This is a genomic window from Clostridium prolinivorans (genome assembly GCF_004011155.1).
Lineage (GTDB): Bacteria > Bacillota > Clostridia > Clostridiales > Clostridiaceae > Clostridium_AT > Clostridium_AT prolinivorans.
The window spans coordinates 346,030-403,700 of sequence record NZ_RJWG01000001.1 but is presented as its reverse complement, the minus strand read 5'-3'; the positions used below and the strand labels follow the sequence as shown (position 1 = coordinate 403,700).

Here is a 57,671-nt window from a genome sequence, read left to right as displayed (position 1 = left end):
TGGGGATTCACAAAACAGTATATACGTATAATGACTTAAAAATAGAATCTCCTTATAATACTTACAAAGTAAAAGCATTACCTGTTGGCCCAATATCAAATCCTGGGAAAAGTGCAATTGAAGCAGCATTAAACCCAGCAAAAACTAATTATTTATATTTTGTATCTAAATTTGATGGAACTAAAACTCATTTTTTTACAAGAGATTATAATGAATTTTTAAAATATAAAAAAGAATCTGATGAAAATTTATTAAAAATGAATAAATAAATGGAGGAAATTTAATGAGTGGAATTACTTACGATTATATGGAACAGTATATAAGAAAACTTATACCTGATAATGAAGGTGTACTTAAAGAATTAGAAATATATGCAAAAGAAAATTCTGTTCCTATAATACAAAAAGAAGTTGGGAAATTCCTTCAATTAATGATAAATATAAAAAAGCCTAAAAAAATATTAGAATTAGGTACAGCTATAGGATATTCAGCTATACTTATGAGTATAAGTTGTAATTTTGATAGTAAAATTACAACTATTGAAAGAAATCCCCAAATGGTTGATATAGCTTATAATAATATATGTAAATATGGATTTAAAGATAAAATTAATATTGTTCAAGGTGATTGTTTAGATATTTTAGAAAAATTAAAAGATAAATATGATTTGATTTTTATAGATGCAGGTAAGGGGCATTATAATCATTTTTTACCTTATTGTTTAAAATTATTAAACAAAGATGGAATTATTATTGCTGACAATGTACTTTTTAGAGGTATGGTAGCATCCAAAGAATTAGTAAAAAAAAGAAAGATAACTATTGTAAAACGAATGCAATCTTATTTAGAAGCAATATCAAATAATAAAGAATTAATAACTTCAGTTATACCTATGGGGGATGGTATAGCAGTAACTACTAAGAGGAGGAATACCGATGAATAAACCTGAGCTTTTAGCTCCAGCAGGTAATTTAGAAAAACTTAAAACTGCTATAAATTTTGGCGCTGATGCTGTTTATTTAGGAGGTAGCAAGCTTAATTTAAGAGCATTTGCGGATAATTTCGATAATAATGAACTTTTAGAGGCTATACAATATGCTCATGATAGAAATAAAAAGATATATGTTACATTAAATGTTTTCCCCCATAATGAGGATTTAGAAGGATTAGAAGAATATTTAAAAGAATTATATAATTTAGATGTAGATGCGCTTATAGTATCAGATCCAGGTATTATAATGACTGCAAAGGAAACAGTACCTAATTTAGAATTACATTTAAGTACTCAAGCAAATAATGTAAATTGGAAATCAGCACTTTTTTGGCATAAAATAGGAATTAAAAGAATAGTTCTTGCAAGAGAATTATCTCTTAATCAGATTAAAGAAATACGCAAAAAACTACCAGAAGATTGTGAATTAGAAGCTTTTATACATGGATCTATGTGCATGTCATATTCTGGCAGATGTCTTTTATCCAATTATATGACTGGAAGGGATGCAAACAGAGGTGAATGTGCACAACCTTGTAGATATAAGTATTATTTGATGGAAGAAAAAAGGCCAGGAGAATATTTTCCTGTTTTTGAAGATGATAAAGGTACATATATAATGAATTCTAAAGATTTATGTATGATTGAGCATATACCAGAGCTTGTAAATGCAGGAATTAGCTCATTTAAGATAGAAGGAAGAATGAAAAGCGCATTTTATGTTGCTACTACTGTAAAAGCATATAGAGAGGCAATAGATTCTTACTTTAATGATCCTAAAAATTATAAATATAATGAAAACTGGATGAAAATTCTTGAAATGTCAAGTCATAGAGAATATCATACAGGATTTTATTTTGGAGAAAAAAATAAACAAGTTTATAAAACATCTTCATATATAAGAAATTATGATATAGTTGGAATTGTAAAAGAGTATAATTCTTCAACAAAAACAGCTTTAATAGAACAAAGAAATAAAGTATTTGAAGGAGATAAAGTTGAAGTTTTTAGGCCAATTGGAAATAATTTTGAAATAATTTTAAAAAATATTAGGGATATAGAAGGAAATAAAATTGAATCAACTCCACAAGCTCAAATGCTTTATACTATTTCTACAGATATTGAACTAAAAAAGGATGATATGCTTATAAAGTATAAAGAAATTAAAAATTAGAAATAAATATTTTAAATAAATTTTTACAAATAATAAAATAATTTTTAGTCTTAACATAAGAAGGGAGAAAATTGATGAAACGCCCAATTTTAATAGGAATTACTGGTGGAACTGGTTCAGGTAAAAGTACAATTGCTCGAGAAATATACAATAAATTTGATGGAAATTGTATTGCAATGATTGAACAGGATTCTTATTATAAAGATCAAAGTCATCTTTCTTTTGAAGAAAGAATAAAAACAAACTATGATCATCCAGATGCTTTTGATACACCACTTCTTATAGAACATTTAAAAAGCTTATTAAAAGGACAAGAAATTTATAAGCCAATTTATGACTTTTCTCTTCATAATAGAAAAAAAGAAACTATAAAAGTTGAACCTAAAGATATTATAATTTTAGAAGGAATATTAATACTTCAAGAAATAGAACTTAGGGACTTATTAGATATAAAAATATATGTAGATACCGATCCAGATGTTAGAATAATTAGAAGACTTATAAGAGATATAAATGAAAGAGGAAGAACTGTAAATTCAGTAATTGATCAATATTTAAATGTTGTAAGGCCTATGCATATGCAATTTATTGAGCCAACTAAAAGATATGCAGACATTATTATACCAGAAGGTGGACATAATAAAGTTGCTATAGATTTATTGGTTGCAAATATAAAGCAATTTTTACAAAAACAATAAATATGGAATAAAAAACCTCACTTTAGGCTAAAATTAAGTCATAGTGAGGTGTTTTTATGAGAGATAAAATCCAAAAAAAGAGAATAATTATATTTATAGTTAGTATATTCCTTATTTTTGTAATTATTTGGTGGAGAATAAAAATATTAATGGTTGATGAAGCATATAAATTAAGTGTATGGGCAGATTCACAATATACAGATAAAATACCTAAAAGTGATTTAAATTATCGATTATTTGATAAAAATGGAAAAGAACTTTTAAAATATAAAAATAAATATTATGCTGTTATAGATACATCCGCTTTTATAAAAAATAATATGGGGACAAAATCTGATGACTTATATGCCCTAATATATATACTTAGAAACTATGATAATAGTTATGATTTATCTAAAGTTGGATTAAATGGTACATCTAAAAAATTAACTTATGAAATAGATGAAATTACATATAATAAATTAAAAAATATAAAAGATGTTAAAGGATTTTATACATATTCAACTTCAGTTGTTGATAGAAGTGAAGCATGGAAAATTGAAAATATGATTATAAATCCTAGAAATCAAGTTGATAATAAACTTAAATCTAAAGATTCTTTGGAAATGATTGTATATAATAAAACAAAGCTTAATCAATATCCTACTATAAATTTTGTTAAAGATATTAATGGAAATGTTTCTTTAGGAGAATTTATAACTCCAGAAAATAATACAAACTTAAGACTAACTTTAGATAAAAATATTCAAGATAATATAAAAGAAATATTAAAAGATGATAAATATAAAAAACATGAGCAAATAGGAGTTATACTTTCAGAGAGCAATAGTGGGAAAATACTTGCAATGACACAAAAAGATGATACTAAACCTAATGTAAATTTAGGATCTACAACGCAAAATGGATTTGAACCTGGTTCTATATTTAAAATAATAGTAGAAGAAGCAGGGCTTGAAAGAAATAGTATAAATTTAGGAGAAAAATATTCATGTAAACAAAATATATATAATATTGATGAAAAAAAAGATCATGGTATTTTGGATCCTGAAGAGGCTTTAATAGTTTCATGTAATAATATATTTGCTCAAATTGGAGATAAAGTAGGTGTAAATAATATTATAGCTGAAGCTCAATCTCAAGGTATTTTTTCAAAAGTTCTCGGATTTGATAGTGAAGTTACAGGAGATTACGTTATGCCTAAATTACCTGGGGAGGGAGCCGGACAATTAGCAATTGGTCAGAGCATGAGAATAACTCCAATTCAAGCAGTAGGTATTGTTAATACTGTGGTTAATAATGGAATTTATGTAAAACCATATATAGTTGAAGCTTATGTTGGGGATAACAATGAAGTAAAAGAATTACTTAAGACAGAAGAATATAGCACATTAAAGAAAAGTACAGCAAATTCTTTAAAAAATCAAATGATAAAAGTTGTTAGAAGAGGAACAGGAGTAGAAGCAGATATTAAAAATATAGAAATAGGAGGTAAAACTGGGACTTCTACTAGAATAGATGGAAATAAAAAAACCTCAGATGGTTGGTTTATAGGATTTTTTAAAGTTAAAAATAAATATTATTCTATGGTAGTATTTGTAAAAGATATAGACAATAAAAACGAACAGGCGGCTAATACTGCAGTTCCTATATTTAAGGACATAGTTTTATCTATATACGATTATTTAAAAAAATAATTTTTAATATAGTCACTTTTTTTATTGTTCTGCCATATTATATTAATAAGCACTATTAGGAGGATCAACTGTGTTCTTCGTAAATTGTTTATTAAATTTAGTTGGCAGCATGACTTTTTTAGTAGCGTATGTTACTAATGGTAATTCTTTTCCTCAGCCACTTGATGATAGAGAAGAAAAGGAATATTTAGAAAGACTTAAAAATGGAGATTTACTTGCCAAAAGCATTTTAGTAGAAAGAAATTTAAGACTTGTAGCTCATATTGTAAAAAAATACTCTTACCAAGGGAAAGAAGTAGATGATTTAATATCTATAGGTACTGTAGGATTAATAAAAGCTATAGATTCTTATGATAGTTCAAAAGGAACAAGATTAGCAACTTATGCAGCTAGATGTATAGAAAATGAAATACTTATGCTAATTAGGAATAATAAAAAAACAAAAGGAGAAGTGTATCTTCAAGAACCTATAGGAATAGATAAAGAAGGAAACGAAATATCTCTTATGGATGTTTTAAGCAGTGATGAAGACTCCATAATAGAAGTTGTAGAAAATAAAATCCAAGTAAAAAAATTATATAACAAAATAGAAAGCTGTCTTGCACATAGAGAAAAAATTGTTGTAGAAATGAGGTATGGACTTCTTGATGGCAAACCCAAAACACAAAGAGAAATTGCAAAAATGTTGGGTATATCACGTTCTTATGTGTCTAGGATTGAAAAAAGAGCTTTAAAAAAATTATTTAAAGAACTTAATCAGTGATAAATAGAAAAAGGATTTAGTTTAAATATGGATATAAAAATAATAATAAAATATACAATAAGAGTTAGAAAACTTAGGAATATATAAATTTCTTTGTTTCTAACTCTATTATTTTAAATTCAGTATATTTAAAATAACAAAAGTGTGTTAAAATATTATCTATAAAATAAAATTATAAAATTTTAAATTTGGAGGATAAAATTATGACGTTAAATGAACTTTTAAATTTAACTGTAGAAAAAAAAGCTTCAGATCTTCATTTAACAGTTGATGCTCCACCTATTTTGCGAATTGACGGAGAATTAGTTTATATAAATTCTAATAAATTATCTTCATTAGAAACTAATCAATATGTAAAAGAAATACTAAACAATGAAGATGATTATAAAAAATATATAGATAAAGGAGAAATTGATATATCTTATTCTATAGATAGTATTGGAAGATTTAGAGTTAATATATTTAAACAAAAAGGAACAGATTCCTTAGCTATAAGATATATATCATCAAAAATTCCAACTTTAGAAGAACTAAAATTTCCACCTATAATAAAAGAGCTTACATTAAAGCAAAGAGGATTAATTTTAGTTACTGGTCCAACAGGTAGTGGTAAAAGTACAACACTAGCTGCTATGATAAATGAAATAAATTTAAGTAAAGCTGTACATATTATTACACTAGAAGATCCTATAGAATATTTACATAGTCATCATAAATCTATAATAAATCAAAGAGAAATAGGGAAGGATAGCATTAGTTATCAAAATGCTCTTAAACATATATTACGTGAAGATCCAGATGTAATTTTAGTAGGAGAAATGAGAGATTTAGAGACAATTTCAATTGCTATAACTGCAGCAGAAACTGGACATCTAGTTTTTTCTACTCTTCATACTATAGGAGCAGCTAAAACAATAGATAGAATAATAGATGTTTTTCCACCTCATGCTCAAACACAAATAAGGATTCAACTTGCCTCTGTAATTCAAGGTATAATATCTCAACAATTAATTCCAAATGCTTTTGGTGGAGGAAGAACTGCAGCATTAGAGATTATGATAGGAACACCAGCAATACAAAATTTGATTAGAGAAGGTAAAACTCATCAAATTGAATCATCTATTCAGACAGGTATAAAATATGGAATGAAAACTATGGATATGGCTTTGGCTGAATTATGTAAAAAAGGAATAATTAATAATGCCACTGCAGAAGATTATGCTATAGATAAAAATATATTTAAAAAAATGATTATGTTTTAATATAATAATTAAGATTATACCTAAAAAGTACTTTTATTAAAAAATATTGATGAAAGTTTACATATAATACAAATCTTTAAATTATATAAACTTATAGAGTAAAAGCTAATTTATAGTTTGTTGTGACTTAGCTTAATTATAATTATAAATTTTAAGAAGTATTTTATTAAATAAATCGGATTTAGTGATAAAATTGCATTTATTAATTTTAGGGAAAATATATAAATTAAAAAATATCTTATATAAAAAATTAAAATACTATAGTAATTAGTAATAATATGTGCTAAAATATCTGTGAACTAGGGGGGATTAATATTGAATATTATAAAATCAATAATGCAGGTTAGTGCAAATATCTTAAGCAATATTGTTTTTATTATTTCTATGTATTATTTGTGTATTTCTTTCTTTGGATTTTATAGAAAAAAGAAAAAAAATATATTTGAACCTGAGAAATCTTTTGCTCTTATAGTTGCTGCCCATAACGAAGAAAAAGTAATTCAAGATATTATATATAGTTTAAATATATTAGATTATCCTAAAGAATTATATGATATCTTTGTAGTTGCAGATAACTGTACAGATAAAACAGCAGCTAAAGCTAAAGCTGCAGGAGCTATTGTATATGAGAGATTTAATAAAACAAAAAAAGGAAAAGGCTATGCATTAGAATGGATGTTTGATAAAATATTTAAGATGGATAAAAAGTATGATGCTGTTGTAGTTTTCGATGCTGATAATCTTGTTTCCAAAAATTTCTTAAAAGAGATGAATAATAAATTATGCGAAGGTTTCAAAGTTGTTCAAGGATACTTAGATAGTAAAAATCCTAATGATACTTGGGTTACTGGTGTATATTCTATCGCGTTTTGGACTTCAAATAGAATGTTTCAGTTATCAAGAGAAAATTTAGGTTTATCTAATCAATTAGGAGGAACAGGTTGTTGCATAGATACCGATATTTTAAGAGAATTAGGTTGGGGAGCAACATGTCTTACTGAAGATTTAGAGTTTACATGTAAATTAGTATTACATGGATATAAGGTAGGATGGGCACATGATGCTGTGGTATATGATGAAAAGCCTCTTACTTTAGCACAATCGTGGTGGCAAAGAAAAAGATGGATGCAAGGATATGCTGATGTAGCAAGCAGATACTTTCTAAAATTGCTCAAAAAATTTATTAAAGAGTTTAATTTTACTGCTCTAGATTGTGCTCTTTATAGTGTTCAACCAATAACTATAGTAGTATTGGGTATAGCAACAATAATAGACGGACTAACTAAAATTAAAAATTTACCAGAGCTTATTAATTGGTTTTTAAATATTAATAATTTAAATACAGTTACAGTTGTTCTTTTGATTGTTGCAATATTGCAATTCATTTACACTCCAATAGTATTATTTCTTGATAAAAAATTAAGCTTAAAAGTACTATTTTATTATTTAATATTCCCTATATATACAATAACTTGGATTCCAATATCAATTCAGGGTATAATTGATAAAAACAAAAAAGATTGGAATCACACAGTACATACAAGAAGTGTTAGTATTAATGAACTTGAGAAAGCAAATTAAAAGGTGGAAATTTCCGCCTTTTAATTTTTTGTAGCATTATATGAAAAATTATTTTATAATTTATATTAAAGTTATTCATAAAATATTATAAATTTCTATAAAATTAAGAGGAAAAATAGATTTTTTGTTGAATATATACAAATAGGGTTCTCTTATAAGGGGGGAAAATGACTTAATGGATGAATACATAGTAGGTATGGATATTGGTTCTTCAAAAATTTGCGTTGCAATTGGTAAAAAAGATAGACAAGAAAAACTTCAAATATTAGGAGTGTCTTCAGCTAATTGCAATGGATTAAAACAAGGTATAGTAGTTGATATAGATGCTACTGCAGAAGCAATAAAGCAGTGTATTGAGCAACTTGAAAGAATGATAGATACTCATATAAGAAATGTTTATGTATCTTTATCAGGGGGAATATGTGAACTTGTATCTAGCAAAGGAGTTGTTGCAATTTCATCTGAAGATAGAGAGATTAGCAATAAAGATGTAGAAAGGGTTTTAAAAGCAGCTAAAATAACCTCAGTACCAATGAATAAAGAAATTATAGGTGTAATACCTAAAAAATATATTATAGATGGTTATGATAGTATAAAAGATCCTGTAGGTATGTCTGGAATTAGACTAGAAGTAGATGCATATGTGATTTTGGCACAATCAACAATAGTTAATAATTTAATAAAAAGTGTTCACAAAGCTGGATTGGATGTTAGTGGTATTGTATTAGAACCTTTAGCTATATCGGAAATAGTTTTAAAGAAAGATGAAATTAATATGGGAACTGCTATTATAGATATAGGAGCTGAAAAAATAGATATATCTATTTATAAAGGAGGTAACTTAATTCGTATAGATTCCATTCCTTTTGGTGGACGTACTATAACAAATGATATTTCAATTTGTCTAAAAATACCTTTTTCAGAAGCTGAAAAACTAAAAATAAAATATGGTTCTGTTGAAAAATTAGACAAAATTGATAGTAAAATAAAGATTAATTCAAATTATAATGAGTCTATAACGATAGATTATTCTACATTAGTAGACATAATTGAAGCAAGAACTGATGAACTTTTAAAACTTGTGAGGAAAAAAATTTATGAAAGTGGATATTTAAATGATATAAATGGAATTGTGTTAGTTGGAGGCGGAATAGCTCTATTAAATGGTGTTGTAAATTTAGCAAAAAAAATATTTGATAAACCTGTAAGAATAGGAGTTCCTGAATATGTAGGGGCATCCAATCCTATTTATACAACCGCTGTAGGAATAATTAAAGATGTATTAAATACGCCAAATGTAAAAAATGAACAAAAAATTTCAAATATAACCTCACGTACAAATACAAATCAAAAAAGTTCTAATAAAGAGGAACAACAATATACAGAAAATAATAGTGTATTTTCAAAGATAAAAGGATTTTTATCAGATTTTTTCTAAGGAGGTATTATTGTGCTAGATTTTGATGTTGAAATTGAACAATTTGCTCAGATAAAAGTAATAGGTTGTGGTGGTGGAGGAAATAATGCTGTTAATAGAATGATTAAAGACGGATTAAAAAATTTAGAGTTTATAGCTGTAAATACTGATAAACAAGATTTAATGCGTTCACAAGCATCACAAAAGATACAAATAGGTGACAAACTTACAAAAGGATTAGGTGCAGGAGCCAATCCAGAAATAGGCATGAAAGCTGCAGAAGAAAGTAAGGAAGAAATAGCTCAAGCAATAAAAGGAGCTGATATGTTATTTATAACAGCTGGAATGGGTGGCGGAACAGGTACAGGTGCTGCGCCTGTAATAGCTGAAATAGCAAAGTCAATGGGAATTTTAACTGTAGGAGTAGTTACAAAACCTTTCCCGTTTGAAGGTAGGAAAAGAATGCTTCATGCAGAAATGGGTATAAAAAACTTAAAAGAAAGAGTAGATACTCTTGTAACAATACCTAATGAAAGACTTTTAAGCATTGTAGATAAAAAAACTCCTTTAGCTGAATCTTTTAAATTAGCAGATAATGTATTAAGACAAGGTGTTCAAGGGATTTCAGATTTGATTACGATACCTGGACTTGTTAATTTAGACTTTGCTGATGTTAAAACTATAATGATAGATAAAGGATTAGCGCATATGGGAACAGGTGAAGGTAAAGGTGACAATAGAGCACAAGAAGCTGCAAAACAAGCTATATCAAGTCCTTTGTTAGAAACTTCAATAGTTGGTGCTACAGGAGTTTTATTAAATATTACTGGTGGACCAGATTTTTCATTAATTGAGATGAATGAAGCTGCGGAAATAGTTCAACAAGCAGCGGATCCAGATGCAAATATAATAGTTGGAGCTGTTATAGATGAAAATTTAAAAGATGAAATAAGAATTACAGTTATAGCAACAGGATTTGAAGATAATAAAAGAGAAATAAAGTCAGCAAATAATATTATTACAGGTAGAAGTGAAGCAGCATTAACTTTAGAAAAAGATAAATATGATGATGGAGACTTAGAAATACCAGCTTTTTTAAGAAGAAATTCTAAAATATAAAAAGTGCATTATGCACTTTTTTTATTTTGCAAAAAAAATAGTAATATGATGTAATTTGCCGTTTTTTAAAGGTAAAAAATGGATTTTAATATTATAAAACGACAAAATTTTAAAATAAATAGATATATAATAAATTAAAGGGGGGGGATATATGATAGTACATATAGATGTTTTATTATTAGAAAATATTATAATAAATTATTTTCTTTTATATATAACTTCTCAAACACTTAGAGTTAAAATATGGTTTAAAGAAATGATTGTACCATCACTTATTGGAGGATTATATGTATTAACTATAATATTTCCTAAATTAAGAATTTTGACTATACTCCCATTTAAAATTCTAATGGTATTTATAATGATTTTACTTTTATTTAGGAATAAAAGTTTTGTTTTTAATTTAAAAGCTGGATCAATTTATGTTTTATACTCTATGCTTCTTGCAGGATTATGTTTTTTTATTGAAATTAATGGAAACTCAGTATTGCAAATTAATAATATTACTATAAATTTTAGTTATAAAAAATTAATTTTATGTATAATTACCATTTATTTATTTATAGATAGAATTGTCATATATATAAGAGATAGAAAAGAAATTAATTCACTTATATATAAAGTTGATATTATAAATAAAGGTAAAGAAAAAAGCATTAGAGCTTTTTTAGATACAGGAAATGAATTAAGAGAACCTGCGACTAAATTACCTGTAATGATAATAGAAAAAAAATACATAGATGATTTTAAAATCAATGATAAAAATAAATTTTATATTCCTTATAAAGTTGTAAATGGTCAAATAGGTAATTTAATTGGATTTAAACCAGAATATATAGTTATTCATAATGGTGAAGAAATAAAAAAAAGAGAAGTAATAGTTGCTGTTTGTGAAAATAGATTAAGTGATTATGATGATTATCAAGCTCTTTTATCTAGAGGAATAATTTAATTTGGGGGGAAATTATGTTTAGACTTAAGGTAATATTAAATAGACTACTTTTAAATTTTAAAATATTTGCAAAAAAACTATATTACATAGGAGGTAATGATGCACTTCCTCCTCCTTTAAGCAAAGAAGAAGAAGAGGATTTAGTTGCTAAATTAATTGAAGGTGATGAAAGTATAAGATCCATATTAATTGAAAGAAATTTAAGATTAGTAGTATATATAGCACGTAAGTTTGAAAATACAGGAGTAAATGTTGAAGATTTAATATCAGTAGGCACCATAGGTCTTATAAAAGCTGTGAATACTTTTGATCCTAATAAAAAAATTAAACTTGCTACATATGCATCTAGATGTATTGAAAATGAAATACTTATGTATTTAAGAAGGAATAGTAAAGTAAAATCAGAAATATCTTTTTATGAACCTTTAAATATTGATTGGGATGGGAATGAACTTCTTCTTTCAGATATTTTAGGGACAGATAATGATGTTGTATATAATCTAATAGAAGATGAAGTTGATAAACAACTTTTGTTAGTAGCTATGAACAAGTTAAATAGTCGTGAAAAAGAAATAGTACAACTAAGATTTGGTTTAAACGGAGAATGTGAAAAAACGCAAAAAGAAGTTGCAGATATGCTAGGAATATCACAATCATATATATCAAGACTAGAAAAAAGAATAATAAAAAGATTAAAAAAAGAAATAAACAAAATGATATAGATTGTCCTTAGTATAAAAATCGGCTCCTCGGGAAATAATTTAAATGCTATTATTCTAAAGGGGCTGATGACGGAATGATGATTAACAAAGTTGAAATTTGTGGAGTTAATACAGCAAAGCTTCCAGTTTTAAAAGAAAATGAAATGAGGCAGCTGCTTATTAATATGAAGGATGGAGATGAGGCTTCTAGAGAAAAATTTATAAAAGGTAATTTAAGATTAGTTTTAAGTGTAATTCAAAGATTTAATAATAGAGGAGAAAATGTAGATGATTTATTTCAAGTAGGTTGCATAGGATTAATTAAAGCTATAGATAATTTTGATTTATCTCAAAATGTAAAATTTTCTACTTATGCTGTCCCTATGATAATAGGAGAAATTAGAAGATATTTACGAGATAATAATTCTATAAGAGTTAGCAGATCTTTACGAGATATTGCTTATAGGGCGCTTCAAGTAAGAGATAAATTAGTAGGTGAAAATAATAAAGAACCTACAATATCTCAAATTGCTAAAGAATTAAAAGTTCCTAGAGAAGAAGTTGTATTTGCTTTAGATGCAATACAAGATCCAGTTTCACTATTTGAACCTATATATCATGATGGAGGAGACGCAATATATGTTATGGATCAAATAAGTGATAATAAAAATTCAGATGATAGCTGGCTTGAAAATATATCTATAAAAGAAGCAATGAAAAAATTAAATGATAGAGAAAAATTAATATTATCTTTAAGATTTTTTGATGGAAGAACTCAAATGGAGGTTGCTGATGAAATTGGAATATCTCAAGCACAAGTATCTCGTCTTGAAAAAACCGCACTTAAGCATATGAGAAAATATATATAAGAGCCTTTTTAGGCTCTTTAAATTTTATATAATAAATAATATCACTAACCTATAATAAGCTGTAAATTAATTTTCGATATACAATTTATAGTGTTTCTAAATTTCTATTACATCTATATATAGTGGTAAATATTTAATAAAAAGACTTTTTTATTAGATAATCATAATATAATAATTAAAATATTCATATAAATTATATTAGAATAAACCTATAAAATAAATTTATGAAAAATGCAAGGGGGATAAAAAGTATGGAAGAATCTATGTATGCAATAAATAGTTTAAAATCAATGGAAGTAATAGATGTTAATTCTGGAACAAAGCTTGGATATATTAAAGATTTTAAAATTGATTGTGATGGTTACAAAATAATATCTATTTTATTACCTAATCAAAATGTTTCTTGGTTTAATAGAAATAATATAATTGAAATACCTTGGTCAAAAGTAGTTAAAATTGGTGTGGATGTAATACTTGTTGAAGGAGAAGAGATTATTGAAAATAACAAAGAGTAGAAAAATGTAACATAAAAGTGTATAATTATAATATAAATAAAAACATTTAATTATATTATAATTACAAGGATGTGAATAAGTTGAAGTGTCCATTCTGCGGTTATGAAGAAAGCAAAGTAGTAGATTCAAGATCTACGGAAGATGACATGGCTATAAGGAGAAGAAGAGAATGTCTTAAATGTAACAAAAGATATACTACTTATGAAAAAGTAGAAGATATTCCTATTTTAGTTATAAAAAAAGATTCTAGTAGAGAGTATTTTGATAAGTCTAAAATAATAAACGGTCTTTTGAAGGCATGTCAAAAAAGGCCTATATCACGTATGCAAATTGAAGCTATAGCAAATGATATTGAAAAAAAATTAAGTAATCAGATGCTTACAGAAGTAAAATCTGATTATATAGGTGAAATGATTATGGAAAGTTTAAAAAATTTAGATGAAGTAGCATATGTAAGATTTGCTTCTGTTTATAGACAATTTAAAGATATAAATACATTTATGGAAGAAATAAAAAATTTAATGACAAATAAAAGTTAAATGCCCTAAAGGGCATTTTTATTATGTTAAATATAAGTTAAAATATATTTATTTTTATTATTATGTTTAAGAGTAAATGTTATAATGTTAATTAAGGAGAGAAAAATGAAAAAAATAGCAATAGATAAATATGAATTTTTAACTGAAAAAGTGAAAAATGCTAATATATTTTTTTCTACAGCAAAAAATAATATTGATTTTAATATAAATTCAGATATTGGTAAAAATAATATTGAAAAATTGAAGAAATTAATGGGACTAGAAGATATATTGTATTTAAGTCAAATTCATTCAGATAATATATATATAACAAATAATAGTTTAAGTTTATATAATTATAAAGGAGATGGAATTATAACAAATAAAAAAAATATAGGAATAGGTGTGTTTACTGCTGATTGTGTACCTGTTATTATATATGATACAAATAAAGAAGTAATAGCTGCGATACATAGTGGATGGAGAGGGACACTTTCTTGTATAGTTATTAAAGCAATAGAAAAAATGAAAAAAGAATTTAATTCAAATCCATCTGATATAGTTGCATATATAGGACCTCATAATATGGAATGCTGTTATGAAATAGGTGAAGATGTAGCTGAAAAATTTAAAAGTTGTAAAACATATAAAGATATAGATATTATAAAAAATAACAAATTAAATCTCAAACTATGTATAAGTACACAACTTAAAAGTCAGGGAGTTTATTTACAAAATATAAATTCAGTAGATATTTGTACATTTTGTAATAAAGAATATGAACTTTATTCTTATAGAAAATTTGGGAAAAATTGTGGACGAATGTTTTCATACATATATATGAAATAATAATGGAGGGGTATAATGTCACAATATAAAATACTTATTGTAGATGATGAAGAGCATATCCAAGAACTTATAAAATTTAATCTTGAAAATGTCGGATATAAAGTTATTTGTGCTGGCAATGGAATAGATGCTTTAAAATTAATAAAAAATGAAAAGCCAGATTTAGTGCTACTGGATGTGATGCTTCCAGAAAAAGATGGATATGATGTATGTAAAGAAGTTAGAAAAGACATTAGTGTTTCTAATATTCCAATAATTATGATAACTGCTAAAAGCGAAGAATTAGATAAAATTTTAGGGTTAGAACTTGGTGCAGATGATTATATAACTAAACCATTTTCTATAAGAGAACTTCTTGCAAGAGTTAAGGCTGTGCTTAGAAGGACATCAAATAATCCAATAGATAAAATTTTCAAGTTTGATAGTATAGTTATAGATTTTGAAAATCATGAAGTTACAAAAGACGGGAAAAAAATAGAGCTTACATTAAAAGAATTTGAAGTACTGGAAATACTAATAAAAAATAAAGGCAGAGTAATAACTAGGGAATTTTTGCTTGATAAAGTCTGGGGATATGATTTTATTGGAGAGACAAGAACTGTGGATGTTCATATAAGGCATTTAAGGCAAAAGATAGAATATGATGATAAATCCCCTAAATATATTGAAACTATTAGAGGTGTAGGATATAGGTTTAACATAGGTGATTAATGTGAAAAAACGACTTGTATATTATATATTAACTGTTTTAAGTTTGAGCGTTATAGTATTAACTATTTTTTTTATTAGAATAAGTAATTATAGTTTTAATGAAAATTTAAAAAAACAGTTAAAAAACAATAATGACTTTATAATTAGTATATTAAAAAGCGATAATATAAAAAATAAAGATGAATTTATAAAAAATAATCTAAAATATTTAAATATAAGAATTACATATATAGATAAATCAGGAAATGTAATATTTGATTCAATAGTTGATAGTGAAACTATGAAAAATCATAATAACAGGGCTGAAATAAAAGAAGCTCGAAAAAATGGCATTGGATATAGTATTAGATATAGTTCTACTTTAAATAAAAATATGATATATGTAGCTTCTGTTTTTGATGATGGATATATAGTAAGAAGTTCTATGGAAGCTTCTTTAATAAATAATTTTAAAAGTAAATATATTAAAGATTATATTATTACTTTAATATTTGTTCTTTTTATAGCAACAATAATGTCAATAAGATTATCTCAAATTATTGTAAGTCCAATAAAAAACTTACAATATATAGCATCAAGATTGGCACATGGTGAACTTTATAAAAGATCAAAAATAACATCTAATGACGAAATAGGGGAATTAAGCAAAGCATTTAATGATATGGCTGATAAACTTCAGATTCTGCTTAAAGATGTTACTGATAAACAAAACAGATTAGAAGCTATATTGAAAAGCATGGATAGCGGAGTTATAGCCATTGATGTAAATTATAAAATTATAATGATAAATCCTTATGCTAAAGAAATATTTGGCATAAATAAAGATGTAATAGGTGAAAATTTATTAGACGTTATAGATGAGTATAATTTTGAGAACATATTTAAATACAATTTAGAAGAATATAAAGAAATAAAAATAACATGGCCTAAAGAAAGAGAATTAAGAATAAAAACAGCGGATATAATAAGCGAACATAAACTTATAGGTACTGTTGCAGTAGTTCAAGATATAACTGATATTAAAAAATTAGAAAATATGAGATCACAATTTGTTGCAAATGTATCTCATGAATTAAAAACTCCGCTTACATCAATTAAAGGTTTTGCTGAAACTCTTAAATATGTAGAAGATTCAGATACAAGAGATAAATTTCTAGATATTATTAATGATGAGGCTGAAAGATTAACTAGATTGATAAATGATATACTTATATTATCGCATATTGAGCAACATAGAGAAGGTAAATTAGAGGAATTTAATATAAATGAAGTAATAGAAGAAGTATACAATCTTATGAAAAATATTGCAGAATCTAAAGGGGTAAATATTAAAATTGTTGGAGAAAATCTTCCTACTATTGTAGGAGATAGAGACAGATTTAAACAAATGATTATAAATTTAGTTGACAATGGTATAAAATATTCAGAAAAAAATGATAAAGTTTTTATAGGTACAGAACTAAAAAATAACAATTATATTATTTGGGTGGAAGATACTGGAGTAGGCATGTCTAAAGAGCATTTAAACAGAATATTTGAAAGATTTTATAGAATTGATAAAGCAAGGTCTAGAAGCCAAGGGGGGACTGGATTAGGTCTTGCTATAGTTAAACATATTGTTTTAAGCTTTAATGGAAATATAGAAGTAGAAAGTCAATTAGGAGTAGGAACAAAATTTACAATATATATACCATTAAAAAGATAGATTTAATTTATATTTTTAATGGTATATATAATTTAATTTTTTGAATATGCATTGAAAATTTTTTTAGGATAATAATATTTTATATAAAAATATATATGTTAATTTATTTTAACATATACATAACATTAATTTAACTTTGAAAATTTATAATCAACATATATACATATAATTTTATATACTTTTGGGAGGTATTTTTATAATGAAAAAAAGTGCCCTAAAAATGAAAATAATCGTACTAATATTAATCAATATAATTATTTTTTCTAGTGGGTGTAAAAAAAATAATAATTATGAATCTAAATCAGATGTGTCAGGATTGATAACTATTGCAGGTTCTACAGCTCTACAACCTTTAGTTGAATCTGCAGGCAAAAAATTCAGCGAAAAATATACTGATGTTATAATAAATGTTCAAGGTGGTGGAAGTGGAACAGGATTAACTCAAGTGATTCAAGGAGCAGTTGATATAGGAAATTCAGATATAGATGCTGAAGATAAACTAAAACCAGAATTTGCAAATCAACTTGTGGATCATAAAATTTGTGTTGTGGGATTTGGAATAGTAGTGAATAATAAAGTACAAATAGATAATATAAGCAGTAGTGATTTAATAAAAATTTTTACAGGTAAAGTAACAAATTGGAAAGAAGTTGGAGGAAATGATCTCCCTATAGTTGTAATAAATAGACCCAAATCTTCAGGAACACGAGCTGCATTTAAAAAATATGCTCTTAATGGAGAAGACGAAATTCAAGGGAAAGTTTTAACTCAAGATTCAAGTGGAGCAGTACAAAAAACGATAGAATCAAATGATGGAGCCATAGGGTATTTAGCTTCTTCATTTTTAAAAACAATTTCTAAAGAAAGCAATATAAAGATTCTAAAAGTAGATGGTGTAGATATGAACAAAGAAAATATTGCTAATGGCAAATACAAAATTTGGTCATATGAGCACATGTATACTAAAGGAGATCCTAAAGGAGTCACAAAGATGTTTTTAGATTACATGATCACTCCTGAAGTAAGTGTATTAGTAGAAAATTTAGGATATATACCTATAAAAGATATGAAAGTAACTAGAAAATAAATTTGAGATAAGGATGATTATATATGAATAAGGAAAATTTTTCAAAAAAGTTAAAAAATGAATATATAGGGAAAACTTTTGTTACAATATGCGGACTTTTAATAGTAGCTTTAACGGTATCAATAATTATTTTTGTAACATTAAAAGGTCTAAGCACTTTTACAAAAGATAAATATCCAATAACCAAATTTTTATTTTCTACAAATTGGAATCCAGATGCGTCGCTTGAAAATGGAGGTCCTCAATTTGGAACGTTAATTTTTATAATATCATCTATATTAGTTTCAGTTGGAGCTGTATTGATAAGTGCTCCACTTGGAATAGGATTAGCAATTTTTATGAATACAATTTCTCCTAAAATAGGAGAAAAACTACTTCAACCTGCAATGGAGCTATTTGTAGGAATTCCTTCAGTTGTATATGGATTTGTAGGACTTACGGTTTTAGTACCTTTTATAAAAAATGTTTTTGGAGGGCTGGGATTTAGCTTATTAGCAGGTATTCTTGTATTAAGTATTATGATACTTCCGACAATAACAAGTATTTCTTCAGACGCTATTAAAAACATTCCTAAAGATTATATTGAAGCCTCTTATGGATTAGGTGCTACTAGATGGCAGACTATAAGTAAAGTTATAGTACCAGCGGCTAAAAATGGCATTTTAACTGGAATAGTTTTAGGAATTGCTAGAGCCTTTGGCGAAGCATTAGCAGTACAAATGGTTATTGGTAACTCAATTAACCTTCCTAGTTCTTTATTAGATACAACTTCTACTCTTACAAGCATTTTAACTATGGATATGGCTAACACTATATTTGGATCTGAATGGAATAATGCTTTATGGTCTATGTCGCTTTTATTACTTATAGTTTCATTTATTTTTATTATTATTATAAGGAAATTAGGCAGGAAGGATGAAATATAATGAGCGCTAAATTAAAAGATAAGATAGCAACAATAATATTATATGTTATATCTGCTATGGTTTTAATTATTTTAATAAGCCTTATAGGATTTATTATTTATAATGGTAGACATTCTTTAAATTTAAAATTTTTAACTGGAAATCCCAAATTTGGAGAAACTGGTGGCGGCATAGGTCCAATGCTATTTAATTCATTTTATCTTTTAATAGTTTCTCTATTAATTACAATTCCTATAGGTATAGGAGCAGGAATATATTTAGCTGAATATGCTAAAGAAGGTTTTTTGCTTAATATTATTCGATTAAGCATAGAAACTATGGCTTCTCTTCCATCTATTGTTGTAGGACTTTTTGGATTAATTATATTTGTTAAATTAACGGGAGGATATAATTTATTATCAGGAGCATTAGCTATAACGGTAATAAATCTTCCTTCTATAACAAGAGTATGTGAAACAGCTATAAAAACTACTTCTATTGGTATTAAAGAAGCAAGTTTAGGATTGGGAGCAACTAAATGGCAGACAATAAAAAAAGTTATTCTTCCAACTTCGCTACCTCAAATATTAACAGGCATTATTTTAGCAGCAGGAAGAATATTTGGAGAAGCTGCAGCATTATTATATACAGCAGGAATGAGTGCCCCACCTCTTAAATTTAACAACATTAGTTTAGTAAATAAAGTTTCTGCTTTTAGTTTATTTAGGCCAGCAGAAACATTAGCTGTTTATATTTGGAAGCTTAATTCAGAAGCCTCTACTCCAGATTCAGCTCAAATAGCTGCAGGAGCCTCAGCTGTATTAATAATTATGGTGCTAATCTTTAATATATTAGCAAGAACAATAGGGAAAAAAATATATGCTTCTTACACAGGAACAAAATAAGGGGGAAGTTTTATGAATGTTATACAAACTAAAAATTTAAATCTTTATTATGGAAATGTTCATGCTTTAAAAAATATAAATTTAGATATAGCAAAAAACAAAGTTACTGCACTTATTGGACCTTCAGGTTGTGGTAAATCTACATTTTTAAGAACATTAAACAGAATGAATGATTTAATAGATAATGTTAAAATAGAAGGACAAGTAATATATGAAGGCAAAAATATATATAATGATTATGATGTAATAGAACTTAGAAAAAAAGTTGGAATGGTTTTTCAAAAACCTAATCCATTTCCTATGTCTATATATGATAATATTACTTATGGTCCTAAGATTCATGGAATAAAAAATAAAAATGTTTTAGATGAAATTGTTGAAAAAAGTCTTAAAGGGGCTGCACTATGGGATGAAGTTAAAGATAGGTTAAAAAAAAGTGCACAAGGATTATCAGGAGGTCAACAGCAACGACTATGTATAGCAAGGGTATTAGCAGTTGAACCGGAAGTAATTTTAATGGATGAGCCAACTTCTGCTCTTGATCCAATATCAACAGGAAAAGTAGAAGAATTAATGGATGAACTTAAAAAAAAATATACAGTAGTAATTGTAACTCATAATATGCAACAGGCTGGAAGAATTTCTGATAATACGGCTTTCTTTTTAAATGGTGAAGTCATTGAAAGTGGTAAAACTGAAGATATATTTTATAAACCTAGAGATAAAAGAACTGAAGATTATATAACTGGTAGATTTGGATAATAAAAAATAGAGGTGATTTTTATGGCAGCAGCAAGAAGCTCTTTTGATAATAATTTACAAGAATTATATAATGATATAAAAAATATGGGAAATATGGTTGAAGATCAAATAAGTTTATGCATAGAATCATTGTTAAAGCAAGATGAAAAACTTGCAAATAAAATAATTGAAAATGATGATTTAGTAGATAATATGCAAAAAGAAATAGAAGATAAATGTATAAAACTTATAGCTACTCAACAGCCGTTAGCTCATGATTTAAGAATAATATTTACTACTTCAAAAATTGTAACAGATTTAGAAAGAATGGCTGATTATGCAGTTGATATAGCTAAAATAGCAAAAAGATTAAAAGATGAAAAATATATAAAACAACTTATTGATATCCCTAGAATGGGTGAAAAAGCAAAAGAAATGGTAAGACTTTCAGTCAATGCATATATTGAAGGAAATGTAAAAAAAGCTTATGAAATATGCAAGATGGATGATGAAATAGATGGAATTTATAAACAAATTTTTAGTGAGCTTTTAGTATTAATGATGAGTGATTCAAGTACAATTAAACAAGCTACTCAATTTTTATTTATTTGCAAGTTTTTAGAAAGATTTGCAGATCATACTACTAATATATGTGAATGGACAATTTATTTAGTTACTGGTGAGCAAAAAGATTTGAATGAATAATAAAAACCCCTTAAAGGGGTTTTTATTATTCATTGACTAAAATTTATAGTTAATGTATTATAACTAAATGAGTACATTACCAAATTAGGGGTGATAATATGAAAAACAAAATAGTAAAAGTTGAAAAAGGGAGTATAGCAGAAGAACTAGGAATTGAAGTCGGAGATAAACTTATTAGTATTAATGATATAGAAATAAAAGATGTTATTGATTATAAATTTTTAATTACTGATGAATTTATAGTTGTTAGAATAGAAAAAGAAAATGGAGATATATGGGATTTAGAAATTGAAAAAGAATATGATGAGAAATTAGGTATAGAATTTGAAAATTCTATATTAGATGAAGCAACAAGATGTTCTAATAATTGTATATTTTGTTTTATAGATCAACTGCCTAAAGGTATGAGAAAAACACTTTATTTTAAAGATGATGATTCTAGATTATCATTTCTTCAAGGAAATTTTATTACTTTAACTAATATGAATGACGAAGATATAAATAGAATTATAAAATATAAAATTAGTCCTATTAATGTTTCTGTTCATACAACAAATCCTGAATTGAGAGTAAAAATGCTTAATAATAGATTTGCAGGAGATATATACAAAAAACTTGAAAAACTAGCCAAAGGAGGTATTGAAATTAATTGTCAAATTGTTTTATGTCCAGGATTAAATAATGGGAATGAACTAAAAAATACAATAGAAGATTTATTTAAGTTATATCCTTCTATTAAAAATGTAGCAGCAGTACCAGTAGGAATTACAAAATTTAGAAAAGGTTTATTTGATATAACTTTATATAATAAAGAAAGCAGTAAAGAAGAAATTATAAATATGTCTAAACTTCAAAAGAAATATATAGAAAAGATAGGATATCCTTTTATAAGATTATCTGATGAATTTTATGTGATGGCAGGCATGGAAGTACCTAATGAAGAATTTTATGGTGAATATGAACAGCTTGAAGATGGTATAGGTATGATACGAATTTTTAAAAGTAATATAAAAAGAAGTTTAAAAAAACTTAAAAAAAATGTTAAAGGAGATTTTACTATTGTAACAGGAGTTTCAGCTTTTGATACAATAAAAGAAGCAGCAGATCAAATAATGAAACTAAATAATAAAATAAAATTAAATGTGATAAAAATTACAAATAAATTTTTTGGAGAAACTATAACTGTAGCAGGGCTTTTAACTGGTCAGGATATTATAGAAAAGCTTAAAGAATGTAATTTAGGGCAATATATAATTATATCTAAAAATATGCTTAAGAGTGATGAAAAAATATTTTTGGATGATATAAAAGTAGAAGATATAGAAAAAATTTTTGGTAAAAAAATGCTCATTGCAGAATATACTGGTGAGGATTTAATTGATATATTAAATAATTTTAGCAAGGAGGAATAATAAATGGGAAAACCAATTGTAGCTATTGTTGGAAGACCAAATGTAGGAAAATCAACTCTTTTTAATAAAATTGCAGGTAAAAGAATTTCAATTGTAGAAGATACCCCAGGAGTAACAAGAGATAGAGTATATGCTGAAGCTGATTGGCTTAATTATAATTTTACTATTATTGATACAGGTGGTATTGAACCTGAAAATGAAGATATAATTCTTTCTCAGATGAGAAGACAGGCACAAATTGCTATAGATACAGCAAATGTTATAATTTTTATAGTTGATGGCAAAGAAGGACTTGTGGCTGCTGATTATGAAGTAGCACAAATGCTTAGAAAAAGTAAAAAACCGATTGTACTTGTTGTAAATAAAATAGATAGTTTAAAAGAAGAAGATAATGCATATGAATTTTATAATTTAGGAATAGGAGAGCCTATAACAATTTCAGCATCACAAGGATTAGGACTTGGAGATATGTTAGATAAGGTAGTTTCCTATTTTCCTAAAGATTTAGATGATGAAAAAAACAATGAATATATTAAAATTGCTATTGTTGGAAGGCCTAATGTTGGGAAATCTTCTCTTATAAATAAACTTTTAGGAGAAGAAAGAGTTATAGTAAGTGATGTACCAGGTACAACAAGAGATGCCATTGATAGTGTTCTAGAAACAGAAAATGGGAAATTTATTCTTATTGATACAGCAGGTCTTAGGAAAAAAAGTAAAATAAAAGAAGAAATTGAAAGATATAGCGCTATTAGAACTTTAGCTGCAATAGAAAGAGCTGATGTATGTATACTTGTGATTGATGCTACAGAGGGGGTATCAGAACAAGATGAAAAAATAATAGGATATGCTCACGAGCAAGGGAAAGCTATAATGATTGTAGTTAATAAATGGGACTTAATAGAAAAAGATAATAAAACTTTAAATAATTATACAAAAGAATTGAAATATAAATTATCTTTCATAGATTATGCTCCATATGTATTTATTTCTGCAAAAACAGGTCAAAGAGTACAAAAAGTTCTTGAAATTGCAAAACAATGCTTTGAAAATTTTTCAAAGAGAATTGCTACAGGAATATTAAATGATGTAATAAACAGAGCTGTATTAATGAAAGAACCACCTATAGTAGGTTTTAAAAGATTAAAAATTTATTATGTTACTCAAGTAGAAACAAAACCTCCAACTTTTGTATTTTTTGTAAATGATCCTGATGCACTACATTTTTCTTATGAAAGATATTTATTGAATCAATTAAGAGAAAGTTTTGATTTTAAAGGAACAGCTATAAAATTTATTTTTCGAGAAAGGAAAGAATAAAATGAGCGATAAAGTTTCTTTTTTAGGTGCTGGAAGCTTTGGAAGTGCCTTAAGTATAATGCTAGCTAAAAAAGGTTTAGAAGTGAATATATGGGATAGAAATAAAAATATTATAGAAAATATTAATATAAAAAGAGAAAATAAAAAATATCTTCCTGGTATAAATATTCCATACAATGTAAAAGCTTTTGACAGCATTAAAGATACTATCAAAGATAGTGATTTTATCGTTTTGGCTGTACCTTCTCATGCTATAAGAGATTTGAGCAGACAGATTAAACATATTATAAAGGAAAATCAAATTATAATAAATATTGCTAAGGGTATAGAAGAAAATACATATTTAAGACTATCACAAGTTATAGAAGAAGAAATCCCAAATAACCCAATTGTTATATTATCCGGGCCAAGTCATGCTGAAGAAGTAGCAAATGATATACCTACTGCTGTGGTAGTAACATCAAAATATATGGAAGCTGCAATGAAAGTTCAAAATTTATTTATGACGGATAAATTTAGAGTATATACTAATAATGATATAATTGGTATTGAAATAGGAGGAGCTGTTAAAAATATAATAGCACTGGCTGCTGGTATATCAGATGGGATAGGTTATGGAGATAATGCAAAAGCTGCTCTTATGACAAGAGGAATGACTGAAATTACGAGAATTGGAACAAAATTAGGTGGGAAAAAAGAAACATTTTTCGGGCTTACAGGAATGGGAGATCTTATAGTTACATGTACTAGTATGCATAGTAGAAATAGAAAAGCTGGTATATTGATAGGGCAAGGTTTTACTCCAAATGAAGCTATTGAAAAAATAGGAATGGTCGTTGAAGGAATAAAATCTTGCAGTATATTTTATAAACTAAAAGAAAAATTAAATATTTCAATGCCTATTACTGATGTGCTTTATAAAGTTATATTTGAAGGATTAGATCCTGAATATGGAGTTTATAAATTAATGTCTAGAGATAAAAAAGATGAAATTTATATGATGTAAAATTAATCTATAAAAAATAAGTAATAAATTTTATTTCCCTCAAATATATATATATTGTTAATAAGTATTTATTGGAGGGAATGCGTTGGAAAAGTTCGATATATATAAGGATATAGCAGAAAGAACACAAGGAGATATATATGTAGGAGTAGTTGGACCAGTAAGAACAGGAAAATCGTCTTTTATTAAAAGATTTATGGATCTAATGGTTATTCCTAATATTGAAAACTCCTATAAAAAACAAAGGGCTAAAGATGAATTACCACAAAGTGCATCTGGAAAATCTATTCATACTACAGAGCCTAAATTTGTACCAAATGAAGCTGTTGAAATTCATATTGGTGATGGGGTAAAATTTAAAGTTAGAATGGTTGATTGCGTTGGTTATATAGTAAAAGGTGCATTAGGATACTCAGAGGTAAATGGTCCTAAAATGGTTACAACTCCATGGTATGATCATGAAATACCTTTTGAAGAAGCTGCAGAAATTGGAACTAAAAAAGTTATAAATGAGCACTCTACTATAGGGTTAGTAGTAACTACTGATGGATCAATAACTGATATTCCAAGAGAAGATTATTTAGAAGCAGAAGAAAGAGTAGTAAAAGAATTAAAAGCTATAAATAAGCCTTTTATAATAATTTTAAATTCAGCAAATGTTAATGATCCTAAAACTGAAGAATTAAGGAAAGAACTTGAAGAAAAATACGATGTACCTGTACAAACTTTAGATGTATTAAATATGAATGAAAATGACATAGCTACTGTTTTTCAAATTGTACTTAAAGAATTCCCAGTTTCTGAAATTAACATAGACATTCCAGAATGGATTGAAAAGTTAGAACCAAAGCATTGGTTAAAGATCGACTTTTTAAATCTTGTTAAAGATATGTGTAAAAAAATTTTTAAGGTTAGAGATGTTAAACGCTCTATAGAAGATTTTAAAGAAGTTGAGTTTTTAGATTTAGCAGATTTAAGCGAAATAAATATGGGAAATGGTACTGCTCGAGTCATACTTAATCCTAAAAAGAATTTATTTTATAAAGTACTTAGTGAAGTATGTGGTAGCGATATTAAAGGAGAAAATGAGTTATTATCTATAATTAAAACTTTAAATGAAGCAAAGGTTGAATATGATAAAGTAGCACAAGCTTTAAAAGATGTTAGAGAAACAGGATATGGATTAGTTTCTCCACAATTATCTGAAATGAAATTAGAAGAACCTGAAGTTGTAAAACAAGGTAATAGATGTGTAGTTAAACTTAAAGCAAGTGCTCCTTCACTCCATTTTATAAAAGCTGATATTGAAAGTGAAATATCTCCAATAATGGGCACTGAAAAACAAAGTGAAGAACTTATGAAATCATTATTAGATCAATTTGAAAATGATAAATCAAAAATTTGGCAAAGTAATATGTTTGGAAAACCTTTAGAAATATTGGTTAAAGAAGAACTTCAAAATAAACTTTATAAGATGCCTGAAGATGTTCAAATAAAACTTCAAAAAACTCTTCAAAAGATTATCAACGAAGGTACGGGCGGATTAATTTGTATAATTTTATAATTTTTAAATAATTTATTTTACCTAAATCAATAAAAATAGGCTTGTATAAGCCTATTTTTATTGATTTTTTTATATCTTATGTTATAATTAAATTTGTTATCTGGGTATGGCGCAGATGGTAGCGCGCTAGAATGGGGTTCTAGAGGTCGCAGGTTCAAATCCTGTTACCCAGACCATGAGAGAGACTGTAATCTTTAAATGATTACAGTCTTCATTTACTTTTTAGAGACACATTATAATTTTCCATCGTAAAATTCAATTATTTTTATATAATTGCCACCAAGTTTAGATGTAAGATTATCATTATATCCGTAAGAATTTTTATAATTTAAAAACGAATATTCATTTTTAAATTGTGACTTCTCATCTTGTATATTTTCTAAAGGTTTATTATACATATAATCACCTCCATAGTCATAGATTGTGCAACTTAAATTAACATATACATATAAAAAATATTACATATACGAAAGGAAGAAATATATGGATAAAATTTATACTAAAAGTGGTGATTATGGTTATACCACAAATTTTTTAGGTAAAAAATGTTTTAAAGGAGATATTGAAATAGAATTACAAGGTCAGATAGATAAAGTAAATTCTGAAATAGGTTTTTTACGAAGTTTAGTAAATGATATAGAAACAACAACAGACAAATCAAATTCATACGATTTAGATAATATATTAAAAAAAATACAATATCAGTTATATTTAGTAGGAATTGAAATTTCAATGGAATTTACTAAAGAGCATATATTAGAAGATGATATAAATTTTTTAGAAAAAAATATAGATTTTTTAATATATAATACAAAACCAATGGATACTTTTATTTATTATTCTGGAAGTAAAGAATCTACTTTTTCTCATATAATAAGATCAGAAATAAGAAAAAGTGAAATAATATTTGCCAGATTATTTCAAAATAGGAACTACCCTGTAAGTTATAAATATATAAATAGGCTTTCTGATTATTTTTTTGCATTAAGCAGATATTTAAATAATTTAAATAATATTAGTGATGAGCCTTTAAAACATATTAAATAAAAATAAGTATATAATTTATTATTTCAATATAGCTTTTATTATGTAAAAATAATTTGTAACACTTATTAATTTTTTGAATAAAATAATAAAAAATTAATAAGTTGGAGGAAAATTAATGATTTTTAATAATAGGCTAAATAATATATCTGAATATCATTTTCAAAAGTTAGAAATGATAAAAAAAGAGGCATTAAAATCAGGTAAAAAAATTATAGATTTAAGTATAGGGGATCCAGATTTACCTGTAGAAAATGAAATTATACAGGCCCTTATAGAGAGTTTAAAATTAAAAAATTTTAATAAATATCCCCCTTATGAAGGTATCGAAGAATTAAAAAAGGCTATAATTAAATATTATAAAGAAGTATTTTCAGTAGAACTTCAATTAAATGAAGTTTTAATTCTTATTGGTTCTAAAGAAGGTATAAATAATATTATACCAGCTATATGTGATATAGGTGATTATGTAATAACTCCTATACCTTCATATCCTGTATATAAAACTTGTTGTCACCTTTGGGGTGTTAATACTTATGATTTACCTCTTTTTGAAAAAAATTCATATTTACCACAGTTTAACAAAATACCAAAAGAAATTTCAAATAAAAGTAAAATGTTAATATTAAATTATCCTAATAATCCGACAGGGGCCATAGCTAATAGTGATTTTTATAAAGATGTAATAAAGTATTGTGCAAAAAATAATATTGTATTATGTAATGATGGAGCTTATAATGAAATAATAAAAGAAGGAGAAAAAACACTAAGCATTTTACAATTTGATGAAAAAAAACAATGTATAGAATTTGGTACATTTTCTAAAATATATAATATGACAGGTTTTAGAATTGGATATGCTGTAGGAAATAGTAATATTATTAGATCTTTATTAAAAATAAAAAGTAATGTAGATTCTGGACAATTTATACCAATACAATACGCTGCTATAGAAGCATTAAAATTAAATAGAACTTATGTAAATAAAATAAGAAAAATATATGACGAAAGGAGAACTGCTGTTAAAGAAATTTTAGAAAATCATAATATTCATTTTTTTGATGGTGAAGGGACTTTTTATATTTGGTGTAAAACTCCTAATAAATTTACTACAGAACAATTTTGTGAAGAGCTTTTAATTAAATACGGAATAATAGTAACTCCAGGAATTACATTTAGTGAATTTAGTAAAGAATATTTCAGGATATCTTTAACGCAGGATACAGGAAAAATAGTTAATACGCTTAATAAGTTAGAAATATTTTAAAAAATTATAAAACTATTATTATATAAGTTATTTTATATTAAGATATTTACTTATAGATGTTTAACAAAGGTTTTTTAAGCTATATTTAAATATCTATAAGTAAATTTTATAAAATGTAATATACAATTATGACTTAAATTTATCTTGCAATATAAGGGAAGAGTTATGTATAATTAGGTAAGAACTGAATACTGGTATGGAAGGATGAACTTAACAATGTTGAAAAGTATGACCGGATTTGGTAGGGGGAGTATTGAAGAAAATTCTAAAAATTTTAGTGTAGAAATTAAATCTGTTAATCATAGATATTTAGAGATTAATATAAAAATGCCTAGAAATCTTTTGCCTCTTGAAGAAAGAATTAGAAAAGTAGTTTCCCAAAAAATAAACAGAGGAAAAGTTGATATTTTTATTACAGAAAAATCACTTACATATAGTAATACTAAGGCAAATTTTAATTATGTTTTAGGAGATAGTTATATAAAATGTCTTAAAGAAATTAAAGAAAGATATGAAATAAAAGATGATATTTCAGTATCACTTATATCAAGGTTTCCTGATGTTATTACATTAGATCAAGAGGAAGAAAATTTAGATGAAGTTTGGAATATATTGTATGTGCCTTTAAATGATGCTGTTAATCTTCTTTTAAGCATGAGGGAGAAAGAAGGAAGTAAGTTAAAACAGGATATACAAAAAAGATGTGACTATATAAAAGAGTTAGTAGATAAAATCTCTGAAAGATCGCCATATGTAGTTAAAGAATATAAAGAAAAATTAGAAAAAAGAATAAAAGATTTAACTAATAATACGATTATAGATGATAATAGAATTGCATTAGAAGTTGCAATTTATGCAGATAAATCAAATATAGATGAAGAAATAGTAAGATTAAATAGTCATATATTACAAATAAAAGAAACATTAGATTTAGATGAACCTATAGGAAGAAAATTAGATTTCATAGTTCAGGAAATGAATAGAGAAGCAAATACTATAGCATCTAAAGTTAATGATTTAGACTTATTAAATATGGTTTTAAATATAAAAAATGAAGTTGAAAAAATCAGAGAGCAAGTACAAAATGTTGAATAAATTAGGAGGAAAGTTATGAGCATCAAATTAATAAATATTGGGTTTGGCAATATTGTATCAGCAAATAGATTAGTAGCTATAGTTAGTCCTGAATCAGCGCCTATAAAAAGAATTATACAAGAAGCAAGAGATAGAGGAATGCTTATAGATGCTACTTATGGAAGGAGAACAAGAGCGGTTATAATAACAGACAGCGATCACGTTATATTATCTGCTGTGCAACCAGAAACTGTAGCACATAGATTATCAACAAATAAAGAAGATATTGAGATAGATGAGGTTGAAGAATGATGAAAGAAAAGGGACTTTTGCTTGTTATATCAGGACCCTCTGGTGCTGGTAAAGGGACTATATGTAAGGCACTTTTAGATAAAAATGATTTTTGGATTTCTGTATCTGCTACAACCAGACAAGCAAGGCAAGGAGAAATCCATGGAAAGAATTATTATTTTATAAGTAGAGAAGAATTTGAAGAAAGAATTAAAAATAATGATTTTTTAGAGTATGCAGAAGTTTATGGGAACCTTTATGGAACTCCTAAATCTAAAGTTATAGAAATGCTTGAAAAAGGGAAGGATGTTATATTAGAGATTGACATTCAAGGTGCATTAAAAGTAAAAGAAGCTTTTCCAGAAGGAGTTTTTATTTTTATACTTCCACCTTCTATGGAAGAATTAAAAAAAAGAATTATTAAAAGAGGAAGCGAAACTCCTGAGTCTCTTATGACTAGATTTAAATCTGCATATAAAGAAATTAATTATGTATCAAAATATAGCTATGCTGTTGTAAATGACGAAATAGATGAAGCTGTTAAAAAAATTGAAAGCATTGTAATTGCTGAAAGATGCAGAGTGGATAGATTAAAAGATACTATTTTAAACTCAAAGGAGGAATTTATTCATGAACAACTCTATGATTAATCCATCTATTGTAGATTTATTAAAAAAAGTTGATAATAGATATTCTTTAGTGATAATAACGTCTAAAAGAGCAAGACAAATTATAGCAGGAGATAAGCCTTTAATTGATGTAGATAAAAATAAGCCTCTTACTGTTGCTATAAATGAAGTAAATGCTGGTGTTATCACTTATGAAACATTGAAAGAAGGAATAAAATAAATGACTTCTTCAAAGTGCGTGGTAATAGGTGTTTGTGGCGGGATTGCTGCTTATAAAGCTTTAGATATAGTAAGTAACTTAAAAAAAAATAATATAGATGTTAAAGTTATAATGACTCAAAATGCTTCAAAATTTGTAACACCACTTAGTTTTCAATCTCTTAGTCAAAATATGGTTACACTAGATATGTTTGAAGAGCCAAAAGCTTGGGAAATACAGCATATATCTCTTGCTAAACAAGCAGATTTAATGCTTATAGCTCCAGCTACAGCTAATATTATAGGTAAAATAGCCAATGGTATAGCTGATGATATGCTTTCAACTACTATAATGGCTACTAAAGCTCCAGTAGTGTTTGCTCCAGCTATGAATACAAATATGTATAATAATCCTATAGTTCAAAATAATATAGAAAAACTTAAAAGTTATGGATATAAATTTATTTCTCCATCTAATGGAAGATTAGCTTGTGGTGATATTGGTGAAGGCAAATTGGCAAACACAAAACTTATAAGTGATGTTATATGCAGTATGATATATGATATTAAAGATATGAAAGGTAAAAAAGTACTTGTAACTGCCGGACCTACAATTTCTCCTATAGATCCGGTTAGATTTATAAGCAATAGGTCTAGTGGCAAAATGGGATATGCAATTGCTGAAGAAGCAAGAGATAGAGGAGCTGATGTAGTTTTAATATCAGGACCTACTAATTTAGATATTCCTTTTGGAATTAAAACAATAAAAGTAAATACAAATGAAGAAATGTATAAAGAAGTATTGAAGTATTTTGATTCTTCAGATATTGTAATTAAATCTGCTGCTGTAGCTGATTATAAACCCAAAGAATATTCCACTAATAAAATAAAGAAAAAAGATGATATTTTATCTTTAGATTTAATAAAAGACACTGATATTCTATATAATTTAGGTAAAATTAAGAAAAATCAAATATTGGTTGGATTTGCTGCAGAAAGTAACGATATAATTACTAATGCTAAGTCTAAGCTTAAAACTAAAAACTTAGATTATATTGTAGCAAATGATATTACGGGAAAAGATATAGGATTTACTTCTGACTATAACAAAGTTACAATCATAAATAATAAAGGTGAATGTTTTCACTTAAATAAAATGTCTAAAAAAATGGTGGCTAGAGAACTTTTTAATATAATAAATACATAAATTATTATATTCTTAGGGGCAAACTTGATTATTTAAATCAAGAGTGTACCCTTTTAATTTATTCTTTATAAAGGGTGATTAAGTGTATAAATATGCTGGAATTATAGTAGATAATATATCCGCTCAAGTTGATAAAGTTTTTATATATTCTATACCTGAAAATTTGAGAGAAAGAATTGAACTTGGAATTAGAGTAAAGGTTCCTTTTGGAAATTCTAACAAAAAAATTGATGGATTTATTATAGAATTATATGAAAATTATGAAAGTAAAATTAATATAAAAGAAATTGTAGAAATTTGTGATAATTATTCTTTTTTAAATGCAAAAGATATTGAACTTATTAAGTTTATGAGGGAAAATTATTTATGTACTTATTTGGAAGGAATAAAAGCTATAATACCTAATAGTGTAATTAAAGGCAGAAAGGAAAAAAAAAGAGATGTAGTTTTTGCTTCTAATTCACTTGAAGGTAAGTATAAAAAAGATCCATATATTAAAATATATAATATAGTTTTAAATAATAATGGTTTATATAATAAAAATGAATTAAAAAGAATTTATAAAATCTCAATTTCTTCTATTAATACTTTGATTAAACATGGTTTTTTAACAACTAAAGAAGTCATATTAAATAGATATGATAATAGAAGTTTTAATAATTATCCTAAAAAGATTTTAAATGAAGAACAGCAAATTGCTATAAATAAAATTAATAAATCAAATAATAATGTTTTTCTAATTCATGGTATAACGGGTAGTGGAAAAACAGAAATATATATGCAATTAGTTAGTGAGATGATAGAAAAAAATCGCGATTCAATTGTTTTAGTCCCTGAAATTTCTCTAACCCCTCAGATGGTAGAAAGATTTAAAGGTAGATTTGGGAAGGATATTGCTGTTTTTCATAGTAAGCTTTCAGAAGGTGAAAAATTTGATGAATGGCTTAGAGTAAAAAATGGTAAAGTTAAAGTTGCTATAGGTGCTAGATCTGCAGTATTTTTGCCTTTTAATAATTTAGGATTAATAATAATAGATGAAGAACATGAATATACATATAAATCTGAAAGTGATCCTAAATATAATACTTTTGAAATAGCTAAGTTTAGATGCAATTTAGAAAACAGTAAACTTATCTTAGGTTCTGCTACACCTTCTATAGATACTTATTACAAAGCAAAAAATGAAGAAATAGAACTTATAAGTTTAAAAAATAGAGCTGATAATGCAATGCTTCCTAAAATCGAATTAGTAGATATGAGAGAGGAACTTATAGAGAATAACAAATCAATATTTAGTAAAAAATTATACAATGAAATGAAAAAATGTTTACAAAAAGGTGAACAAATAATATTATTTTTAAACCGAAGAGGATATTCTACATTCATTTCTTGCAGAAAATGCGGATATGTGTTTAAATGTGAAAATTGTGACATATCATTAACTTATCATAATGAAAGCAATATTTTAACTTGCCACTATTGTGGAAACACAAAGAAGGTAACCAATATATGTCCTAAATGTAAAAGTAATTATGTTAAATATTTTGGAATAGGAACTGAAAAAATTGAAACAGAAACAAAAAAATATTTTCCAAAAGCAAGAATATTAAGGATGGATTTTGATACAACAAGGGGAAAAAATTCATACGAAAATATTTATAATACATTTAAAGAAAATAAAGCAGATATTCTTATTGGTACTCAAATGATCGCTAAAGGATTAGATTTTAAAAATGTTACTTTAGTTGGAATTATAGCAGCAGATTTATCGCTTAATATTCCAGATTATCGTTCTGGAGAAAGAACATTTCAACTTATAACACAGGTTGGAGGAAGAGCTGGAAGAGGAGATAAACCTGGAAAAGTTATAGTACAAACTTATAATCCCGATAATTATAGTATTACAAATGCTATTTCTAATGATTATGAAAATTTTTATAACGAAGAGATATCTATAAGAAAAGATATGAATTATCCGCCTTTTTCAAAAATATTTTCTATAAATTTAAGTAGTAAAAATGAAGAATTATTAATAAAAAATATACAAAATATTGGTGTAATATTAAAAAATATTATTAATAAAAATGATAAAATAGAGATGCTAGGGCCATGTCCTTGTTCAATATCAAAAATAAATGAATATTATAGGTGGCATATAATTTTAAAAGGAGAAATATATAATGATTTAATGCATAATGTAAAAAATATTATATACGATTTAACAAAAAATTCTTATAATGATATTAGAATTAGTTTGGATATAAATCCTAACAGCATTTTGTAAAAATAAATTGGAGGTATAAATTATGGCAATTAGAAATATAAGAGTTCTTGGAGATGAAATATTAAGGAAAAAAAGTAAAAAGGTTGATGAAATAAATACTAGAATTAAAATTTTGATTGATGATATGCTTGAAACAATGTATAAAGCTAATGGAGTAGGACTTGCTGCTCCACAAGTTGGAATTTTAAAAAGAATTGTAGTTATAGATGTTGGTGATGGCCCTATTATATTAATTAATCCAGAAATTATAGACTCTCAAGGTGAATATTTGGATGAAGAAGGGTGTTTAAGTATACCTGGGCAACAAGGTAAAGTTTTAAGGCCAGAAAAAGTTAAAGTTAAAGCATTAAATGAAAAAGGAGAGGAAATCATAATAGAAGGTGAAGGTCTTTTATCAAGAGCTTTATGTCATGAAATTGATCATCTAGATGGAATATTATATATAGATAAACAAATAAAGGGTGATATTAAATGAAAATAGTATTTATGGGTACACCAGAATTTGCTGTACCATCTTTAAAAAATCTTGTAAATAATTTTAAAGTAGAGGCTGTATTTACTCAACCAGATAGACCTAGAGGAAGGGGACAAAAATTAAGTATATCTCCTGTAAAAGAAGAGGCATTAAAGTATAATATTCCTGTATATCAACCTAATAAAATAAAAAAAGATATGGAAAGTATAAATGTTTTAAAAAAAATAAATCCTGATTTTATTATAGTAGTTGCTTTTGGTCAGATACTTCCAAAAGAAATACTTGATATTCCTAAATATGGATGTATAAATCTGCATGCATCACTTTTACCCAAATATAGAGGTGCTGCTCCAATAAATTGGGCGGTTATAAATGGAGAAAATAAAACTGGTAATACCACCATGCTTATGGATTCAGGATTAGATACAGGAGACATACTTTTAAAAAGTGAATACAATATTACTGAGGATATGACTGCTGGTGACGTACATGATATATTAATGAAAGACGGTGCAGAGCTTTTAATAAAAACTATAAATGGTATTGTTGAAGGGAAAATTACACCTAAGAAACAAGACAACTCTGAAAGTAGCTATGCTCCTATGATTTCAAAAGAAATAGCAAAAATAGACTGGAATTTAAAAGCTAATGATATTAAAAATTTAATACGAGGTTTAAATCCTTATCCTGTTGCATTTACACAATATAAAGATAAAATTATGAAAGTTTATAAAAGTACTGTAATAAATAAAAAAGCTAATTATAAACCAGGATATATACTTAAAGTAAGCAAAGAAGGAATAGAAGTAGTTTCAGGAGAAGGAATATTGTGCATAAAAGTAATTCAATTTCCTGGAGGTAAGCCAATGTCTGTTGAAGAATATATTAATGGTAATACTATTGAAGAGGGAGTTATATTATCATAAAAATTATTATAATAATTTTTGTATGAAAGGAGGATATAAATGTTTTATGATTATACTTATATAATTTTAGTACCAGCTTTAATAATATCATTTTGGGCTCAATTAAAAATAAATTCAACTTTTAGTAAATATTCAAAGATTAATAGTATTAATGGATATACTGGAGCACAAGTAGCTAGGATGCTTTTAGATATAAATGGTTTATATGATGTTCCAGTTGAAGTAATTAATGGACGATTATCGGATCATTATGATCCTTCACGTAGAGTTATGAGATTGTCTAGAGATGTATTTTATGGTACTTCCGTGGCATCTATAGGAGTAGCAGCACATGAAACTGGTCATGCAATACAACATAAAGAAAGATATGCTCCTTTAACTATAAGAAATTCCATAGTACCTATAGTTAATATTAGTTCAAATTTATCATGGATTTTATTTATTTTAGGAATTATACTCGGGTTTGCAGATTTAATCAATCTTGGGATAATACTTTTTAGTGCAGTAGTCTTATTTCAGCTTATTACTCTTCCAGTGGAATTTAATGCTTCAAGAAGAGCTCTACAGTCACTTAAAAGCAGAGCTATACTGTATGAAGAAGAATTAAATGCTGCTAAAGCTGTACTTAAGGCTGCAGCTATGACTTATGTGGCTGCTGCTTTAGTAGCAATTTCTCAACTTTTAAGACTTATTGTTATAAGTGATAGAAATAGAGATTAAAATAAAGTTTTTATAAAAATTTAACTTATACATGTACTTATAATAATTTTAATTTATTATTGTGCATGTATAAGTTAATAATTTATATAAAAACCTTATAAAATAAGGGGTAGATAATTTAATGAATAATTCTAGAGAGATAGCAGTAGAAGTATTAAATTTAGTAATTAATAATAATTCATATTCCAATATAGTGTTAAATTTAAAATTAAAAAAATCAGATCTAAATGATAAAGATAAAGCATTAACTACAGAGATTGTATATGGCACTTTAAAATATAAATACACTATAGATAAAATACTTTCAAGTTTTTTAAAATCTTCTATTGAAAAACAAGATAATACTATATTAAATATATTAAGAATATCAATTTATCAAATTAGATATCTATCTAAAATACCTGATTTTGCAGTTGTTAATGAAAGTGTTGAAATTGCCAAAAAATACAAATCTATAAATGCTTCTAAATTGGTTAATGGTGTTTTAAGAAATTATTTAAGAAATAAGGATAAAGTTTTTTATGATAAAAATGATAAAATTCAAGAATTATGTTTTAAATATTCTTTTGAACCATGGATGGTAAAAATGATTATAAATCAGTATGGTAGTAATGCAGAAGAAATATTTAAAGGATTAAATTCTATACCTAATATAACTGTTAGAATAAATAATTTAAAAACAAATTATAATGAAGCTTTTGAAAAGCTAAAACAATATGGATATAATATAGAAAGAGGTGTAATATGTAAAGAAGCCTTACGAATAATAAAAGGTAAAAGTATAGAAAATAATCCATTATTTAAAGAGGGATTTATAACAGTACAAGATGAAAGTGCTATGCTTGTAGCACATTCTATGGATATAGTATCTGACATTTTTATATTAGATATGTGTAGTGCTCCTGGAGGGAAAACAACGCATATAGCGGAACTTATGAATAATAGTGGGAAAATTTATGCCTTTGATATATATGAAGATAAATTATCTTTAATTAAGAATACTGCAGAAAGATTAGGTATTACTAATATTATTTGTAAAATTAAAGATGCTACTGTGTTTGATGAAAAATTTATAGATAGTGCTGACAGAGTATTGATAGATGTTCCATGTTCAGGTCTTGGAATTATAAGAAAAAAACCAGAAATTAAGTGGAATAAAACTATACAACAATTTAAAGATATTCAAAAAATTCAAAGAAATATTATGGAAAATGCGTCTAAATATGTAAAAAAAGGTGGAATATTATTGTATTCTACTTGTACTATAAATAAAAAAGAAAATGAAGAAAATATTAAGTGGTTTTTAAATAAGTTTACAAACTATGAAATAATTCCATTATTTTACGGTAAATTGGACAATATTATATATACTGATTATGGAGTTACTATATTGCCAAACAATTTTATGGATGGATTTTTTATAGCTAAGTTAAAAAGATTATGGTAGGTGCTTATATGATAAATATTCTTGATCTAACTCTTGAAGAATTAAAAATATGGATGAAAGAAAATAATGAAAATGAATATAGAGCTAAACAAATTTTTGATTGGATTTATAAAAAATATATTTGGGATTTTGAAAATATGAAGAATATCCCAAATGAATTAAAAACTAAATTAAAAAATTCATTTTATATAGGAATTCCTAAAATAATACAGGTTTTTAAATCGAAATTAGATGAAACAAAAAAAATGCTACTTGAATATGAAGATGGAAATATTATAGAATGTGTAGTTATGAAATATAATCATGGAAATTCAATTTGTGTTTCAACACAAATTGGATGTAAAATGGGATGCAAGTTTTGTGCATCAACTATAGAGGGACTTGTTAGAAATCTTACCTGTGGTGAAATTTTAGCTCAAGTATTAGTTTCTTCTAAAGAAATAGGAGAAAGAATTTCTAATGTTGTTTTAATGGGAAGCGGAGAACCTCTTGAAAATTATGATAATGTTATTAAATTTATAGAAGTTATAAATGCAGACTATGGACTTAACATAGGTCAAAGACATATAACTTTGTCTACTTGCGGTATTGTTCCTAAAATATTAAAACTTGCAGATAGAAATATGCAAATAACTTTAGCTATTTCTCTTCATGCCTTTAATAATGAATTAAGAAAAAAAATAATGCCTATAGCATATAAATATTCAATAGAAGATATAATATCAGCTTGTAATTATTATATAAAAAAAACTAATAAAAGAATTACATTTGAGTATGCTTTAGTTGAAAATGTAAATGATAAAAAAGATGATGCTGAAAAACTTGCTAAATTACTTAAAGGAATGTTATGTCATGTAAATTTAATACCTATTAATGAAGTAAAGGAAAAAGAATATAAAAAGCCATCTGTAGAAAATATAAAAACTTTTTATAATACACTTACAAAATTAGGGATAGAAACTACTATAAGAAAAGAAATGGGATCAGATATTAATGCTGCTTGTGGTCAACTTAGAAGAAGATATTTGCAAAACAGAAACAATGAAAAAGAGGTGTAAAAATGGCAGGGATGTTAACTGACCTAGGAAATGTTCGTGAAATAAATGAAGATTATTTAGGATATCATGAAGACATAGAAAAAAGAATATATGTTATTGCGGACGGAATGGGCGGACATAATGCTGGAGAAATTGCCAGCAAACTTGCTGTAGATACAACTATAGAATATATTAATTCTATTTGTTCATTAGATGACTTAGAAAAAGTATTAAAAGAAGCTATACAATTTTCAAATAAAAAAATTTATAATATTTCCAAAACAAAAGATTATTTAAATGGAATGGGAACAACCATAACTGCTTGCTTAATAAGTGGAGGAAAGATGGCTGTTGCTAATGTGGGAGATAGTAGATGTTATATTATTGATGATAATAGTATGCGCCAAGTTACAAAAGATCATTCTTTAGTGCAACAACTTTTGGATGCTGGAACTATAACCGAAGAAGAAGCTTACGTACATCCTAACAAAAATATAATAACTCGTGCATTAGGTACATTTTATGATGTTAAAGTAGATACATGTTTAATAGATTTAAAAAATGTATATAAGGTTATGTTGTGCACTGATGGTTTATCTAATTCACTTACAGACGATGAAATGTACGAGATTATATTAAATAATGATAATGATACAGCATGTTATAAGTTAGTAGAATTGAGTAAACAAAGAGGTGGAAAAGATAATATAACTGTCATTATTTTTGAAGGAGAGTGCAAGAATGATAGGAACTTTGCTGGGAAATAGATATGAAATTATAGAAAAAATTGGGGAAGGAGGGATGGCAGAAGTATATAAAGCTAAATGCAGACTTTTAAATAGATTTGTTGCAGTTAAAATTTTAAAGGAAGAATATTCTAAAGATAAAGAATTTGTAAATAAATTTAAAGCTGAGGCTGCATCTGCAGGAAGTATTTCTCATAATAATATAGTTAACATATATGATGTTGGTTCTGAAGGAACTTTAAATTATATAGTTATGGAATATGTACAAGGAATAACTCTTAAAGAATTGATAATTCAAAATGGGAGATTAGATTATAATAGAGCTATAGATATTGCAATTCAAATTGCAAAAGCAATAGAATGTGCACATAAAAATAATATTATACATAGAGATATTAAACCTCAAAATATATTAGTAACTAGTGAAGGAAATATTAAAGTAACAGATTTTGGGATAGCTAAAGTTTCTAATTCTGTAACTATAACAAATACTAATAAAGTTATTGGATCGGCACATTATTTTTCACCAGAACAAGCTAAAGGAAGTTTTGTAGATGGAAGAACAGATATATATTCATTAGGAGTTGTAATTTACGAAATGGTTACTGGAAAAGTACCCTTTGATGCTGAAAGCCCTGTATCTGTTGCGTTAAAGCATTTACAAGAACCTGTTATTCCGCCTAAACATATAAATGGAAATTTGCCAGATGGATTAAATAATCTTATACTAAAAGCAATGGAAAAAGATCCAATTAGCAGATATCAAAATATAAAGGATATGTTACTTGACTTACAGCAAATAAAAAATAACTCAGATTATAAAATTGATACTTTTGATTCATATTCAGATCATACTAAAATAATGAATCCAGTAACTGATTGTGAAATAGAAGAAAAAGAAGATGAAAATAGTGTTAAGAAGAAAAATTCTAAGAAACCAAAATTAAAATCAGCTTTAATTTTGGTACCTCTTGGTATATTAATAGTTATAATATTCTTTTTTGCAGGTTGGTATATTATGAGTAAAAGCTCAATTTCATCTAAAACTAATGAAAATACAGTATCAGAAACGGTTACAGTACCTTCTGTTGTTGGAATGACGGAATATGAAGCAGAAAAAGCAATAAGAGACAAAGGATTAGAGCCTGTTATAGGTTCAAGAGAAAAAAGTGATAAACCTGCAGGTATTGTAATAGCTTCTAATCCATCAGAAAATACAAATGTAAAATCTGGTTCGAAAGTTACAATTTATGTTAGTTCGGGTATGATGGAAATTAAAGTACCTGATGTCAAGGGAACAGATGTTAATGTGGCGATTAGTATAATTGAAAATAGCGGATTTAAAGTTGGAGAAAAAACTTATGAATTCAGCACTACTATTCCAGAAAATTCTATAATAAGTCAAACTCCTGAAGCGAATTCTTTTTTAGAGAAAGGTTCTAAAATTGATTTAGTTATAAGTAAAGGTCAAGAGATAATTTATACCAAAGTACCAGATTTATTTAATTTAACATTAAAAGATGCTGAAAATCTTTTGATAAGTAATAATTTAAGGTTAGGAAATAAAACTCCTATAGAAACTACAGATAAAAATCTTGATGGAAAAATTGTAAATCAAAATCCAGCGCCTAATGCTTCAAACATAAAAGAACAAAGCCAAGTTGATGTAAGTTACTATGTATATAAAGAAGAAAAAATAACCGTGCCTAATTTTATAAATAAAACTTTAAGTGAAGCTAAAACTGAAGCAGCTTCTTTAGGTTTAAATTTAGATGTTAAAGGTAAGGATAATGATATTGTAATTGAACAAAATCCTGCTCCTAACACAAAAGTATCTAAAGGAGAAAAGATAAAATTAAATACAAAATCTATTGAACAAAATCAAAATATAAATCAACCAAATCAAACAAGTCAAAACGATCAAGTAAATCAATAATTAAAAAATATTGCAAAGGAGGAAATATGGAAGGAACTATAATAAAAGGAATAGCTGGATTTTATTATGTAAAATCGGGTAATAAAATTATTGAGTGTAAAGCAAGAGGAAAATTTAGATTTAATGAACTTACCCCTATAGTTGGTGATAAAGTAGAAATTGATATAATTAATAATAAAGGTATTATTAATAAAATATATCCTAGAAAAAGTGAATTGATTAGACCTTCAGTAGCTAATGTAACACAGGTTTTTGTAATTTTTACTTTTTTAAATCCTAAATTAAATTTAGAATTACTTAATAAATTTCTTATATTATGTGAATACAATAATTTAAAAGCAATAGTTTGTTTTAATAAAATTGATTTAATTGAAATTAATGAATTTCAAGATATAGTCAATATGATAAAAAAGGCAAAATATGAGGTTTTATTTTTAAATGCTAAGTTAGGATATGGTATAGATTTATTGAAAGATAAATTAAAAAATAACATAACCGTATTATGCGGACCTTCGGGTGTTGGTAAATCAACTATTTTAAATCAATTACTTAATAAAAATTTAATGGAAACTGGGGAAATTAGTGAAAAAATTGGGAGAGGTAAACATACTACAAGACATAGTGAATTAGTAGAAATTGAAGAAGGTTTTTTAGTTGACACTCCTGGATTTACTTCCTTAGAAATGAATTTTATGTCTGCTCAAGATTTACAATATTGTTTCCCAGATTTTAAACCTTTTTTAAGTTTATGTAAATTTAGAGGTTGTACTCATTACAAAGAACCTGAATGCGCAATTAAACAAAAGGTTGAAGAAGGTAAAATTGATGAGAATAGATATAAATTTTATATTAAAATGTTACAAGAATTGACGAATAGGAGGTATAAAAAATGATAAAAATTGCTCCTTCTATATTATCAGCTGATTTTGCTAATTTAGGAGAACAAGTTAAATTTTTACAAGAATGTGGTGCAGATTTAATTCATATAGATGTTATGGATGGAAATTTTGTACCTAATATTACAATTGGAGCCCCTATAATAAAAAGTTTACGTAAATACGCAGACATACCTTTTGATGTTCATCTTATGATAAATGAACCAAGCAGATTTATAGATGATTTTATAAAAGCAGGTGCTGATATAATTACAATACATTATGAAGCTGATAAACACATAGATAGAACAATAAACTATATTAAAAGCTTCGGTATAAAGGCAGGTATAGCATTAAATCCTGGAAGTCCAGTTTCGTTAATTAAAGATTTGATTAATATTGTTGATATTGTATTAATTATGACAGTAAATCCTGGATTTGGAGGGCAAAAATATATTAAATATTGTTCTAATAAGGTTAAAGAAACAAAAAAATTAATTGAAAATATAAATAACAATATATTAATAGAGGTAGATGGTGGAATTGATACTTATAATATATCAGAAGTAACAGAATGTGGAGCGGATATTATAGTAGCAGGATCAGCAGTATTTAAGAATAATAAAATAAAAGAAAATATTATAGATTTAAGAAGAGGACTTTAAGTATGAAAGCTGTTATAATATCTGGAGGGACACCTCCTTCAGAAAAACTTTTAAAAGATGAATTAGTTGGGAATTATGTTCTTATATGTGCTGATAGCGGTGCAAAATGTGCCTACGAGTATAAAATTATACCTGATTATATAATAGGAGATTTTGATTCAACAGATGATTATATATTGAAATTTTTTTTAAATAAGAAATCTATAATTGAAACCTATCCTATAGAAAAAGATTATACGGATACTGAACTTGCAGTTATTAAAGCTTTAGAACTTAAAGTTGATAAAATTGTTTTTTTAGGATGTACAGGTACTAGACTAGATCATACATTTGGAAATCTAGCTTTATTATATAAATGTTTAGATAATAATACTGAAGCATTTATTAAAGATAATAATAATATAATTACAATGGTAAATCACAGCGTTATAATAAAAGGACAAAAGGGCGATAAATTTTCTATTTTTGCATATAATAAACCAATTATAAATTTAAGCATTTTTGGTGCTAAGTACAGTTTAAATAAATATATTTTAAAAATAGGGGATAATGTTACTATATCTAATGAATTTGTAAATAATGAAGTCAAAATAGATTTTGAAAGTGGAAACTTAATTATAATGAAAAGTATAGATTAGGATGCATAAGCATCCTTTTTTGTTCACAAAAATACTTTAATATCATATAATAATAGTAAAGTATTAGTGGGTGAGGGATAACATTTTGTCTAGAAAACATAAATTGAGAGAAAATGTAGGATGGATAATAGTAGCTATTGGTATAGGAATGGTTATAACTTTTATAATACCTATTTGGGGATGGATTATAGCTGTAGGTGGAGGATTAATTTATATAGGATGGTATTTAATAGAAAACTCACATCATTAAAAAGGAGTTGATATATAATGAAAATAATTGCAATAAAATTGCCTAAGTTCATATCTGCAATTATAAAATTTTTCAAAAGAAAAAAAGTATAAAGATTTTAACATATATAAAAATAAAAATGCAATTGCTTAGCAACTGCATTTTTATTTTTATACAGCACGTTGTACCTTACCAGAACGTAAACATCTAGTGCAAACATGTATAGTAGCTGGAGTTCCATTAACTATAGCTTTAATCTTCTTTAAATTTGGCGCCCATTTTCTCTTAGATTTACGATTTGAATGGCTTGCTTGTAATCCAGATATAACACCTTTATTGCAAATCTCACATCTTCTTGACACGAAAAACACCTCCTTAGAAATTGTGAAGAAAAAGTCTTCTCAATCCAAACATTTATTATTTTATCATATAAGATATATTTTTTGCAAGGAAAATATAAAAATTTTTCAAGTAATAACTTTTGTAAAATTATATTTTTGTTTTTTAGCATAATTAAAAATTTATTTTATTGAATAAATTTATTATTTAATATAAAATAAAGATAATAAAATTGTTATCTTTAAATATTTATTAAACTGTTTATTTATTAATATGAGGAGGATTTATTATGATAGGTAATATTTTAAATAAAAATGGATATATTGATTATTCAGAAGAAGTAGTTGCAAATATAATAGGTGTTTCTACTATGGAATGTTATGGGGTTGTAGGAATGGCCTCAAAAAATGCTAAAGATGGATTATGGGAACTAATAAAAGGAGAAAATTTAAGTAAAGGTGTAAAAATTCATTCAAAAGAAAATGAAGTTTCTGTTGAATTATATATAGTTGTTGAGTATGGAACTAAAATTTCTGTAATTGCTAATAATATAATTCAAAATATAAAATATAATGTGGAAAATTATACTGGACTTAATGTTTCGAGCGTAACAGTTAATGTTCAAGGTGTAAGAGTTTAAGGGGGTACTTTTTAATGGAATACTTAAAAATTAACGGATTACAGTTTTATAATATGATGGTAAATGCATCTAATAGACTTGAAGAACAAAAGGATTTTGTAAATTCATTAAATGTATTCCCTGTTCCAGATGGAGATACTGGCACTAATATGTCTATGACATTTAAAAGTGCAATATCAGAAATTGAAAATATTAATAGTAATTCTATAGGAGAAGTAGCAAAAAAATTATCAAGAGGAGCATTAATGGGGGCAAGAGGCAATTCTGGAGTTATATTGTCTCAGATTTTTAGAGGAATGTCTAAAGCACTTGAGGATAAAGATGAAGTTGATGCCTTAGAATTTGCCAATAGTCTTTTAGAAGGCGCTAAATTAGCTTATAAAGCTGTAATGAGACCTACTGAAGGAACAATACTTACTATTATTAAAGCTGCGGGTGATGTTGCAGTAAAAAGTACTAATAATGATATAAGTATGCTTATGGAAGAAGTATGTTCTTATAGCGAATCAATTTTAAATAAAACTCCTGAAATGCTTCCTGTATTAAAAAAAGCTAAAGTGGTAGATGCCGGTGGAATGGGACTTTTAATAATATTAAAAGGTATGCATGAGGCTTTAAAGTATAATTTAAAAGCTAAAATGCCAATTAACTTAAATGACAATAATGTTTCATTTAATTCCATATCATATATAAATGAAGAATATATAAAATTTGGATATTGTACTGAATTTTTTGTATTAGGTAGAAATATAAATATTGAAGATTTTAAAAAAGATTTAGAACCATATGGAGATTCTATGATTGTAGTTGGAGTAGAAGATGCAGTAAAAGTGCACATTCATACTAATGACCCTGGAGTAATTATATCTAAAGCTATTAAACTAGGTGAACTTTCTAAAATAAAAATAGATAATATGAGAGAGCAGCATAGACATTTATTAAATGATGAATTTTCAATTACAAAAAAAGAAGATATTGTAAATTTAGATGAAGAAGAAAATAAAAAGGAATTTGGTTTTATATCTGTAGCTATGGGTGAAGGAATAAAGAATATATTTAAGGATTTAGGTGTTGACTATGTTATAGAAGGTGGTCAAACAATGAATCCTAGTACGCAAGATATTCTTGATTGCATAAAAAAGATTAATGCTAAAAATATTTTTATATTTCCAAATAATAAAAATATTATTATGGCAGCAGAACAAGCAGCAAAACTCACTGATAAAAATATTATTGTAATACCAACTAAAACTATTCCTCAAGGTATAACAAGTATTACTGTATTTGATTTTAATATGTCTTTAGAAGAAAATATTAAAGCTATGAGTGAAGCAATAAAGAAAGTATCTAGTGCACAAATAACTTACGCTGTAAGGGATACAGAAATAGATGGGAAAATGATACATAAAGGAGATATATTAGGTCTTATAGAAGGTAAAATTAATGAAGTAGGAAGAGATATTTATAAAGTTTGTGAAAACACAATTGACAATATGATAAAAGAAGATAGTGAATTAATTACTATTTTTTATGGTAAAGATACAAATGAAAATGAAGTGGAAAAAATTGTAACTTCGTTGCAAAAAAAATATCCTGAAAAAGATATACAAAGTTACAATGGCGAGCAGCCTTTGTATTATTTTATAATATCTGTTGAATAAAAAAGCCTTAAGGCTTTTTTATTTCTATGTTTGGAGTGTTTTATAATGGATGTATATAGTGATATAGAAATTATAAAAGGGATTGGTCCTAAAACTAAAAAAATATTAAACCAATGTGGAATTTATACAATAATGGATTTATTATTATATTTTCCAAGAGATTATGAAAAAATTTCAAAAAATGTATCTAATAATGTTAAATTAGGTCAAAAATCTATTTTTAATTGTACAGTAATAAAAATTGATAAAGATATAAAAACTAAGACTAATAAAATATTAACTACTGTTATTTTTAAATATGAAGACAATATTATAAAAGGAAGATGGTTTAATCAGCCATATATGAAAGATAAATTTATGCTATTAAAGCAATATACTATAGCAGGAAAAATAGAAATATTTAAAGGCGAGAAAATAATGTTAAATCCTATTATAGTAAACAAAACTTATATTAATAATGAAAATAAATCATTATGTAAAAATAAAGAAGAATATTTGCTTATCCCTATTTATTCTTTAAAGGAAGGATTAACGAATAAATTTATTATAAAAATTTTATCTGAAGTTTTAAGTAAAATATATATAGAAGAAAATATGCCTCAATGGTTTATAAAAAAATATAATTTAATGTCGCTAGATAAAGCTATAAAAAATATTCATAATCCACATAATATTGAAGATTTAAATGAAGCTAAAAAAAGATTGAAATTTCAAGAATTGTTTACTTATTCATTAAAAATACTTATGCTAAAAGATTTTATAAAAAGAAATAATCAAGGTATTTCTTTTAAAATTTCACCTGAATTAAAAATATTAAAAGAAACGTTACCTTTTAATTTAACTGCTGCTCAAAATAAAGTTATACGAGAAATATTAATTGATCAAAAAAAGAATAAAGCTATGAATAGATTGGTTCAAGGTGATGTAGGAAGTGGTAAAACAATTGTTGCTATAATCACTGTATTTAATGTAGTAAAAAATGGATATCAAGTTGCCGTTATGGCACCAACAGAAATTCTTGCAAATCAACATTATGAAGAATTTAACAATATATTAAAATCTTTTAACATAAATATAAAAATGTTAAGTGGGAGTATGTCCGAAAAACAAAAATTAGAAATAAAACAAGAACTTAAATTTGGTAAAATAGATATTTTAATAGGTACTCATGCATTATTAGAAGAAGATGTACAATTTAAAAACTTAGGTATGATTGTAACTGATGAACAGCATCGTTTTGGAGTAATGCAAAGGAATATTTTACTTAATAAAGGAAACAATGTAGATGTGCTTGTAATGACAGCTACACCTATACCTAGAACTTTAGCATTAACTCTTTATGGAGATCTTGATATATCGATTATAAACGAACTTCCACCAGGAAGACAAAAAATAGATACATATTATGTAGATTACAAAAATAAAGATAAAGTTTATAAATTTGCTATAGAAGAAGTAAAAAAAGGAAGACAAGTATATGTTGTATGTCCTCTTGTAGAAAATAATGATGAACTAGAATTAAATTCAGTTGAAACATTATATGAAGAATTAACTCAAAAATATTTTTCACCCAAAGAAGTTGCTTTTCTTTATGGTAAAATGCCTAATAAATTAAAAGACGAAATTATGCAAAAATTTAAATCTGGTAATATAAAAGTTTTAATTTCCACTACAGTTATAGAAGTAGGAATTAATGTACCTAATGCTACTGTTATGATAATAGAAAATGCAGAAAGATTTGGGCTTGCACAACTACATCAATTAAGAGGAAGGGTTGGTAGAGGGAAATTTAAATCTTATTGTATTTTAATAGCAAAAATTAATAATAAAATTGTAGAGAAAAGACTTAATATATTACAAAAAAGTAATGACGGTTTTTATATTGCAGAAGAAGATTTAAAGCTTAGAGGAAGTGGAGAGTTATTAGGATTTAAACAACATGGGGAAGATAATTTAATATTATCTGATTTAGTTGAAGATATAGATTTATTTAAAATTGCAAACATAGAAGCAAGAAGATTATTAAAGAGTAATGATAGTGAAGATATTAAAATAAAAGAAGAAATAATAAAAAAATTAGATAATACATCTAAATTTATTTGTTTTAACTAAATAAAATTAGATGTATTAAAAGGTATAAATTGTTGAAATATGAATTTAATATGTGAATTTTATAAAATAAAAAAAACACATATTAATTAAAAAGAGCATATTCCTTGAAAATTGGTGAATTATGTATTAATCTATGTATATAAATGTTATATTTTTACTAAAGAGGAGGATATAAATGAGAATTATATCAGGTATTGCAAAAGGTAGAAAACTATTATCTCCAGAAGGTATGGAAACAAGGCCTACTTTAGATAGAGTGAAAGAATCTATTTTTAATATTATTCAAAATAGAATTCCCGGAGCTATTGTTTTAGATGTATTTGCTGGAACAGGAAGCTTAGGATTAGAAGCGGCAAGCAGAGGAGCATCTCAATGCCATCTTGTTGATAAAAATTTTAACACATTTAAATTATTACAACAAAATGTAGAAAATTTAAAATTTAATGATATATGTAGATGTTATAATATTGATTCTTATAAAGCACTTAATGAATTTAGTGACAAGGGTATAATTTTTGATCTAATTTTTATAGATCCTCCATATTTAAAAAATATGATACCTCCAGCTATAGATATAATTTCCCAAAAATGTTTATTAGAAAGTAATGGTATTATAGTTACTAAAATTGATTCTTCAGAAAAGATATATGAAGGTAATGAAAAAATAATGCTTGTAGATAGCCGTAAATATGGTAATACAATTGTATGCCTTTATAAATATAGGGAGGACTAATATGAAGAGAGCTGTATATCCAGGAAGCTTTGATCCAATTACAAATGGTCATTTAGATATTATAAATAGAGCTTCAAAAGTATTTGATGAAGTTATTGTTGGAGTACTAATAAATCCTAGTAAAACAGGATTATTTAGCACAGAAGAAAGAGTAGATTTAATTAAAAAATCTATAATTGGATTAGAAAATGTTAGTGTGAAAAGTTTCAGTGGTCTTTTAATAAATTTCATGAAAGAAAATGAAGCTACTGTTATAGTTAAAGGATTAAGAGCTGTATCAGATTTTGAATATGAATTTCAAATGGCCCTTATGAATAATAAACTTGATCCTAAAATAGAAACAGTGTTCATGATGACAAACGCAAAATATTCATATTTAAGTTCTTCTTCTGTTAAACAAGTTGCTATGTTTGGAGGATGTATTAAGGATTTAGTACCTGATGTGATAATTAAGGATATAATGAGAAAAATAAATCAAAAGGGGGATAAGCTGTTATGGAAGTAATAAATTTGCTTGAGTATCTTCAAGAAATATTTGAAACATCTTCAAAAGTTCCAGTAATGGGTAAAATATTAGTAGATAAAAAAGAAGTTATGAGTATAGTAGATCAAATAATAAATTCTTTGCCAGATGAATTAAAAAAAGCTCAATGGGTTGTAGAAGAAAAAGAAAGAATATTAAGTGAAGCTATTGAAGAAGCATCAAATATGAAAAAAGAAAGTGCAGATATGCTAAAAAGACAAATAGAAAATCATGATATTACTAAAGAAGCAAAAATTAGAGCTGAAGAAATAATAGCTTCAGCTCAAAGAGATGCAAAGTCGATGAGATTAGGGGCACGTGATTATGCTGATAAAATACTTTGTGAATTAGAAAAAGAAATAAATGAAAAAGGACAAAGTATGATAATAAATATAAAGAAAGAAGTTGAAGAATTTATTCAGTCTTTAAGCAATGAAGTTACTACAGATTTAGATACAATAAGAGATAATATTAAAGAATTAAGAGGCATGAAATAATTTTTTTATTATACTTAATATAAAAGGTACTATAAGAAATATTATAAATAACATTAACATAATAACATGCTGATTAAAACTATATTTATTGCTGAAAACTTGCATAGATAAATTTAAAAATGGAATTTTATATAATACAGCAGCAATTGTTGAAGAAATAAGTCCTTGCATAAATTTTCTTAATATATATTTTTTCATAGATAAATTATACTTATAAGTGAATGAATATACTTGAGAAACTATGGAAAATCCACTGAAACCCAATAAAAAACTTATGATTATAATTTTAATATATATATCTGTTGACAATGAAGATATTAAATAACAGCCATTAGTCATTTCTATAATTCCTAACAATAATCCTTCAATTAAATTTTTATTTATTTGTAATATATTGGTTACATTTTTTATAGCAATATCAAAAAAGATATTGCTTTTAATTATATTTGTTATTACAGAAAAAATTATAACAAAGCCACCAACAGAAAAAGAAGTTTTTATTGCATTTTCAATATTACTTTTTATTATATCTCCTATATTTTTATTTGAAAAAGATAAATTTATATTTTGATTACGGCTTATATATGTATTATCAGCAGGAATTATAAAAGCCATTATAAAACATGATATGTAATTACATAAAAGAAGAAAATAACCTATATAAAAATTTTTAAGCATAGCAGTTCCGACAGAACCGATTATAAACAAAGGACTTGCATTGCTAGCTATATTTATTAGCCTTTGACAAGTTTTATAGTTTATTATACCTTTTTCATATAGATCACATGAATATTTAGCACCAAGAGGGTATCCGCAAAACATACTTATTACAATTGCAAATGTACATTCTATAGGTAATCTAAGAGGTTTGCATAAAAATTTCCCTAAAATTTTAGAATAAATAGTAACTCCATCACAATCAATCATAATTCCAGAAATAACTAAAAAAGGAAATAAAGATGGAAAAACTTTTGTAATAAAAAGATTGGCTCCAAGTAGTGCCGAATCTATACATAATTTTGGAGTTAATATAATTTGTATTATTGTTAATGAACATATTATAGTTATAAAAATATTTTTTTCAAAGTTTTTCAAAAGTTTATATACTAGTAGAGGTATTAAAAACATACAAAAATATAGCAATATTTTCAATTTATATTCTCCTTAATAAAATATTCTGTACTAGTATATTTTATTTTTTATATTTTAGAATATTACACATAGTTTTATACTTTTATTGGACTAATTATATAATCGCTATTATGATCAATATATTTATTTAAAATGCTATAAGATTTAGTGGATTGAATATCTAAAAGTAATATATCATCAGCATTCTTTGGGAGTTTTGTATATATTGGAATAGAAGATTTTTCTTTCATTTCTTTTAGTATTTTTATGCCAATTTCATTAAATCCAAGAATTCTAGCGTAAGGGCAAGGTGTAGTTCTTAATATTTTAGTATTAAATTTTTCAAATCCTATAAAATATTGACAAAGAATTCTGTTTATACGAGTATAAGTATATCTTTTAGTTTTTATATTTTCTATTAAATCATCAAAATTTTTAGCAGATTTTAAAGCTTTACTAATTCGATTATGTAATCCTTCAGAAACATCGGGGAGATTTTCTATTTCGTGTTCTGAATTAAAATGTTTATATTTTATAAAATCAAACATTAAATCTTCAAAAACAAATTGAACACCACTATTTTTATATAAATTTAACATATTAAAACTAGCATCAGGAATATGATTTTTTAATTCATTAAAATTATTATTGTTTTTTATGTACCGCCTTATAGAAGTAGCACTTGAAAAAATTTTGCTTAATTTAGTACTATTATATGAGCTACCTTCCCTTTTAATTGTGTATGGCTTTATATTGCTATTTAATTTAATAAGACTTTTACAGTATTCTATTGCTAGTATATTATTAGAAGAATTTAAAATTTCATGTAGATTATTTTCAAAATATATATTTTTATCCAAAATATAATTATATAAAGCTTTACTTCTAGCTGCTGGATATGTAAAACCTTTATTTAAATAATATTTAAGAGATTTTTTAAATGCTTCTGTCTCATTATTTAAAATATTAGAAATTTCAAGAATATAATCTATATTCCCTATTTCGCTTCCAAAACAAATACTATCAATTATATTTAAGCTATCTAAAAGACTTATTGCTCCAAATGCAAAAAACTCTGCAGATGATAAAGCATATAAAGCTGGAAGTTCTATCACTAAATCTATTCCACTTTCTAAAGCTGCTTTAGTTCTGCTCCACTTATCTACTAATGCTGGAATACCACGTTGTACATAATTTCCACTCATTATACAAACAATAGCATCTGAAGAAGTAATTTCTTTTGTTTTGTTTATATGATAAATGTGACCATTGTGCAAAGGATTATATTCTGCTATTATAGAAGTTATTTTCATATCTCTAAGTATACCTCCTTTTAAATAAAATAATATTTTATAATATATTTTATACATTAAATTTAATAAAATTCAAATATAAAATTAATATGATTATTATAATATGTGAAAAATATTTATATTTGGCTTGAAAAGTATATATTAAATGAGTTAATATAGTGTATGGTATATATGTATTGTAAATACTGAAGGGAGATATGATTATGGAACTAATGAAGAAGTTTTGGGAAAAAGCAAAGGCTGATGTTAAGAAAATTGTTCTTCCAGAAGGTGAAGAAGAAAGAAACATCATAGCTAGTGCTATTGTAAAAAAAGAAGGATTAGCAGAATTAATCTTATTAGGTAATGCTGAAAAAATAAAAAGTAAAGCAAAAGAGTTAAATGTAGATATTGAAGGAATACAAATTATTGATCCAGCATTTTCGCAAAAATTTTCTACATATACTAAGGAATTTTATGAATTAAGAAAAAATAAAGGTATTACAATGGAAAAATCCGAAAAAATGGTTAAAGATCCTATGTATTTTGGAACAATGATGGTAAAACTTGGAGATGCCGATGGATTGGTTTCAGGAGCAATTCATACAACAGGAGATTTGTTAAGACCAGGACTTCAAGTAATTAAAACTGCACCAGGTATAACAACAGTTTCAAGTTTTTTTGTAATGCTTGTTCCTGATTGTGAATATGGTTCTAATGGAATGTTCCTTTTTTCAGATTGTGCTGTAAATCCTAATCCTACAGCGGAACAATTAGCATCTATTGCTATTTCTACAGCAGAAACAGCTAAAAATTTATTTGATATGGATCCTAAGGTTGCAATGTTATCTTTTTCAACTAAAGGTAGTGCTGAACATGAGTTTGTTGATAAAGTTAGAAGAGCTACTGAAATAGCTAAAGAATTAAGACCTGATTTACAAATAGATGGAGAACTTCAATTAGATGCAGCTTTAGTTAAAAAAGTTGCTGCTCAAAAGGCTCCAGAAAGTTCTGTAGCAGGATTAGCAAATGTATTGATATTTCCTGATTTACAATCTGGAAATATTGGATATAAATTAGTTCAAAGACTTGCAAAAGCTGAAGCAATAGGACCTATATGTCAAGGATTTGCAAAACCAATTAATGATTTATCAAGAGGATGTAGTGCTGAAGATATAGTAAATGTTGTTGCAATAACTGCTGTTCAAGCACAAAATATTATTAAGTAGGGAGGACTTTAAATTGAATATACTTGTTGTAAATTGTGGAAGCTCATCATTAAAATATCAGCTTATTAATATGGATAATGAATCTGTATTAGCTAAAGGAGTTGTAGAAAGAATAGGAATAGAAGGCTCAGTTCTTACTCAAAAGGTAGAAGGAAGAGAAAAATATATTGTAAATAAGCCAATGCCTACACACAAAGAGGCAATTAAATTAGTTTTAGATGCTCTTGTAGATAGTAAAAATGGTGTAATCAAAGATATGTCAGAAATATCAGCTATAGGACATAGAGTACTTCATGGAGGAGAAAAATATGCAGATCCAGTTTTAATTACAGATGATGTGACTAAGGTAATTGAAGAATATATACCTCTTGGTCCTCTTCATAATCCAGCTAATTTAATGGGAATAAATGTATGCAAAGAACTAATGCCCAATACTCCCATGGTAGCGGTATTTGATACAGCTTTCCATCAAACTATACCTGATCATGCATATATATATCCATTACCATATGAATTATATACTAAATATAGAATAAGAAAATATGGATTTCATGGTACCTCACATAGATATGTATCTAAAGCAGCTGCTAAAATGTTAGATAAAAATATTGAAGATTTAAAAATAATAACTTGCCATTTAGGGAATGGTTCTAGTGTTGCTGCTGTAAAAAATGGTAAATGTATAGAAACAAGCATGGGATTTACTCCTCTTGAAGGATTAGCTATGGGTACAAGAAGTGGTAGTATTGATCCAGCTATAATTCCATTTCTTATGAAAGAATTAAATTATTCTACAGATGAAGTAGATAATCTTTTAAATAAAAAATCAGGAGTATTAGGAATTTCAGGAGTAAGTAGTGATTTTAGAGATATTGAAGATGCAGCAAATTCAGGGAATAAAAGAGCTAAATTAGCACTTGATGTTTTTAATTACAAAGTAAAACAATTTATAGGCTCTTATACTGCAGTTATGAATGGAGTAGATTGTATAGTATTTACAGCAGGACTTGGTGAAAATTCTCCTGAAACACGAGAAGCTATATGCGATAATTTAGATTATTTGGGAATTAAATTGGATAAATCAAAAAATAAAGTAAGAGGTAAAGCAGCAGATATAAGTGCTGAAGATTCAAAAGTAAAAATACTTGTTATACCTACTAATGAAGAATTAATGATTGCAAGAGATACAAAAGAAATAATAAGTAAATAAATATAAAATAATATAATTTTATTTAAATATTAACTTTAAATATATAAATAAAATTTAATAGTATAGAACTATATAACTATAAAACAAGTATAAAATTAAACTTGACTTTTAGTATAGTTGTTTATATAATAAATTGTGGCTAATGCATTGAGGTGATGCTATGATAATTAATATTTCAGAGTTAAATAAAAGAAAAGGCTCAAATAAAAAAGTGCATTTAGTTTATAATGAGGAAAGTTTTTATGATGAAGGAGAAAAAATAGAATTTTTAAAGCCTATTACTTTAAATTGTAATTTATCTTTTGCTGAAGATTTGATAAATTTAGATGGTAATTTTACAACAGAATTAAGATTAAATTGTTCTAGATGTTTATCTGATTTTAACAAAGATATAGATATCCCGATTCATGAAAGTTTTTCTACTAATCCAAATAATGAAGATGACGAAGTCATTTTTATTAATGGTGATACAATAGATATAACAAATATTATTAAAAATAATATTATTATGTCCTTGCCTATAAAAAAATTATGTAAAAATGATTGCAAGGGTTTATGTCAGCATTGCGGTACAAATTTTAATGTATCTTCTTGTAATTGTACAAAAGATGAGATTGATCCGCGGCTTTCTAAATTAAAAGATTTGTTTTCTGCTGATTAAGGAGGTGTTTACAGTGGGAAATCCTGCTAGAAGATTTTCTAAAGCTAGAAGAGACTCAAGAAGAGCACAAACATTTAAATTAAGTTTACCAGGAATTGTTGAATGTCCTCAATGTCATGAAATGAAGCTTGCTCATAGAGTATGCAAAAATTGTGGATATTATAAAGGGAAAGAAGTAATTTCTCTAGAAAAATAAAAAATAAGAGAAAGTCAAATGACTTTCTCTTATTTTTTAATAAAACTTTAAAAAGGAAGTGAGAGAGTTATTATGAAATTAGCAGTAGATGGTATGGGGGGAGATTTTGCTCCTGATGCTGTAGTTCAAGGTTGTGTTGATGCTGTACGTGAATTTGGAATAGATATTATTTTAACAGGACCTGAATATATATTAAAAGATAAATTAAAAAAATATGATTACCCTAAAGAAAAAATAAAACTATTAGATAGTAATGAAATTATAACTCCCAATGAAGAACCTTTAAAAGCATTGAAAAACAAAAAGGATTCAAGTCTAGTTAAGGCGTTAGAATTAGTTAAATTAAAAGAAGCGGATGCTATATTGTCGGCAGGAAGCACAGGAGCACTTATGGCTGGTGCATCTTTAATTGTTGGAAGAATAAAAGGCATAAAAAGAGTTGCATTAGCGCCGATTATGCCTGGGAAAAATGCACCTTTTATGATAATAGATGCAGGTGCCAATGTGGATTGTAAAGCTGTTTATCTTATACAATTTGCTCTTATGGGTAAAATATATTTTGAAAATATATTAAATATTAAAAATCCATCTATAG

The 57,671-nt window shown here is 26.1% G+C and carries 61 protein-coding genes and 1 tRNA gene (2 of these 62 only partly in view); 58 read left to right on the top strand and 4 right to left on the bottom strand.

The window, feature by feature from the left end; all coding sequences use genetic code 11:
* From mltG to EGD97_RS01840, 28 genes are all read left to right on the top strand, one after another.
* A protein-coding gene (mltG, locus tag EGD97_RS01975) for an endolytic transglycosylase MltG (RefSeq protein WP_078681539.1) crosses the window boundary here: on the top strand, positions 1–269 show its 3' end. The gene continues 766 nt to the left of window position 1, outside the view; only the last 269 of its 1,035 coding nucleotides appear in the window; its start codon lies beyond the left edge, outside the window; its stop codon occupies positions 267–269.
* A gap of 14 nt (positions 270–283) precedes the next feature.
* On the top strand, positions 284–943 hold the full coding sequence (locus tag EGD97_RS01970; protein WP_078681540.1) for an O-methyltransferase: 660 nt from the start codon (positions 284–286) through the stop codon (positions 941–943).
* Complete coding sequence (locus EGD97_RS01965; protein ID WP_078681541.1) at positions 936–2,165, top strand: peptidase U32 family protein; 1,230 nt, start codon at positions 936–938, stop codon at positions 2,163–2,165. The genes EGD97_RS01970 and EGD97_RS01965 overlap by 8 nt, the downstream gene beginning before the upstream one ends.
* A 74-nt stretch (positions 2,166–2,239) precedes the next feature.
* Positions 2,240–2,863 (top strand): uridine kinase, encoded by a 624-nt coding sequence (gene udk, locus EGD97_RS01960; protein ID WP_078681542.1) that lies wholly within the window; start codon positions 2,240–2,242, stop codon positions 2,861–2,863.
* A gap of 56 nt (positions 2,864–2,919) precedes the next feature.
* Positions 2,920–4,557: a penicillin-binding transpeptidase domain-containing protein gene (locus EGD97_RS01955; protein ID WP_078681543.1), complete on the top strand. Its 1,638-nt coding sequence runs from the start codon at positions 2,920–2,922 to the stop codon at positions 4,555–4,557.
* A gap of 70 nt (positions 4,558–4,627) precedes the next feature.
* On the top strand, positions 4,628–5,320 hold the full coding sequence (gene sigK / locus EGD97_RS01950) for an RNA polymerase sporulation sigma factor SigK (RefSeq protein WP_078681544.1): 693 nt from the start codon (positions 4,628–4,630) through the stop codon (positions 5,318–5,320).
* Positions 5,321–5,520: 200 nt separating this feature from the next.
* Positions 5,521–6,582: a type IV pilus twitching motility protein PilT gene (locus EGD97_RS01945; protein WP_127836446.1), complete on the top strand. Its 1,062-nt coding sequence runs from the start codon at positions 5,521–5,523 to the stop codon at positions 6,580–6,582.
* 315 nt (positions 6,583–6,897) lie between these two features.
* A complete protein-coding gene (locus EGD97_RS01940) occupies positions 6,898–8,163 on the top strand; it encodes a glycosyltransferase family 2 protein (RefSeq protein ID WP_078681546.1) in 1,266 nt (421 codons plus the stop codon).
* Positions 8,164–8,338: 175 nt separating this feature from the next.
* Positions 8,339–9,601, top strand: a complete 1,263-nt coding sequence (ftsA, locus tag EGD97_RS01935) for a cell division protein FtsA (RefSeq protein WP_127836400.1) — start codon at positions 8,339–8,341, stop codon at positions 9,599–9,601.
* 12 nt (positions 9,602–9,613) lie between these two features.
* A complete protein-coding gene (ftsZ, locus tag EGD97_RS01930) occupies positions 9,614–10,699 on the top strand; it encodes a cell division protein FtsZ (RefSeq protein WP_078681548.1) in 1,086 nt (361 codons plus the stop codon).
* 151 nt (positions 10,700–10,850) lie between these two features.
* A complete protein-coding gene (gene spoIIGA, locus EGD97_RS01925; protein WP_078681549.1) occupies positions 10,851–11,651 on the top strand; it encodes a sigma-E processing peptidase SpoIIGA in 801 nt (266 codons plus the stop codon).
* Positions 11,652–11,665: 14 nt separating this feature from the next.
* A complete protein-coding gene (sigE, locus tag EGD97_RS01920; RefSeq protein ID WP_078681550.1) occupies positions 11,666–12,373 on the top strand; it encodes an RNA polymerase sporulation sigma factor SigE in 708 nt (235 codons plus the stop codon).
* A 74-nt stretch (positions 12,374–12,447) separates the two neighbouring features.
* Positions 12,448–13,221, top strand: coding sequence for an RNA polymerase sporulation sigma factor SigG (gene sigG / locus EGD97_RS01915; RefSeq protein WP_078681551.1), 774 nt, complete (start codon positions 12,448–12,450; stop codon positions 13,219–13,221).
* A 251-nt stretch (positions 13,222–13,472) separates the two neighbouring features.
* On the top strand, positions 13,473–13,736 hold the full coding sequence (locus EGD97_RS01910; RefSeq protein ID WP_078681552.1) for a YlmC/YmxH family sporulation protein: 264 nt from the start codon (positions 13,473–13,475) through the stop codon (positions 13,734–13,736).
* Positions 13,737–13,816: 80 nt separating this feature from the next.
* Complete coding sequence (gene nrdR / locus EGD97_RS01905; RefSeq protein WP_078681553.1) at positions 13,817–14,275, top strand: transcriptional regulator NrdR; 459 nt, start codon at positions 13,817–13,819, stop codon at positions 14,273–14,275.
* A 105-nt stretch (positions 14,276–14,380) separates the two neighbouring features.
* Positions 14,381–15,103, top strand: coding sequence for a peptidoglycan editing factor PgeF (pgeF, locus tag EGD97_RS01900; protein ID WP_078681554.1), 723 nt, complete (start codon positions 14,381–14,383; stop codon positions 15,101–15,103).
* Positions 15,104–15,118: 15 nt separating this feature from the next.
* Entirely contained in the window at positions 15,119–15,814 is a 696-nt protein-coding gene (locus EGD97_RS01895) for a winged helix-turn-helix domain-containing protein (RefSeq protein ID WP_078681555.1), read from the top strand.
* A gap of 1 nt (position 15,815) precedes the next feature.
* Positions 15,816–17,519: a two-component system histidine kinase PnpS gene (pnpS, locus tag EGD97_RS01890; protein ID WP_078681556.1), complete on the top strand. Its 1,704-nt coding sequence runs from the start codon at positions 15,816–15,818 to the stop codon at positions 17,517–17,519.
* A 199-nt stretch (positions 17,520–17,718) separates the two neighbouring features.
* Positions 17,719–18,606, top strand: coding sequence for a phosphate ABC transporter substrate-binding protein (locus tag EGD97_RS01885; protein ID WP_078681557.1), 888 nt, complete (start codon positions 17,719–17,721; stop codon positions 18,604–18,606).
* 23 nt (positions 18,607–18,629) lie between these two features.
* Positions 18,630–19,532, top strand: coding sequence for a phosphate ABC transporter permease subunit PstC (gene pstC / locus EGD97_RS01880; protein ID WP_078681558.1), 903 nt, complete (start codon positions 18,630–18,632; stop codon positions 19,530–19,532).
* On the top strand, positions 19,532–20,416 hold the full coding sequence (pstA, locus tag EGD97_RS01875) for a phosphate ABC transporter permease PstA (protein ID WP_078681559.1): 885 nt from the start codon (positions 19,532–19,534) through the stop codon (positions 20,414–20,416). Before pstC ends, pstA begins: the two co-directional genes overlap by 1 nt.
* Positions 20,417–20,428: 12 nt before the next feature.
* Complete coding sequence (gene pstB, locus EGD97_RS01870) at positions 20,429–21,178, top strand: phosphate ABC transporter ATP-binding protein PstB (RefSeq protein WP_078681560.1); 750 nt, start codon at positions 20,429–20,431, stop codon at positions 21,176–21,178.
* 21 nt (positions 21,179–21,199) lie between these two features.
* Positions 21,200–21,862, top strand: a complete 663-nt coding sequence (phoU, locus tag EGD97_RS01865) for a phosphate signaling complex protein PhoU (RefSeq protein WP_127836399.1) — start codon at positions 21,200–21,202, stop codon at positions 21,860–21,862.
* Positions 21,863–21,960: 98 nt separating this feature from the next.
* Entirely contained in the window at positions 21,961–23,274 is a 1,314-nt protein-coding gene (locus EGD97_RS01860; RefSeq protein ID WP_127836398.1) for a DUF512 domain-containing protein, read from the top strand.
* A 3-nt stretch (positions 23,275–23,277) separates the two neighbouring features.
* Positions 23,278–24,594, top strand: a complete 1,317-nt coding sequence (gene der / locus EGD97_RS01855) for a ribosome biogenesis GTPase Der (RefSeq protein WP_078681563.1) — start codon at positions 23,278–23,280, stop codon at positions 24,592–24,594.
* 1 nt (position 24,595) lies between these two features.
* Positions 24,596–25,600 (top strand): NAD(P)H-dependent glycerol-3-phosphate dehydrogenase, encoded by a 1,005-nt coding sequence (locus EGD97_RS01850; protein ID WP_078681564.1) that lies wholly within the window; start codon positions 24,596–24,598, stop codon positions 25,598–25,600.
* 85 nt (positions 25,601–25,685) lie between these two features.
* Positions 25,686–27,164 carry a stage IV sporulation protein A gene (spoIVA, locus tag EGD97_RS01845; protein WP_078681565.1) on the top strand — a complete coding sequence of 493 codons (1,479 nt, stop codon included), beginning with the start codon at positions 25,686–25,688 and terminating at the stop codon, positions 27,162–27,164.
* A 100-nt stretch (positions 27,165–27,264) separates the two neighbouring features.
* Positions 27,265–27,340 (top strand) — tRNA-Pro (locus tag EGD97_RS01840).
* 57 nt (positions 27,341–27,397) lie between these two features.
* Here the strand turns inward: EGD97_RS01840 and EGD97_RS12340 are convergent.
* Positions 27,398–27,562, bottom strand: coding sequence for a hypothetical protein (locus tag EGD97_RS12340; RefSeq protein WP_164850140.1), 165 nt, complete (start codon positions 27,560–27,562; stop codon positions 27,398–27,400).
* Positions 27,563–27,647: 85 nt separating this feature from the next.
* On the opposite strand from EGD97_RS12340, the gene EGD97_RS01835 reads away from it, so the two are divergent.
* From EGD97_RS01835 to EGD97_RS12335, 19 genes are all read left to right on the top strand, one after another.
* A complete protein-coding gene (locus tag EGD97_RS01835; protein WP_078681566.1) occupies positions 27,648–28,211 on the top strand; it encodes a cob(I)yrinic acid a,c-diamide adenosyltransferase in 564 nt (187 codons plus the stop codon).
* Between the two features lie 115 nt (positions 28,212–28,326).
* Positions 28,327–29,475 carry an aminotransferase class I/II-fold pyridoxal phosphate-dependent enzyme gene (locus EGD97_RS01830; protein WP_078681567.1) on the top strand — a complete coding sequence of 383 codons (1,149 nt, stop codon included), beginning with the start codon at positions 28,327–28,329 and terminating at the stop codon, positions 29,473–29,475.
* Positions 29,476–29,691: 216 nt separating this feature from the next.
* On the top strand, positions 29,692–30,570 hold the full coding sequence (locus EGD97_RS01825; protein ID WP_078681568.1) for a YicC/YloC family endoribonuclease: 879 nt from the start codon (positions 29,692–29,694) through the stop codon (positions 30,568–30,570).
* A gap of 15 nt (positions 30,571–30,585) precedes the next feature.
* Positions 30,586–30,861 (top strand): extracellular matrix/biofilm regulator RemA, encoded by a 276-nt coding sequence (gene remA, locus EGD97_RS01820; RefSeq protein ID WP_078681569.1) that lies wholly within the window; start codon positions 30,586–30,588, stop codon positions 30,859–30,861.
* The gene (gene gmk, locus EGD97_RS01815) at positions 30,861–31,490 is read left to right on the top strand and encodes a guanylate kinase (RefSeq protein WP_078681741.1); all 630 of its coding nucleotides are present in this window, start codon (positions 30,861–30,863) and stop codon (positions 31,488–31,490) included. The genes remA and gmk overlap by 1 nt, the downstream gene beginning before the upstream one ends.
* Positions 31,471–31,689 (top strand): DNA-directed RNA polymerase subunit omega, encoded by a 219-nt coding sequence (gene rpoZ, locus EGD97_RS01810; protein WP_078681570.1) that lies wholly within the window; start codon positions 31,471–31,473, stop codon positions 31,687–31,689. The genes gmk and rpoZ overlap by 20 nt, the downstream gene beginning before the upstream one ends.
* Entirely contained in the window at positions 31,690–32,874 is a 1,185-nt protein-coding gene (gene coaBC / locus EGD97_RS01805) for a bifunctional phosphopantothenoylcysteine decarboxylase/phosphopantothenate--cysteine ligase CoaBC (protein ID WP_078681571.1), read from the top strand.
* A gap of 82 nt (positions 32,875–32,956) precedes the next feature.
* Positions 32,957–35,158, top strand: coding sequence for a primosomal protein N' (gene priA, locus EGD97_RS01800; RefSeq protein ID WP_078681572.1), 2,202 nt, complete (start codon positions 32,957–32,959; stop codon positions 35,156–35,158).
* A gap of 22 nt (positions 35,159–35,180) precedes the next feature.
* Positions 35,181–35,633 carry a peptide deformylase gene (gene def / locus EGD97_RS01795; protein WP_078681573.1) on the top strand — a complete coding sequence of 151 codons (453 nt, stop codon included), beginning with the start codon at positions 35,181–35,183 and terminating at the stop codon, positions 35,631–35,633.
* Positions 35,630–36,559 (top strand): methionyl-tRNA formyltransferase, encoded by a 930-nt coding sequence (gene fmt / locus EGD97_RS01790; protein WP_127836397.1) that lies wholly within the window; start codon positions 35,630–35,632, stop codon positions 36,557–36,559. The genes def and fmt overlap by 4 nt, the downstream gene beginning before the upstream one ends.
* Before the next feature lie 39 nt (positions 36,560–36,598).
* Positions 36,599–37,279: a zinc metallopeptidase gene (locus tag EGD97_RS01785; protein WP_127836396.1), complete on the top strand. Its 681-nt coding sequence runs from the start codon at positions 36,599–36,601 to the stop codon at positions 37,277–37,279.
* Positions 37,280–37,400: 121 nt separating this feature from the next.
* On the top strand, positions 37,401–38,726 hold the full coding sequence (gene rsmB / locus EGD97_RS01780; protein WP_127836395.1) for a 16S rRNA (cytosine(967)-C(5))-methyltransferase RsmB: 1,326 nt from the start codon (positions 37,401–37,403) through the stop codon (positions 38,724–38,726).
* A gap of 8 nt (positions 38,727–38,734) precedes the next feature.
* Positions 38,735–39,784, top strand: coding sequence for a 23S rRNA (adenine(2503)-C(2))-methyltransferase RlmN (gene rlmN / locus EGD97_RS01775; protein ID WP_078681742.1), 1,050 nt, complete (start codon positions 38,735–38,737; stop codon positions 39,782–39,784).
* A gap of 2 nt (positions 39,785–39,786) precedes the next feature.
* Positions 39,787–40,530 (top strand): Stp1/IreP family PP2C-type Ser/Thr phosphatase, encoded by a 744-nt coding sequence (locus tag EGD97_RS01770; protein ID WP_078681577.1) that lies wholly within the window; start codon positions 39,787–39,789, stop codon positions 40,528–40,530.
* Positions 40,505–42,445, top strand: a complete 1,941-nt coding sequence (gene pknB, locus EGD97_RS01765) for a Stk1 family PASTA domain-containing Ser/Thr kinase (RefSeq protein ID WP_078681578.1) — start codon at positions 40,505–40,507, stop codon at positions 42,443–42,445. Before EGD97_RS01770 ends, pknB begins: the two co-directional genes overlap by 26 nt.
* Before the next feature lie 26 nt (positions 42,446–42,471).
* Positions 42,472–43,338, top strand: a complete 867-nt coding sequence (gene rsgA / locus EGD97_RS01760) for a ribosome small subunit-dependent GTPase A (RefSeq protein ID WP_078681579.1) — start codon at positions 42,472–42,474, stop codon at positions 43,336–43,338.
* Complete coding sequence (gene rpe / locus EGD97_RS01755) at positions 43,335–43,985, top strand: ribulose-phosphate 3-epimerase (RefSeq protein ID WP_078681580.1); 651 nt, start codon at positions 43,335–43,337, stop codon at positions 43,983–43,985. Before rsgA ends, rpe begins: the two co-directional genes overlap by 4 nt.
* Positions 43,986–43,987: 2 nt before the next feature.
* Complete coding sequence (locus EGD97_RS01750) at positions 43,988–44,623, top strand: thiamine diphosphokinase (protein WP_078681581.1); 636 nt, start codon at positions 43,988–43,990, stop codon at positions 44,621–44,623.
* 85 nt (positions 44,624–44,708) lie between these two features.
* Positions 44,709–44,873: a hypothetical protein gene (locus tag EGD97_RS12335; RefSeq protein WP_164850139.1), complete on the top strand. Its 165-nt coding sequence runs from the start codon at positions 44,709–44,711 to the stop codon at positions 44,871–44,873.
* A gap of 149 nt (positions 44,874–45,022) precedes the next feature.
* On the opposite strand, the gene rpmB is transcribed toward EGD97_RS12335, so the two are convergent.
* A complete protein-coding gene (gene rpmB / locus EGD97_RS01745) occupies positions 45,023–45,214 on the bottom strand; it encodes a 50S ribosomal protein L28 (protein WP_078681582.1) in 192 nt (63 codons plus the stop codon).
* A gap of 266 nt (positions 45,215–45,480) precedes the next feature.
* Here rpmB and EGD97_RS01740 point away from each other — a divergent pair, with 266 nt between their 5' ends.
* The 6 genes from EGD97_RS01740 (at position 45,481) to EGD97_RS01715 (ending at position 51,357) form a co-directional block, all read left to right on the top strand.
* A complete protein-coding gene (locus tag EGD97_RS01740; RefSeq protein WP_078681583.1) occupies positions 45,481–45,831 on the top strand; it encodes an Asp23/Gls24 family envelope stress response protein in 351 nt (116 codons plus the stop codon).
* Positions 45,832–45,845: 14 nt separating this feature from the next.
* Positions 45,846–47,492, top strand: coding sequence for a DAK2 domain-containing protein (locus EGD97_RS01735; RefSeq protein WP_078681584.1), 1,647 nt, complete (start codon positions 45,846–45,848; stop codon positions 47,490–47,492).
* Between the two features lie 45 nt (positions 47,493–47,537).
* Positions 47,538–49,604: an ATP-dependent DNA helicase RecG gene (recG, locus tag EGD97_RS01730; RefSeq protein WP_127836394.1), complete on the top strand. Its 2,067-nt coding sequence runs from the start codon at positions 47,538–47,540 to the stop codon at positions 49,602–49,604.
* Positions 49,605–49,779: 175 nt separating this feature from the next.
* Positions 49,780–50,337 (top strand): 16S rRNA (guanine(966)-N(2))-methyltransferase RsmD, encoded by a 558-nt coding sequence (gene rsmD / locus EGD97_RS01725; RefSeq protein WP_078681586.1) that lies wholly within the window; start codon positions 49,780–49,782, stop codon positions 50,335–50,337.
* A 1-nt stretch (position 50,338) separates the two neighbouring features.
* Positions 50,339–50,842, top strand: coding sequence for a pantetheine-phosphate adenylyltransferase (gene coaD / locus EGD97_RS01720; RefSeq protein ID WP_078681587.1), 504 nt, complete (start codon positions 50,339–50,341; stop codon positions 50,840–50,842).
* Positions 50,833–51,357 (top strand): ATP synthase subunit B family protein, encoded by a 525-nt coding sequence (locus EGD97_RS01715; protein ID WP_078681588.1) that lies wholly within the window; start codon positions 50,833–50,835, stop codon positions 51,355–51,357. The genes coaD and EGD97_RS01715 overlap by 10 nt, the downstream gene beginning before the upstream one ends.
* Here EGD97_RS01715 and ylbJ read toward each other — a convergent pair.
* Positions 51,340–52,509: a sporulation integral membrane protein YlbJ gene (gene ylbJ / locus EGD97_RS01710; protein ID WP_078681589.1), complete on the bottom strand. Its 1,170-nt coding sequence runs from the start codon at positions 52,507–52,509 to the stop codon at positions 51,340–51,342. The genes EGD97_RS01715 and ylbJ overlap by 18 nt on opposite strands.
* A gap of 74 nt (positions 52,510–52,583) precedes the next feature.
* A complete protein-coding gene (locus tag EGD97_RS01705; protein ID WP_078681590.1) occupies positions 52,584–53,801 on the bottom strand; it encodes a nucleotidyltransferase in 1,218 nt (405 codons plus the stop codon).
* Positions 53,802–54,004: 203 nt separating this feature from the next.
* On the opposite strand from EGD97_RS01705, the gene pta reads away from it, so the two are divergent.
* The 5 genes from pta to plsX form a co-directional block, all read left to right on the top strand.
* The gene (gene pta / locus EGD97_RS01700; protein ID WP_127836393.1) at positions 54,005–55,009 is read left to right on the top strand and encodes a phosphate acetyltransferase; all 1,005 of its coding nucleotides are present in this window, start codon (positions 54,005–54,007) and stop codon (positions 55,007–55,009) included.
* Positions 55,010–55,022: 13 nt separating this feature from the next.
* Positions 55,023–56,219: an acetate kinase gene (locus EGD97_RS01695; RefSeq protein ID WP_078681592.1), complete on the top strand. Its 1,197-nt coding sequence runs from the start codon at positions 55,023–55,025 to the stop codon at positions 56,217–56,219.
* A 160-nt stretch (positions 56,220–56,379) separates the two neighbouring features.
* Entirely contained in the window at positions 56,380–56,880 is a 501-nt protein-coding gene (locus EGD97_RS01690) for a YceD family protein (protein ID WP_078681593.1), read from the top strand.
* 13 nt (positions 56,881–56,893) lie between these two features.
* Positions 56,894–57,076 carry a 50S ribosomal protein L32 gene (rpmF, locus tag EGD97_RS01685; protein ID WP_078681594.1) on the top strand — a complete coding sequence of 61 codons (183 nt, stop codon included), beginning with the start codon at positions 56,894–56,896 and terminating at the stop codon, positions 57,074–57,076.
* 72 nt (positions 57,077–57,148) lie between these two features.
* Positions 57,149–57,671: the 5' portion of a phosphate acyltransferase PlsX gene (gene plsX / locus EGD97_RS01680; protein ID WP_078681595.1), read on the top strand. The gene runs 494 nt beyond the window's last position; 523 of the gene's 1,017 nt are visible here — the first part of the coding sequence; it begins with the start codon at positions 57,149–57,151; the stop codon falls past the right edge of the window.

What these genes read in the sequence shown, in the direction of transcription:
- rsmB (WP_127836395.1), top strand. Translation starts at nt 37,401, where the DNA reads ATGAATAATTCTAGAGAGATAGCAGTAGAAGTATTAAATTTAGTAATT.
- EGD97_RS01750 (WP_078681581.1), top strand. Translation starts at nt 43,988, where the DNA reads ATGAAAGCTGTTATAATATCTGGAGGGACACCTCCTTCAGAAAAACTT.
- EGD97_RS01825 (WP_078681568.1), top strand. Translation starts at nt 29,692, where the DNA reads ATGTTGAAAAGTATGACCGGATTTGGTAGGGGGAGTATTGAAGAAAAT.
- coaD (WP_078681587.1), top strand. Translation starts at nt 50,339, where the DNA reads ATGAAGAGAGCTGTATATCCAGGAAGCTTTGATCCAATTACAAATGGT.
- pstB (WP_078681560.1), top strand. Translation starts at nt 20,429, where the DNA reads ATGAATGTTATACAAACTAAAAATTTAAATCTTTATTATGGAAATGTT.
- EGD97_RS01770 (WP_078681577.1), top strand. Translation starts at nt 39,787, where the DNA reads ATGGCAGGGATGTTAACTGACCTAGGAAATGTTCGTGAAATAAATGAA.
- pknB (WP_078681578.1), top strand. Translation starts at nt 40,505, where the DNA reads ATGATAGGAACTTTGCTGGGAAATAGATATGAAATTATAGAAAAAATT.
- pstA (WP_078681559.1), top strand. Translation starts at nt 19,532, where the DNA reads ATGAGCGCTAAATTAAAAGATAAGATAGCAACAATAATATTATATGTT.
- rpe (WP_078681580.1), top strand. Translation starts at nt 43,335, where the DNA reads ATGATAAAAATTGCTCCTTCTATATTATCAGCTGATTTTGCTAATTTA.
- der (WP_078681563.1), top strand. Translation starts at nt 23,278, where the DNA reads ATGGGAAAACCAATTGTAGCTATTGTTGGAAGACCAAATGTAGGAAAA.
- pstC (WP_078681558.1), top strand. Translation starts at nt 18,630, where the DNA reads ATGAATAAGGAAAATTTTTCAAAAAAGTTAAAAAATGAATATATAGGG.
- def (WP_078681573.1), top strand. Translation starts at nt 35,181, where the DNA reads ATGGCAATTAGAAATATAAGAGTTCTTGGAGATGAAATATTAAGGAAA.
- EGD97_RS01970 (WP_078681540.1), top strand. Translation starts at nt 284, where the DNA reads ATGAGTGGAATTACTTACGATTATATGGAACAGTATATAAGAAAACTT.
- udk (WP_078681542.1), top strand. Translation starts at nt 2,240, where the DNA reads ATGAAACGCCCAATTTTAATAGGAATTACTGGTGGAACTGGTTCAGGT.
- gmk (WP_078681741.1), top strand. Translation starts at nt 30,861, where the DNA reads ATGAAAGAAAAGGGACTTTTGCTTGTTATATCAGGACCCTCTGGTGCT.
- EGD97_RS12340 (WP_164850140.1), bottom strand. Translation starts at nt 27,562, where the DNA reads ATGTATAATAAACCTTTAGAAAATATACAAGATGAGAAGTCACAATTT.
- coaBC (WP_078681571.1), top strand. Translation starts at nt 31,690, where the DNA reads ATGACTTCTTCAAAGTGCGTGGTAATAGGTGTTTGTGGCGGGATTGCT.
- EGD97_RS01885 (WP_078681557.1), top strand. Translation starts at nt 17,719, where the DNA reads ATGAAAAAAAGTGCCCTAAAAATGAAAATAATCGTACTAATATTAATC.
- EGD97_RS01705 (WP_078681590.1), bottom strand. Translation starts at nt 53,801, where the DNA reads ATGAAAATAACTTCTATAATAGCAGAATATAATCCTTTGCACAATGGT.
- EGD97_RS01955 (WP_078681543.1), top strand. Translation starts at nt 2,920, where the DNA reads ATGAGAGATAAAATCCAAAAAAAGAGAATAATTATATTTATAGTTAGT.
- EGD97_RS01850 (WP_078681564.1), top strand. Translation starts at nt 24,596, where the DNA reads ATGAGCGATAAAGTTTCTTTTTTAGGTGCTGGAAGCTTTGGAAGTGCC.
- EGD97_RS01835 (WP_078681566.1), top strand. Translation starts at nt 27,648, where the DNA reads ATGGATAAAATTTATACTAAAAGTGGTGATTATGGTTATACCACAAAT.
- rpoZ (WP_078681570.1), top strand. Translation starts at nt 31,471, where the DNA reads ATGAACAACTCTATGATTAATCCATCTATTGTAGATTTATTAAAAAAA.
- EGD97_RS01690 (WP_078681593.1), top strand. Translation starts at nt 56,380, where the DNA reads ATGATAATTAATATTTCAGAGTTAAATAAAAGAAAAGGCTCAAATAAA.
- rsmD (WP_078681586.1), top strand. Translation starts at nt 49,780, where the DNA reads ATGAGAATTATATCAGGTATTGCAAAAGGTAGAAAACTATTATCTCCA.
- EGD97_RS01910 (WP_078681552.1), top strand. Translation starts at nt 13,473, where the DNA reads ATGGAAGAATCTATGTATGCAATAAATAGTTTAAAATCAATGGAAGTA.
- ftsA (WP_127836400.1), top strand. Translation starts at nt 8,339, where the DNA reads ATGGATGAATACATAGTAGGTATGGATATTGGTTCTTCAAAAATTTGC.
- spoIIGA (WP_078681549.1), top strand. Translation starts at nt 10,851, where the DNA reads ATGATAGTACATATAGATGTTTTATTATTAGAAAATATTATAATAAAT.
- sigE (WP_078681550.1), top strand. Translation starts at nt 11,666, where the DNA reads ATGTTTAGACTTAAGGTAATATTAAATAGACTACTTTTAAATTTTAAA.
- remA (WP_078681569.1), top strand. Translation starts at nt 30,586, where the DNA reads ATGAGCATCAAATTAATAAATATTGGGTTTGGCAATATTGTATCAGCA.
- rlmN (WP_078681742.1), top strand. Translation starts at nt 38,735, where the DNA reads ATGATAAATATTCTTGATCTAACTCTTGAAGAATTAAAAATATGGATG.
- EGD97_RS01785 (WP_127836396.1), top strand. Translation starts at nt 36,599, where the DNA reads ATGTTTTATGATTATACTTATATAATTTTAGTACCAGCTTTAATAATA.
- EGD97_RS01740 (WP_078681583.1), top strand. Translation starts at nt 45,481, where the DNA reads ATGATAGGTAATATTTTAAATAAAAATGGATATATTGATTATTCAGAA.
- pta (WP_127836393.1), top strand. Translation starts at nt 54,005, where the DNA reads ATGGAACTAATGAAGAAGTTTTGGGAAAAAGCAAAGGCTGATGTTAAG.
- sigG (WP_078681551.1), top strand. Translation starts at nt 12,448, where the DNA reads ATGATGATTAACAAAGTTGAAATTTGTGGAGTTAATACAGCAAAGCTT.
- rsgA (WP_078681579.1), top strand. Translation starts at nt 42,472, where the DNA reads ATGGAAGGAACTATAATAAAAGGAATAGCTGGATTTTATTATGTAAAA.
- EGD97_RS01860 (WP_127836398.1), top strand. Translation starts at nt 21,961, where the DNA reads ATGAAAAACAAAATAGTAAAAGTTGAAAAAGGGAGTATAGCAGAAGAA.
- EGD97_RS01895 (WP_078681555.1), top strand. Translation starts at nt 15,119, where the DNA reads ATGTCACAATATAAAATACTTATTGTAGATGATGAAGAGCATATCCAA.
- pgeF (WP_078681554.1), top strand. Translation starts at nt 14,381, where the DNA reads ATGAAAAAAATAGCAATAGATAAATATGAATTTTTAACTGAAAAAGTG.
- phoU (WP_127836399.1), top strand. Translation starts at nt 21,200, where the DNA reads ATGGCAGCAGCAAGAAGCTCTTTTGATAATAATTTACAAGAATTATAT.
- fmt (WP_127836397.1), top strand. Translation starts at nt 35,630, where the DNA reads ATGAAAATAGTATTTATGGGTACACCAGAATTTGCTGTACCATCTTTA.
- EGD97_RS01830 (WP_078681567.1), top strand. Translation starts at nt 28,327, where the DNA reads ATGATTTTTAATAATAGGCTAAATAATATATCTGAATATCATTTTCAA.
- EGD97_RS01735 (WP_078681584.1), top strand. Translation starts at nt 45,846, where the DNA reads ATGGAATACTTAAAAATTAACGGATTACAGTTTTATAATATGATGGTA.
- recG (WP_127836394.1), top strand. Translation starts at nt 47,538, where the DNA reads ATGGATGTATATAGTGATATAGAAATTATAAAAGGGATTGGTCCTAAA.
- EGD97_RS01715 (WP_078681588.1), top strand. Translation starts at nt 50,833, where the DNA reads ATGGAAGTAATAAATTTGCTTGAGTATCTTCAAGAAATATTTGAAACA.
- EGD97_RS01965 (WP_078681541.1), top strand. Translation starts at nt 936, where the DNA reads ATGAATAAACCTGAGCTTTTAGCTCCAGCAGGTAATTTAGAAAAACTT.